This window comes from Levilactobacillus suantsaii (assembly GCF_014069315.1).
Taxonomy (GTDB): Bacteria; Bacillota; Bacilli; order Lactobacillales; family Lactobacillaceae; genus Levilactobacillus; species Levilactobacillus suantsaii.
The window spans coordinates 2,303,751-2,361,421 of the sequence record NZ_CP059603.1 but is presented as its reverse complement, the minus strand read 5'-3'; the positions used below and the strand labels follow the sequence as shown (position 1 = coordinate 2,361,421).

Annotated in this window: 58 protein-coding genes, 1 pseudogene and 2 other annotated features (2 of these 61 cut by a window edge); of the genes and pseudogenes, 50 read left to right on the top strand and 9 right to left on the bottom strand. The window is 50.5% G+C overall.

Features of this window, described 5'->3' with window-relative positions; genetic code table 11:
- On the top strand, positions 1-143 hold the 3' portion of the coding sequence (locus tag H3M12_RS11090; protein WP_129031331.1) for a hypothetical protein. Its footprint begins 61 nt before the window's first position; only the last 143 of its 204 coding nucleotides appear in the window; its start codon lies beyond the left edge, outside the window; its stop codon occupies positions 141-143.
- A gap of 69 nt (positions 144-212) precedes the next feature.
- Here the strand turns inward: H3M12_RS11090 and H3M12_RS11085 are convergent, their stop codons facing one another.
- A complete protein-coding gene (locus H3M12_RS11085; protein WP_129031330.1) occupies positions 213-542 on the bottom strand; it encodes a hypothetical protein in 330 nt (109 codons plus the stop codon).
- A gap of 166 nt (positions 543-708) precedes the next feature.
- On the opposite strand from H3M12_RS11085, the gene H3M12_RS11080 reads away from it, so the two are divergent.
- The 3 genes from H3M12_RS11080 (at position 709) to H3M12_RS11070 (ending at position 5,417) form a co-directional block, all read left to right on the top strand.
- On the top strand, positions 709-2,442 hold the full coding sequence (locus H3M12_RS11080; protein WP_129031329.1) for an ABC transporter ATP-binding protein: 1,734 nt from the start codon (positions 709-711) through the stop codon (positions 2,440-2,442).
- Positions 2,435-4,276, top strand: a complete 1,842-nt coding sequence (locus H3M12_RS11075) for an ABC transporter ATP-binding protein (protein WP_129031328.1) — start codon at positions 2,435-2,437, stop codon at positions 4,274-4,276. Before H3M12_RS11080 ends, H3M12_RS11075 begins: the two co-directional genes overlap by 8 nt.
- A 118-nt stretch (positions 4,277-4,394) precedes the next feature.
- Positions 4,395-5,417 (top strand): serine hydrolase domain-containing protein, encoded by a 1,023-nt coding sequence (locus tag H3M12_RS11070; RefSeq protein WP_129031327.1) that lies wholly within the window; start codon positions 4,395-4,397, stop codon positions 5,415-5,417.
- A gap of 69 nt (positions 5,418-5,486) precedes the next feature.
- Here H3M12_RS11070 and H3M12_RS11065 read toward each other — a convergent pair whose 3' ends face one another.
- Positions 5,487-6,191, bottom strand: a complete 705-nt coding sequence (locus H3M12_RS11065; RefSeq protein WP_129031326.1) for a type 1 glutamine amidotransferase — start codon at positions 6,189-6,191, stop codon at positions 5,487-5,489.
- Complete coding sequence (locus tag H3M12_RS11060; protein WP_129031325.1) at positions 6,188-7,537, bottom strand: Mur ligase family protein; 1,350 nt, start codon at positions 7,535-7,537, stop codon at positions 6,188-6,190. The genes H3M12_RS11065 and H3M12_RS11060 overlap by 4 nt, the downstream gene beginning before the upstream one ends.
- A gap of 236 nt (positions 7,538-7,773) precedes the next feature.
- Here H3M12_RS11060 and H3M12_RS11055 point away from each other — a divergent pair, with 236 nt between their 5' ends.
- From H3M12_RS11055 to H3M12_RS10935, 25 genes are all read left to right on the top strand, one after another.
- The gene (locus H3M12_RS11055; RefSeq protein ID WP_129031324.1) at positions 7,774-8,358 is read left to right on the top strand and encodes a thymidine kinase; all 585 of its coding nucleotides are present in this window, start codon (positions 7,774-7,776) and stop codon (positions 8,356-8,358) included.
- Between the two features lie 20 nt (positions 8,359-8,378).
- Positions 8,379-9,464 carry a peptide chain release factor 1 gene (gene prfA, locus H3M12_RS11050; protein WP_129031323.1) on the top strand — a complete coding sequence of 362 codons (1,086 nt, stop codon included), beginning with the start codon at positions 8,379-8,381 and terminating at the stop codon, positions 9,462-9,464.
- Positions 9,457-10,305: a peptide chain release factor N(5)-glutamine methyltransferase gene (gene prmC, locus H3M12_RS11045; protein ID WP_129031322.1), complete on the top strand. Its 849-nt coding sequence runs from the start codon at positions 9,457-9,459 to the stop codon at positions 10,303-10,305. Before prfA ends, prmC begins: the two co-directional genes overlap by 8 nt.
- A gap of 12 nt (positions 10,306-10,317) precedes the next feature.
- Complete coding sequence (locus tag H3M12_RS11040) at positions 10,318-11,343, top strand: L-threonylcarbamoyladenylate synthase (RefSeq protein WP_182150723.1); 1,026 nt, start codon at positions 10,318-10,320, stop codon at positions 11,341-11,343.
- Positions 11,344-11,530: 187 nt separating this feature from the next.
- Positions 11,531-12,160, top strand: coding sequence for a uracil phosphoribosyltransferase (gene upp / locus H3M12_RS11035; protein ID WP_129031320.1), 630 nt, complete (start codon positions 11,531-11,533; stop codon positions 12,158-12,160).
- Between the two features lie 376 nt (positions 12,161-12,536).
- Positions 12,537-13,256 carry a F0F1 ATP synthase subunit A gene (atpB, locus tag H3M12_RS11030; RefSeq protein WP_129031319.1) on the top strand — a complete coding sequence of 240 codons (720 nt, stop codon included), beginning with the start codon at positions 12,537-12,539 and terminating at the stop codon, positions 13,254-13,256.
- A gap of 36 nt (positions 13,257-13,292) precedes the next feature.
- The gene (gene atpE, locus H3M12_RS11025) at positions 13,293-13,505 is read left to right on the top strand and encodes a F0F1 ATP synthase subunit C (protein ID WP_024746921.1); all 213 of its coding nucleotides are present in this window, start codon (positions 13,293-13,295) and stop codon (positions 13,503-13,505) included.
- Between the two features lie 46 nt (positions 13,506-13,551).
- A complete protein-coding gene (atpF, locus tag H3M12_RS11020; protein WP_129031318.1) occupies positions 13,552-14,067 on the top strand; it encodes a F0F1 ATP synthase subunit B in 516 nt (171 codons plus the stop codon).
- Positions 14,057-14,599, top strand: coding sequence for an ATP synthase F1 subunit delta (gene atpH / locus H3M12_RS11015; protein WP_129031317.1), 543 nt, complete (start codon positions 14,057-14,059; stop codon positions 14,597-14,599). The genes atpF and atpH overlap by 11 nt, the downstream gene beginning before the upstream one ends.
- Positions 14,600-14,629: 30 nt before the next feature.
- The gene (gene atpA / locus H3M12_RS11010) at positions 14,630-16,171 is read left to right on the top strand and encodes a F0F1 ATP synthase subunit alpha (protein WP_129031316.1); all 1,542 of its coding nucleotides are present in this window, start codon (positions 14,630-14,632) and stop codon (positions 16,169-16,171) included.
- A gap of 30 nt (positions 16,172-16,201) precedes the next feature.
- On the top strand, positions 16,202-17,101 hold the full coding sequence (locus H3M12_RS11005) for a F0F1 ATP synthase subunit gamma (protein WP_129031315.1): 900 nt from the start codon (positions 16,202-16,204) through the stop codon (positions 17,099-17,101).
- Between the two features lie 22 nt (positions 17,102-17,123).
- Positions 17,124-18,539 carry a F0F1 ATP synthase subunit beta gene (gene atpD, locus H3M12_RS11000; RefSeq protein ID WP_129031314.1) on the top strand — a complete coding sequence of 472 codons (1,416 nt, stop codon included), beginning with the start codon at positions 17,124-17,126 and terminating at the stop codon, positions 18,537-18,539.
- Between the two features lie 13 nt (positions 18,540-18,552).
- On the top strand, positions 18,553-18,972 hold the full coding sequence (locus H3M12_RS10995) for a F0F1 ATP synthase subunit epsilon (RefSeq protein WP_129031313.1): 420 nt from the start codon (positions 18,553-18,555) through the stop codon (positions 18,970-18,972).
- Positions 18,973-19,169: 197 nt separating this feature from the next.
- Positions 19,170-19,400 carry a DUF1146 family protein gene (locus H3M12_RS10990; RefSeq protein WP_129031312.1) on the top strand — a complete coding sequence of 77 codons (231 nt, stop codon included), beginning with the start codon at positions 19,170-19,172 and terminating at the stop codon, positions 19,398-19,400.
- Between the two features lie 33 nt (positions 19,401-19,433).
- A complete protein-coding gene (gene murA, locus H3M12_RS10985) occupies positions 19,434-20,747 on the top strand; it encodes a UDP-N-acetylglucosamine 1-carboxyvinyltransferase (RefSeq protein WP_129031311.1) in 1,314 nt (437 codons plus the stop codon).
- Between the two features lie 188 nt (positions 20,748-20,935).
- A complete protein-coding gene (gene mreB, locus H3M12_RS10980; protein WP_129031310.1) occupies positions 20,936-21,940 on the top strand; it encodes a rod shape-determining protein in 1,005 nt (334 codons plus the stop codon).
- A gap of 26 nt (positions 21,941-21,966) precedes the next feature.
- A complete protein-coding gene (yidD, locus tag H3M12_RS10975; RefSeq protein WP_129031309.1) occupies positions 21,967-22,263 on the top strand; it encodes a membrane protein insertion efficiency factor YidD in 297 nt (98 codons plus the stop codon).
- Positions 22,264-22,277: 14 nt separating this feature from the next.
- Positions 22,278-22,502: a DUF2969 domain-containing protein gene (locus tag H3M12_RS10970; RefSeq protein ID WP_129031308.1), complete on the top strand. Its 225-nt coding sequence runs from the start codon at positions 22,278-22,280 to the stop codon at positions 22,500-22,502.
- Between the two features lie 97 nt (positions 22,503-22,599).
- Complete coding sequence (locus H3M12_RS10965; protein ID WP_225423476.1) at positions 22,600-23,805, top strand: FtsW/RodA/SpoVE family cell cycle protein; 1,206 nt, start codon at positions 22,600-22,602, stop codon at positions 23,803-23,805.
- A gap of 15 nt (positions 23,806-23,820) precedes the next feature.
- Positions 23,821-24,123 carry a glycine cleavage system protein H gene (locus H3M12_RS10960; protein WP_129031306.1) on the top strand — a complete coding sequence of 101 codons (303 nt, stop codon included), beginning with the start codon at positions 23,821-23,823 and terminating at the stop codon, positions 24,121-24,123.
- A gap of 249 nt (positions 24,124-24,372) precedes the next feature.
- Entirely contained in the window at positions 24,373-25,236 is an 864-nt protein-coding gene (locus H3M12_RS10955; RefSeq protein WP_129031305.1) for an SPFH domain-containing protein, read from the top strand.
- 25 nt (positions 25,237-25,261) lie between these two features.
- On the top strand, positions 25,262-26,242 hold the full coding sequence (locus H3M12_RS10950) for a DUF2785 domain-containing protein (RefSeq protein WP_170954921.1): 981 nt from the start codon (positions 25,262-25,264) through the stop codon (positions 26,240-26,242).
- 79 nt (positions 26,243-26,321) lie between these two features.
- On the top strand, positions 26,322-27,467 hold the full coding sequence (locus tag H3M12_RS10945) for a D-alanine--D-alanine ligase family protein (protein WP_129031303.1): 1,146 nt from the start codon (positions 26,322-26,324) through the stop codon (positions 27,465-27,467).
- A 70-nt stretch (positions 27,468-27,537) separates the two neighbouring features.
- Complete coding sequence (locus tag H3M12_RS10940) at positions 27,538-29,115, top strand: glycerophosphodiester phosphodiesterase (RefSeq protein ID WP_129031302.1); 1,578 nt, start codon at positions 27,538-27,540, stop codon at positions 29,113-29,115.
- A 325-nt stretch (positions 29,116-29,440) separates the two neighbouring features.
- A complete protein-coding gene (locus H3M12_RS10935) occupies positions 29,441-30,298 on the top strand; it encodes a helix-turn-helix transcriptional regulator (protein WP_182150722.1) in 858 nt (285 codons plus the stop codon).
- 540 nt (positions 30,299-30,838) lie between these two features.
- On the opposite strand, the gene H3M12_RS10930 is transcribed toward H3M12_RS10935, so the two are convergent.
- The 4 genes from H3M12_RS10930 to H3M12_RS10915 all read right to left on the bottom strand — a co-directional run bounded on the left by H3M12_RS10930 (position 30,839) and on the right by H3M12_RS10915 (position 33,843).
- The gene (locus H3M12_RS10930) at positions 30,839-31,321 is read right to left on the bottom strand and encodes a universal stress protein (protein WP_129031300.1); all 483 of its coding nucleotides are present in this window, start codon (positions 31,319-31,321) and stop codon (positions 30,839-30,841) included.
- Between the two features lie 97 nt (positions 31,322-31,418).
- Positions 31,419-31,709 (bottom strand): hypothetical protein, encoded by a 291-nt coding sequence (locus H3M12_RS10925; RefSeq protein ID WP_129031299.1) that lies wholly within the window; start codon positions 31,707-31,709, stop codon positions 31,419-31,421.
- 353 nt (positions 31,710-32,062) lie between these two features.
- Entirely contained in the window at positions 32,063-33,346 is a 1,284-nt protein-coding gene (locus H3M12_RS10920) for a replication-associated recombination protein A (RefSeq protein WP_129031298.1), read from the bottom strand.
- Between the two features lie 29 nt (positions 33,347-33,375).
- Positions 33,376-33,843 carry a YueI family protein gene (locus tag H3M12_RS10915; protein WP_129031297.1) on the bottom strand — a complete coding sequence of 156 codons (468 nt, stop codon included), beginning with the start codon at positions 33,841-33,843 and terminating at the stop codon, positions 33,376-33,378.
- 75 nt (positions 33,844-33,918) lie between these two features.
- On the opposite strand from H3M12_RS10915, the gene H3M12_RS10910 reads away from it, so the two are divergent.
- Positions 33,919-34,515 (top strand): DUF1054 family protein, encoded by a 597-nt coding sequence (locus tag H3M12_RS10910; RefSeq protein ID WP_129031296.1) that lies wholly within the window; start codon positions 33,919-33,921, stop codon positions 34,513-34,515.
- A 289-nt stretch (positions 34,516-34,804) separates the two neighbouring features.
- Here H3M12_RS10910 and rpsD read toward each other — a convergent pair whose 3' ends face one another.
- Positions 34,805-35,410: a 30S ribosomal protein S4 gene (gene rpsD / locus H3M12_RS10905; protein ID WP_129031295.1), complete on the bottom strand. Its 606-nt coding sequence runs from the start codon at positions 35,408-35,410 to the stop codon at positions 34,805-34,807.
- A 196-nt stretch (positions 35,411-35,606) separates the two neighbouring features.
- Positions 35,607-36,077: a GAF domain-containing protein gene (locus H3M12_RS10900; protein WP_182150721.1), complete on the bottom strand. Its 471-nt coding sequence runs from the start codon at positions 36,075-36,077 to the stop codon at positions 35,607-35,609.
- Between the two features lie 180 nt (positions 36,078-36,257).
- On the opposite strand from H3M12_RS10900, the gene ezrA reads away from it, so the two are divergent.
- From ezrA to yfmH, 20 genes and pseudogenes are all read left to right on the top strand, one after another.
- Entirely contained in the window at positions 36,258-37,997 is a 1,740-nt protein-coding gene (gene ezrA, locus H3M12_RS10895) for a septation ring formation regulator EzrA (protein ID WP_225423475.1), read from the top strand.
- Between the two features lie 156 nt (positions 37,998-38,153).
- On the top strand, positions 38,154-39,299 hold the full coding sequence (locus H3M12_RS10890) for a cysteine desulfurase family protein (protein ID WP_129031292.1): 1,146 nt from the start codon (positions 38,154-38,156) through the stop codon (positions 39,297-39,299).
- 19 nt (positions 39,300-39,318) lie between these two features.
- Entirely contained in the window at positions 39,319-40,536 is a 1,218-nt protein-coding gene (thiI, locus tag H3M12_RS10885) for a tRNA uracil 4-sulfurtransferase ThiI (RefSeq protein ID WP_129031291.1), read from the top strand.
- 636 nt (positions 40,537-41,172) lie between these two features.
- A complete protein-coding gene (locus H3M12_RS10880; protein ID WP_182150720.1) occupies positions 41,173-41,475 on the top strand; it encodes a hypothetical protein in 303 nt (100 codons plus the stop codon).
- Positions 41,426-42,693, top strand: a pseudogene (locus H3M12_RS13145) (peptide ABC transporter substrate-binding protein). The gene H3M12_RS10880 and the pseudogene H3M12_RS13145 overlap by 50 nt, the downstream one beginning before the upstream one ends.
- Positions 42,694-42,706: 13 nt before the next feature.
- Entirely contained in the window at positions 42,707-43,834 is a 1,128-nt protein-coding gene (locus H3M12_RS10865) for an amidohydrolase (RefSeq protein WP_170954920.1), read from the top strand.
- A gap of 108 nt (positions 43,835-43,942) precedes the next feature.
- Positions 43,943-44,452 carry a thiol peroxidase gene (locus tag H3M12_RS10860; RefSeq protein ID WP_129031288.1) on the top strand — a complete coding sequence of 170 codons (510 nt, stop codon included), beginning with the start codon at positions 43,943-43,945 and terminating at the stop codon, positions 44,450-44,452.
- A gap of 24 nt (positions 44,453-44,476) precedes the next feature.
- Positions 44,477-44,691, top strand: a binding site (T-box leader).
- A 62-nt stretch (positions 44,692-44,753) separates the two neighbouring features.
- A complete protein-coding gene (locus H3M12_RS10855) occupies positions 44,754-47,420 on the top strand; it encodes a valine--tRNA ligase (RefSeq protein ID WP_182150717.1) in 2,667 nt (888 codons plus the stop codon).
- A gap of 203 nt (positions 47,421-47,623) precedes the next feature.
- Positions 47,624-48,967 (top strand): bifunctional folylpolyglutamate synthase/dihydrofolate synthase, encoded by a 1,344-nt coding sequence (locus H3M12_RS10850; protein ID WP_182150716.1) that lies wholly within the window; start codon positions 47,624-47,626, stop codon positions 48,965-48,967.
- A 199-nt stretch (positions 48,968-49,166) separates the two neighbouring features.
- Positions 49,167-50,171, top strand: a complete 1,005-nt coding sequence (locus H3M12_RS10845) for a rod shape-determining protein (protein WP_129031285.1) — start codon at positions 49,167-49,169, stop codon at positions 50,169-50,171.
- A gap of 87 nt (positions 50,172-50,258) precedes the next feature.
- The gene (gene mreC / locus H3M12_RS10840) at positions 50,259-51,110 is read left to right on the top strand and encodes a rod shape-determining protein MreC (protein ID WP_129031284.1); all 852 of its coding nucleotides are present in this window, start codon (positions 50,259-50,261) and stop codon (positions 51,108-51,110) included.
- Between the two features lie 12 nt (positions 51,111-51,122).
- The gene (gene mreD, locus H3M12_RS10835) at positions 51,123-51,644 is read left to right on the top strand and encodes a rod shape-determining protein MreD (RefSeq protein WP_129031283.1); all 522 of its coding nucleotides are present in this window, start codon (positions 51,123-51,125) and stop codon (positions 51,642-51,644) included.
- Positions 51,645-51,663: 19 nt separating this feature from the next.
- Positions 51,664-52,332 carry a septum site-determining protein MinC gene (locus tag H3M12_RS10830; RefSeq protein WP_129031282.1) on the top strand — a complete coding sequence of 223 codons (669 nt, stop codon included), beginning with the start codon at positions 51,664-51,666 and terminating at the stop codon, positions 52,330-52,332.
- Position 52,333: 1 nt separating this feature from the next.
- The gene (gene minD, locus H3M12_RS10825) at positions 52,334-53,140 is read left to right on the top strand and encodes a septum site-determining protein MinD (protein WP_129031281.1); all 807 of its coding nucleotides are present in this window, start codon (positions 52,334-52,336) and stop codon (positions 53,138-53,140) included.
- A 69-nt stretch (positions 53,141-53,209) separates the two neighbouring features.
- Positions 53,210-53,437: a binding site (T-box leader), on the top strand.
- A gap of 162 nt (positions 53,438-53,599) precedes the next feature.
- Positions 53,600-54,241 (top strand): amino acid ABC transporter permease, encoded by a 642-nt coding sequence (locus H3M12_RS10820; RefSeq protein ID WP_129031280.1) that lies wholly within the window; start codon positions 53,600-53,602, stop codon positions 54,239-54,241.
- Between the two features lie 18 nt (positions 54,242-54,259).
- Positions 54,260-54,898: an amino acid ABC transporter ATP-binding protein gene (locus H3M12_RS10815; protein WP_129031279.1), complete on the top strand. Its 639-nt coding sequence runs from the start codon at positions 54,260-54,262 to the stop codon at positions 54,896-54,898.
- 21 nt (positions 54,899-54,919) lie between these two features.
- A complete protein-coding gene (locus tag H3M12_RS10810; protein WP_129031414.1) occupies positions 54,920-55,765 on the top strand; it encodes an amino acid ABC transporter substrate-binding protein in 846 nt (281 codons plus the stop codon).
- Between the two features lie 131 nt (positions 55,766-55,896).
- Positions 55,897-56,085, top strand: a complete 189-nt coding sequence (locus H3M12_RS12940; RefSeq protein WP_233449180.1) for a hypothetical protein — start codon at positions 55,897-55,899, stop codon at positions 56,083-56,085.
- Positions 56,086-56,123: 38 nt separating this feature from the next.
- The gene (gene yfmF / locus H3M12_RS10805; protein ID WP_233449179.1) at positions 56,124-57,176 is read left to right on the top strand and encodes an EF-P 5-aminopentanol modification-associated protein YfmF; all 1,053 of its coding nucleotides are present in this window, start codon (positions 56,124-56,126) and stop codon (positions 57,174-57,176) included.
- A protein-coding gene (gene yfmH, locus H3M12_RS10800) for an EF-P 5-aminopentanol modification-associated protein YfmH (RefSeq protein WP_404819999.1) crosses the window boundary here: on the top strand, positions 57,169-57,671 show its 5' portion. Its footprint extends 790 nt past the window's final position; only the first 503 of its 1,293 coding nucleotides appear in the window; the start codon lies at positions 57,169-57,171; the stop codon falls past the right edge of the window. Before yfmF ends, yfmH begins: the two co-directional genes overlap by 8 nt.

Here is a 57,671-nt window from a genome sequence, read left to right as displayed (position 1 = left end):
TGGCCGGCTGGCTCTTAGGGCTGGTAGGGACCCTAGTCATTGGAGCCATCGTGCTACTGGCCTTTGCGGCGCTATTGAAATTTGTCGTGATTGCCGCTTTGATTGCCGGTGGTATCTGGGCCTCTAAAGCCCTCTTGAGTTAAAATTAACGCACCAAGGGCCCGGAAATAAATTTCCCGGGCCCTTTTATTCACAGCGAGATTGAATTTGGATTACTCAAAGGACAGCTCGACCAAGTAGGCGTGTTGGGCAGCCACATAACCCGTGGTGATCCACACGTTTTGGTAATCGGGCTTGGAACTGGTTGTTCGGTCAAAGAAATCATCAAGGAGTTCCCCGTGCATGGCTAAAAAATCCTCGTTTAATCGGTTAACGACTAAACGTTCCGTGGGAAAGTAGATTTCTGGATTGGCCACGGGAACTGTATCGGGAACGCTGATGGAAACGACGTTACTGTTGCGTTGCGCGATGAAGCCTACCCGGTTAGGATGGCGATGAATATACGTCAATACGTTGTAAATCGAATCAGAATTACTAGCCACAAGTCTCGGCTCCCTTCAGTGGTTACATTGTACCAAATTTCAACTAAATTATCAGCCTAGCCCAAACGGTCAATGATTGCAAACGGTAAAGAGACGAGTATAATTGTCGCATATGTAGTTTTATCTATTAGTTTATTTATCATACGAGAAAGAAGGCCAAAATCAAATGATGCGACTTGCCCGAAAACACCTTAATTGGTGGGCAGTAGCCCTCGCGGTAGGGTTTTTGATCATTCAGGTCGCCTGTGACCTGTCGCTTCCCACATTAACCTCCAATATTATTGATAAAGGGATTGCGAATAACGATATTGCGTACATCTGGCGAACTGGTGGTCAAATGTTGCTCTTAAGCTTCATCGGGGTACTGGGGGCGGCTGGTAATGTGTATTACGCAGCGACTCAGTCTCAAAAGATGGGCCAACGGATTCGGACGGACTTGTTCCGCAAGGTCACGTTGTCCTCAACGGAGGAATTTGAAACCATTGGGAACGCGTCTTTGATTACGCGGACCACTAACGATGTGGTCCAGATTCAAAACGTCATGGTGCAAATGCTGCGGATGATGCTGATGGCGCCCATTATGTTAGTGGGAGCGGGCATCTTAGCCTATCTGAAGAGCCCGCGGTTAACGTTGGTCTTCTTAGTGGCGTTGCCAGTCTTAGCAATTTTTACCATCGCGATTATGTATTTTGCGGTACCACTGTTTAAGAGCCTGCAAAAGAAGATTGACCGGATCAACCTGATCTTTCGGGAAGGCCTAACCGGGGTCCGGGTCATCCGGGCATTCAACCAGGATAAATTTGAACAGGACCGTTTTGAAGGGGCTAACCAAGACTACACCCAAACCGGGATTAAGGTCTTCATGATTGTCTCCTTGATGTTCCCGATTATCACTTTGATCATTAGCGGGACCAATATTGGAATCGTCTGGTATGGTGGCCAATTGATTGCCCACCAGGCCTTGGCCGTGGGGAACTTAGTGGCCTTCATGACGTATGCGACTCAGATTCTGATTAGCTTTATGATGGTTTCCATGGTCTTCGTCTTCGTGCCACGGGCGCAAGCTTCAGCGGCCCGGATCAACGAAGTGATGGATTTGAAGTCGAAGATCAATGACGCCGACCAGCCGATGACGTTTGCGGACCAGACGGCTAGTTTAACGTTCGATCACGTGAACTTTCGGTATACGGGTGCGGAAAAGCTGGCTTTAGCTGACGTCAACTTTGCGGCTAAAGCGGGCCAAACCGTTGCCATCATTGGGGGGACCGGTTCCGGAAAATCGACGTTGGTTAACCTGATTCCGCGCCTCTTTGACCCAGAAAGTGGCCAAATCCGCTTAAACGGGACCGCGTTGCCGGCGGTTAGTCAAAAGGAACTACACGCCGCCGTTTCGATCACGCAACAGCAAGCCGTACTCTTCTCCGGGACGATTCGCAGCAACATGCTAACTGCCAAAGCAGATGCCAGTGACGATCAGATGTGGCATGCCTTACAGGTTGCCCAAGCCGCTGACTTTACACAGGAAGCCGGTGGACTGGATGCAACCGTGGAACAAAACGGGGATAACTTCTCTGGAGGGCAACGACAACGACTAGTGATTGCTCGGACCATTTTGAAGCAGGCCAGCGTCTATGTCTTTGACGACTCGTTCTCGGCACTGGACTTCAAGACCGATTCTGTCTTGCGGCAAGCGTTGAAGAAGGATCAACAGGTTCAAAACGGCGTGACAGTGATTGTCGCGCAACGGGTCTCGACCGTCGCCGATGCTGATTTGATTCTGGTCATCGATGGGGGTCGCATTGTGGGCCAAGGAACGCATGCCGAATTAAAGGCCAACAACCAGACTTACCAAGAAATTCTTGAGTCACAATTACGGAAGGGGGATGCCGTCGATGCGTAATGGACGTGGATCGGCCACCAAGCAACGGCCACAAAGTTTCTGGAAGACGACGGGCCGCCTCTTTCGGTATATGAAACACTGGATTCCCGGTATCATCGTGGTTCTGATTTTTGCGGCGGCTTCCGTGATTTTACAGATTCGGACACCGAAAATCTTAGGCCAAGCCACTACAGAACTCTTTAAAGGGGTCATGAAAGGGACCGCACAATTGAAGGCGGGCATTGGGATGGACAGCCTACCGATTAACTTTGGGAAGATTGGCCACATTCTGCTAGTCGTAGCGGCCCTTTACGTGGGCGCGGCCATTTTCGGGATTATCCAGCAAGTCATCATGAACTGGATTGCCCAAAAGGTGGTCTACCAATTACGGCGTGATTTAAAGGACAAGATGCAACGCCTCTCCCTTAGCTTTTACGACACCCATAGTAACGGGGATTTAATGTCGCGGATGGCCAATGATATGGATAATATCGGTGGGACGCTACAACAAACGTTGTCCCAAATGGTCACCAGTATCTTGACCTTCTTCGGGGTGCTGTACATGATGCTCACGATTAGTGGCTGGTTGACCCTAGTGGCGTTGGTTTCCGTGCCGCTGAGTTTACTGGTCGTAGGAATCGTGGCACCGAAATCACAACGCTTCTTTGCCAGTCAACAGAAGAACCTGGGGTTATTGAACAACACGGTCGAAGAAACTTATGCTGGTCATACGGTGGTCAAGACCTTTAACCAGGAAGACAACGTGCAAAAACAATTCGAAGACCATAACCGGAAGTATTACAAGTCGGCCTGGAAGGCACAGTTTGTTTCCAGTCTGATCTTCCCGTTGATGAACTTCGTGAAGAATTTGGACTACCTGGCCGTTGCCGTTATCGGGGGGATTCAGGTCGCTAACGGAACGGTTAGCTTAGGGAACGTGCAGGCGTTTCTACAATATACCAACCAGTTCTCGCAACCCATCACCCAGATGGCTAACTTGACCAACACCATTCAGGCCACAATTGCTTCTGCCGAACGGGTCTTTGCCGTTTTGGATGAAGACGACATGGTCGAAACGGCCCACAATCAGTTGCCGGCGAAGACCGCGGCAAGTGGGAACGTCATCGAGTTTGATGACGTGAACTTCCGCTACGTGGAGAACCAACCACTGATTGAAGACTTTAATCTCGCGGTCAAACCGGGTGAAATGGTAGCCATTGTCGGACCAACCGGGGCCGGGAAGACTACCATCATCAACTTATTGGAACGGTTCTACGACGTGGACTCGGGACAAATCAAGTACCGGGGTCAAGCCACCAATACGGTGCCGCGGCGCGACTTACGGCAACATTTTGCCATGGTGCTCCAGGATACCTGGTTATTTACTGGAACCATCTTCGACAACATCAAGTACGGTCGGGAAGACGCTACGGCGGACCAAGTTTACGCGGCGGCTAAGGCGGCCCACGCGGATGCCTTTATTCGGCAATTGCCGGATGGCTATGATACCATCTTAAACGAAGCAGCCAGCAACGTTTCGCAGGGGCAACGGCAGCTTTTGACCATTGCGCGGGCCTTTGTCGCTGATCCAGATGTCTTGATTTTGGATGAGGCCACTAGTTCCGTCGATACCAGAACGGAAATGCTGATTCAACATGCCATGACGCGGTTACTGGCCGGTCGGACTAGTTTCGTGGTGGCCCACCGGTTGTCGACGATTCAAAATGCCGAAAACATCGTGGTCATGAACCACGGGCACATCGTTGAAACGGGGAACCACGACAGTCTGTTAGCGGCTAAGGGCTTCTACGCCGACCTGTACAACAGTCAGTTTGCGGGTAACGAATTAGCTTAAGCTATGAACTAAATAGGGTTACTCTGGGAGGCTCGCGCTAGCGGGGCTCCCTTTTTTGACCCGGCGTTGCGTTTTCTAGCCGGTTGCGGTTAAATGGAAACCAGAGGGAAGGGATTAGATGGCCTATCAGGCAACGAAAGCGGCTTTACGGCAACTGGTGGCGCACCGGGTGGTTCCCGGGGTGAGTTACGCCTTTGTCGATGGCGATTGCGTTGAGAGTGGCGTCATGGGCCAAGCGGCTTGGGTACCCCAAGTTGAACCGTTACGAGCGGGAATGACCTATGACGTGGCGTCATTGACCAAGGTCGTGGGGACGCTGAGTGTGACCTTACAACTCTTGGCGCAGGGGCGCTTGCATCTAGAGGACCCCGTGACAATTTGGTTACCGGCTTTTCGAGACTCACGGGTTACGATTCGCCATTTGTTGACCCACACGTCGGGTATCACGGGCTACATCCCGAACCGAAACCAATTGACTGCGGCCGATTTGACTGCGGCCTTGCTGGGCCTTCATGTAGGGCCGACCTTTAACGTCAAGATGGTTTATGCCGACGTGAATTATATCTTTATGGGCTGGATCATCGAGGCTATTTTGGGTGTTCCCGTGCAGGTAGCCGTGCAACGGCGAGTCCTAAATCCACTGGGGATGACGCACAGCACCTTTACCCCGACGGATCCGTTAGCGTGCATCCCGACAGCGGTAACCGCCACTCGCGGTCTCGTACGGGGAAGTGTCCACGACCCCAAAGGGTATGTGTTGCAACGCCGGTGTGGATCGGCGGGCTTGTTTAGCACGGTGGCCGATTTAGTCCGGTTCTGCCAGGCCTACTGGCACCCCGAGCAATTCGCCAGCGTATTACCCCCGACCTGGGTGCACCGGTTGATTGCTGATTGGACGCCAACGGGTCAGGATGGTCGGTCGCTGGGCTGGGCATTGACCGCGACCCAGTGGCCACAAGCCCACCGGGTGTTATGGCACTCCGGCTTTACCGGGACCTATCTGGCCATCGATCCGGCTACCCAGCAAGCCATGGTTTTCTTGACCAACCGGGTGCACCCCAAGGCACCGAACCTACCGTACCTGGATCAGCGTAACGCGGTCTTAGGGACTTATTTGGCTGAAAAACAGGGGCGGCGGTGACAAAACTAGTGACTAATAAAGGCACCAAGTTCAATGCGAACTTGGTGCCTTTATTGTGAAAGTTAAGGGTTAGAAGGTCGCTGGAATCGGCAACGCTTCTTGTTGACTGAAGTCGTCGTCTGGGAACTTGCGTTTCAACGCGGCGACTAGTAAGTGTTTGGCAATGTCGCCGTTACGGGTCAAAATCGGACCGTGGAAGTAAGAGCAGTAGACGTTTTTGTAGATGGCACCTTCCGTACCGTCTTCGCCGTTATTCCCTTTACCTTTGACCACATCGCCGAGCGGGCGTTCGCCCTTGCCGATGAAGGTTCGACCCTGGTGATTTTCAAACCCGTGGTAGGTCTCACCGGTCTCTTGGTTCTTGATGACAATGTTACCGATAAACCGGTTGTGATCCTGCGCTAAGGTGTAGTGGTCTAACGCCCCGATACCTGGGAGCTTTTCACCGTCCGCTCCGATGTAGTAGTGACCTAGTAATTGGAAACCGCCACAAATCGCGAGTAGGGGACCGCCGGATTCGATGAACTTGATTAGTTCGGCCTTTTTGGTTTGGATATCTTGGGCGACGATGGTCTGTTCAAAGTCTTGACCCCCACCGAAGAAGGCTAAGTCGTAGTCGGCGGCGTGAAACGTTTCTTCCAGGCTGATGACTTTGACGTTCAAGTGGACGTCCATTTGTTTGGCATAGTAGTTTAACGCCAGAATATTACCGATGTCACCGTACGTGTTCATCAAGTCGCCGTATAAATGGGCGACGTTCAACTCATAAGTCATACGCCGAGTCCCTCCTTAATGAAGCCCTTTGAAGCTAAAATCTTTCGTAACTGGAGCATCGCTGTGTAGGTGGCGAGCACGTATACCCGGTCCGTTGGCACTTCCTGGATACGGTCGACGACCTTTTCCAAGCTTGGCTCAACGATATGCCGGTCATCGGGGACACCCGCGACTTTCAGCCGGAAGGTGATGTCCTTGTACCGCTCACCCCCGGTGATAAATGTGGGGATGTTTGCGTTGGCGAGCTGTTCGAAGTCGCCGTCCCAGATCCAACTGGTATCGATTCCGTCGGCGTAGTTGGCGTTCAACAAGCCCACGAACGAGAAGGGATGCTTGTCGGTCCCAATCATGTGCAACACTTGGTCTAACCCCACGGGATTCTTGACCAGTACAATGGTGACCTGTTTGCCGTTGACGTTGATGACTTCTTGACGGCCAAAGACCTGCGCGTTTTCGGTGAAAGCGTGGGCGATCTTTTCGGGGGCTACGTCAAGAAAACGACCGACAGCGTAAGCGGCTAAGGCGTTGTAGATGTTGTAGGTCCCACCGACAGAAATTTTGAACGGCTGACCATCCAGGTCAAACTGTGAGGATGTTGGGGTCTGTTCTCCTAGCTTAGTTAGCCGATAAGTCAGGTCTGGCCGGTGGAAGCCACAGTTCGGGCAGAAGTACTTGCCTTGGTTACTGTAAGTCAACGAGTGGTAGTGTAGGATGTGTTGACAGTTGGGGCAAAGCACCCCGTCGGTATTCGGCTTGGCTTTGAAGTCGCGATCCGGCTGATCGTCGAAACCGTAATATTGGATGGGATTGGGTAATTGTTTAGAATTAAAGATGGGTGAGTCCCCGTTGGCGATGATGGTAGCTTCGGGAGCCAAAGCTACTCCGTCAAGAATTTTTTGATAGGTCGTGTAGATTTCACCGTAGCGGTCCATTTGATCGCGGAAAATGTTGGTGAAAACGAAGGCCTTGGGGTGGATGTACTCGGTGACCTTGATCACGTTGGCTTCATCCACTTCCAACACGGCAAGTGGGCGCCCGGTCTTAGGCCGTTTGGCGTTTAAAAAGGTCGTGACGATTCCTTGTTCCATGTTGGAGCCCGTCGGATTGGTCAAAATCGCGGGATATTTCTCGTGTAAGACCGAGACAGTCAGGGCGGTGGTCAAGGTCTTCCCGTTGGTCCCGGTAATGACGATGACATCGTACTTCGCTCCCAAGGACCGGAGAATTTGTGGATCTAATTTTAACGTGATCTTACCCGGAAGAGAGCTTCCCCCGTGTAAGAAGGTGTGAAGAAACCAGTAAGATGATTTCCCCGCAAAAGTGGCAACACCGCTTCGCAATGACATGGACATTTCGCTCCTTAAACAAGACTAGATTGAACCTCAAACGTTAATTTTAGCATTTTTTGGTAGAATAGGGGAGCGCACACCTTGAACTTTGCGAAAATGCAAGAAAAATCAAGCTTAAACTGGAGCTAAATCGCCTTCAAACGGGATGGTCAAAAGTTTCCTTGCGCGCGAGTCGAATTTTACCTAGTAATCAGCTATAATAGATTAGAAACTGTCAAAAAGGTGGGAGTAACGTGGCACAGCTCTTTTTTCGGTACGGTGCAATGAATAGTGGTAAGTCAATTGAAATTTTAAAAGTTGCCCATAACTACGAGGAGCAGCAAAAACGCGTCATCATTATGACCAGTGGCCTGGATACCAGAGATGGGGTCGGGTCGATTGCCAGTCGCATTGGGTTGAAGCGCGCTGCGCAACCAATCTTTGCAACGACGAATATTTACCAAGAAGTGTTGCGGGTGGACCCTAAAGCCAATTGTATCTTGATCGATGAGGCCCAGTTTTTGACCAAACAGCACGTATTGCAGTTGGCCAAGATCGTGGATGAATTACAGATTCCGGTCATGACCTTCGGCTTAAAAAACGATTTTCGCAACGAGTTGTTTGAAGGGTCTAAGTACCTGCTTTTATACGCGGATAAAATTGAAGAAATGAAGACGATTTGTTGGTTTTGTACCAAGAAGGCCATCATGAACTTGCGCTTTCACGAAGGCCAGCCGGTCTACGAAGGTGAACAGGTTCAGATTGGCGGGAACGAAGCCTATTACCCGGTCTGTCGACGGCACTATTTCAACCCGCCGTTGGATCAAATCGGAAAATAATGGAATGAGGTTAAATCTAAATGGATGAAATGTTTGACAAGCTCCAGGCGGTCGCAGACCGTTACGACGAGCTGAATGAATTGATCAGTGATCCGGAAATCATCGCGGATACGCAGAAGTTCATGGCCCTTTCGAAGGAAGAGGGAGAACTGCGGGATACGGTGGCGAAGTACCACCAGTACCAAAGTGTCACTAAGCAAATCAAGGATGACGACGAATTGCTACGGGAGAAACTTGATGATGACATGGAGAGCATGGTCAAGGATGAACTCAAGGATTTGAACGACCAAAAGGAAAAGCTGGAAGACGAGATCAAAGTCTTACTGTTACCAAAGGATCCGAACGATGATAAGAACATTATCATGGAAATTCACGGGGCCGCCGGTGGGGATGAAGCTAGCTTGTTTGCCGCGGACCTCTTTAGCATGTACTCTAAGTACGCCGAACGTCAAGGCTGGAAGACGGAGATTATCGACGAGAACGCCACCGAAGTCGGGGGCTTTAAGGAAATTGTCATGATGATCACCGGTGACAAGGTCTACTCCAAACTGAAGTACGAAAACGGCGCACACCGGGTCCAACGGGTGCCCGTTACCGAATCGGCCGGCCGGGTCCACACCAGTACGGCGACCGTGGGCGTGATGCCGGAAGAACAGGACGTGGACATCGACATTGACCCGAAGGACATTCGGACTGACGTTTACCGCTCTTCTGGAGCTGGGGGCCAACACATCAACAAAACTTCGTCGGCCGTGCGGATGACCCACTTGCCAACGGGTATCGTGGTCGCCATGCAAGACGAACGGTCACAGCAACAGAACCGGGCGAAGGCCATGCAGATTTTAAAGGCGCGGGTCTACGACTACTACAAACAACAGGAAGAAAGTGCCTATAACGCGGAACGGAAGTCGGCCATCGGGACCGGGGACCGTTCCGAACGGATTCGGACTTATAATTACCCGCAAAACCGGGTCACGGATCACCGAATCGGTTTGACACTGAATAAATTGGACCGTGTGATGAACGGGGAACTTGACGACATCATCGATGCCTTGATTCTCTCGGACCAGGCGGCTAAGCTGGAAGACCTTAAAAATAATGGGTAGTTCAATCACTTACTGGGCGGCACTAACGGCGGCAAAGCAGACCTTAACGGCGGCTGATCAGGACCCAAGTGCCGCCCAGTTTCTTTGGCAAGAAACCCAGAACTGGACCTTTACCCAACTGGTCCAGCACTACCGCGAGCTGGTTCCGGCAACGCAATTGGCGACTTACCAGCAACAGGTAGCGCGGGTGGCCCAGGGGGAACCCGCCCAATATGTCTTGGGCCACGCGCCGTTTTACGGCCGAGAATTTCGCGTCACGGCGGCTACGTTGATTCCGCGGCAAGAAACTGAAGAATTGGTCGAATGGATTCTGACGACCACGGTGAAGACCCCACAAACAGTCCTCGATGTGGGGACCGGCAGTGGTGCAATCGCCGTGACGCTTAAGGCAGAACGCCCACAATGGCAGGTGATTGGTACCGACATTTCACCAGCAGCGGTAACGGTGGCGCAACAGAATGCGTTAAGGTTAGCGCCCCAGGTGAAGGTCGTCAGTGGTGACTTGTTCGCGCCGGTGGTGGGGCAACATTTCGACCTCATCGTGTCCAACCCGCCGTATATCGACCATACAGAACTCGCCGCGATGGATGAGTCCGTCAAACGCTACGAACCGCAAACGGCGTTGTTTGCGGCTGACCACGGATTAGCCTTTTACCGGCGTTTTGCCGCGAATCTGCCCACTTACCTGACGCCACACGGCACCTTTTTTGCGGAACTTGGCTACCAGCAAGGCACCGCGGTCCGGGCCATTTTTGAAGCGGCATTACCCAAGGCCCAAGTGACCATTCGCCAGGACCTTAGCGGCCATGACCGGATGGTTCGGGTCCAACTTACAGAATAATGGGAGAATAATATGGAAACAAAAATTTTTAAACCAAATCAAGTCGAGGCGGCCGCAGCGCTTCTGCGTGCGGGCCAACTCGTGTCATTTCCGACCGAAACGGTTTACGGCTTAGGGGCCGACGCAACGAACGAAGCGGCAGTCAAACAAGTTTACGCGGCCAAGGGTCGGCCGAGTGATAATCCGTTGATCGTTACGGTGACCGGACCGGCGATGGTGGAACAGTATGCCCAACCGTTGTCCACCAAAGCTCAGGCGTTGATGAAGGCCTTTTGGCCGGGGTCATTGACGTTGATTTTGAATCTCCAACCAAACGCCCTTTCTCAGGCAGTCACCGGGGGCTTGAAAACCGCGGCTTTCCGGAACCCGGCTAACCAGACCACGTTGAATCTGATTCAAGCGGCTGGCGTGCCGCTAGTGGGGCCTTCGGCGAACACCTCAGGAAAACCTAGCCCCACGTTAGCGGAACACGTCTATCACGATTTAAAGGGTAAGATTGCCGGTATCGTGGACGATGGGCCCGCCCAAGTCGGGGTTGAATCGACCATCCTCGACCTAACGGCAGACGTGCCAACGATTTTGCGGCCGGGGGCTGTAACTGAAGCGGATCTGGAGCCAGTTATCGGTCAAGTACGGTCGAACCACCACAAAGTGGGTAAGACTGAAGTTCCCAAGGCACCGGGGATGAAATATAAGCACTATGCGCCGGACGCCCAAGTCTACATCGTCGATCACGAGACGGATTGGGACGCGGCTTTCAAGTGGGCCCAAGCGCAGGACTATTCAATCGGGGTAATGGCCCTCGACAACGTTTTAGCGGCTCATCAATTGCCGACTAACGTTGAGGCTTATTCATTAGGTCAAGACCTAAGTAGCGCTAGTCACCGCTTGTTTGCGGGATTGCGACACTTTGACCTGGAATCATCCGTGAAGGGCATCCTGACCCAGGGATTTGCCGACGATGGGCTGGGTTCAGCTTACATGAACCGACTCAACAAATCGGCGGGGCAGGTCCACTTTGACCCAACTCAAGCTTAATTCAGGACTAAATGATTTTTAGGGGCCCCCGGCGTGATGCCTGGGGGCCTTTTAGTCACTTTCAAGTGAGATCATAGCCGTTAGTTCGCATAAAAAACAATGAAAAAGCGATTTCATTCACAAAAAGTGCGGTATCGAGCCTTAGATAATGGTACAATTGTAAGAAATAATAAAGGAGCGTTTATTCATGGGGAAGTTTCAAGTTCTCGACCATCCGCTGATTCAGCATAAATTAACGATTATTCGTAACAAAAACTGCGGGACTCGCAGTTTTCGGGAAGTCGTTAACGAAATCTCGACGTTAATGGCTTACGAGGTCTCTCGTGATATGCCACTACAGGACAAGGAAATTGAGACGCCAGTCGCAAAAATGACGGCGAAAGAATTAGCCGGTAAGAAAGTGGCCATCGTGCCGATTCTGCGGGCCGGTATTGGTATGGTAGACGGTATTTTGGAGTTGATCCCGGCCGCTAAGGTGGGACACATTGGGATGTACCGTGACGAACAGACCCTGCAGCCTCATGAATACTTTGTTAAGTTGCCGTCAGATATTGACCAACGGCAAGTCTTTGTGGTCGACCCGATGCTTGCCACCGGTGGATCAGCCATTATGGCGATCGACGCGTTAAAGAAGCGTGGCGCCAGCAACATTAAGTTTGTTTGCTTGGTTTCGGCACCAGAAGGGGTCAAAGCCTTACAAGCTAAGCACCCAGATATCGATATCTATACGGCCGCATTAGACGACCACCTGAACGAGGACGGTTATATTGTGCCTGGTTTAGGGGATGCCGGTGACCGGTTGTTTGGGACCAAATAATATGATATGAAGGGCCTGGAAGGCGATTTCCAGACCCTTTTTGTGACTGCACGGGGTGGCCCGATTTAGACGGGAAGTTGGGGGCCACGAAAAAATCGCAAATATTTTTGCTGATTGCGCACGCAATTAGCATATGGAAGCGGTCGCATCCCCGGGATGGCCCTAGATTACGCTTTTTGTCGAAGGTTACAGTGGTGTGATATTTTCGTGAAATTTGTTTTGTTTTTTACGAGGATTGGTGGTATCATATCCTGTGTATTTGAATGGAGCACTCGCTTCGTTCGCTATTCCGTAAACTTCAAGAGTTTAGCGGGTTTTGCCGGTCGCTACATTGTTGAGGGATACGTTCATATAGTGTGAAAAGAGGTGATATTCGGTGAATGATGGTCCAGTTTCGACCTTCCAATTTCTGGGATTGACATTTAGTACCGCAAATGTCGTCTCTGGGTTAGTGGTTTTTCTATTAGTCTTGGCAGTGGTCTTCTTTACCTCACGGCATTTAGCCATGAAGCCAACTAAGGGACAAAACTTTCTGGAATGGCTGATTGAATTTACCAACGGAATTTTGAAGGGATCAATTCCTTCCAATGAGGTGAGTGGATTTGGACTTTACGGGTTTACCCTGTTTCTGTTCCTTTTCCTGTCTAACCAACTGGGGCTATTTATCCAATTGGCAATGCCTAATGGTGCAACGGTTGTCCGCAGTCCAACGTCTGACCCAATCGTCACGTTGACGTTCTCGCTGATGACGTTAATGATTGCACAATTCTCAGGTGTCCAAAAGCTGGGGTACAAGAAGCATTTTGCGAACTACCTCAAGCCGTTCGTTGTTTGGTTGCCAATTAGTATCTTCGAAGAATTCACAAATTTCCTGACGTTAGGTCTTCGTATCTTTGGGGTAATCTTCTCTGGTGAAATGTTGCTTAAGCTCATCTGGGGCTTGGCAACGTCACACGGCCTAGTGACAATGATTGTCGCGATTCCAATTGAAATGGTCTGGCAAGGGTTCTCTGCATTCTTGGGGGCCATCCAGGCGTTCGTCTTTGTCACGTTGTCGTCAGTTTATATTTCTCAAAAGCTCGAAGTTGAGGAATAAACGTATTTTTTTAAATTTAAGGAGGAAACACGAATTATGGGAGCTATTGCAGCTGGTATTGCTATGGCCGGAGCCGCTATCGGTGGTGGTGTCGGTGATGGTATCGTTATTTCAAAGATGCTTGAAGGTATGTCACGTCAGCCTGAACTGTCAGGTCAATTACGGACGAACATGTTCATCGGTGTTGGGTTAGTTGAAGCTATGCCAATCATCGCCTTCGTTGTGGCCTTAATGGTTATGAACAAGTAGTTGAACTTATTTCTCATTATTTGACAGTAAAAGGAGGTGTCAATAGATGCTCTCACATTTAGTAGTTGGTTCTTCATTATACTTTGGTGACTCACTATTCTACGCGATTTGCTTTATCCTCTTATTATGGGTGGTTAAGGTTTTGGCTTGGAAGCCAGTCACGAAGATGATGCAAGATCGGGCCGACAAAATTTCGAACGATATTGATTCTGCGGAAAAGTCACGGAGCGATGCCGCGAGCTTAGTTGAAAAACGCCAAGCAGCGTTGAATGCGTCCCGGGGTGAAGCCCAAACGATCGTTCAAGATGCCAAGACGAATGGTCAACAACAACGTGACCAAATCGTGGCCCAAGCGCAAACTGATGCCCAAACGTTAAAGACCAATGCCCAAAAGGATATTGATCAAGAACGTGAAGACGCTTTAGCTGGTGCGCGCAACGATGTGGCGGACCTATCTATTGAGATTGCTTCCAAGATCATTCAAAGAGAATTAAACGCTGATGACCAAAAGGCATTGATTGATTCTTACATTGAAGGGTTGGGGAAGCATCATGAGTCTTGATAGGACAACCGTAGCTAAGCGCTACGCACGCGCATTATTTGAATTGTTGTCCGAAAAAGACCAACTGGAGGACGGCTATGCTGAACTTCAGGAGCTTCGACGTGTCTTCCAGGACAACCCACAATTGGGTACTGTACTCTCAGACGCTAGTTTACAAGCGGCAGATCGCGAAAAACTGGTCGACCAATTGGCCGAACAAGCTTCGCCTTACATTCAGAACCTGATTCACATGGTCTACGACTACGGGCGTATGGACGCCATGGTCGCCATCGTTAATCAGTTTCAAAGCTTGTACGACGAAAAACACCACATTGTTTATGCCCACGTAACTACGGCGATTGATCTTTCTGCTGAGCAAAAAGATCAAATCTCGACGGCTTACGCGCAACGAGTTGGTGCTCAGAAAGTTATTTTAAACAGTCAGGTCGACCCAACGATCTTGGGCGGTGTGATTGTCGAATCCGCCGGCATGATCCTTGATGGCAGTCTTAAGACGAAAATCAACAAGTTGCGGCGTCGACTGTTGGCATAATAAATCTGTAGGTAAAGAGGTGAAACTTTCATGAGCATTAAAGCTGAGGAAATCAGTACTCTAATTAAGCAACAATTAGAAAGCTACAAAGATGAACTCTCAGTTGAAGAAACTGGTACGGTAACTTATGTTGGTGATGGGGTTGCCCGGGCCCACGGCTTGGACAACGCCTTACAAGGTGAGCTGCTTTTGTTTGATAACGGGGTTTATGGGATGGTCCAAAACCTCGAAACTAGTGACGTTGGTATCGTTGTTCTTGGTGATTTTACTGGAATCACTGAAGGCGACACCGTTAAGCGGACTGGTCGAATCATGGAAGTTCCCGTTGGAGATCAATTAATTGGCCGGGTATTGAACCCGTTAGGCCAACCAATTGATGGCAAGGGGGACATTAAAACTGATAAGACACGGCCAATCGAACATAAGGCACCGGGTGTTATGGACCGGCAAGGGGTTAACGAACCTCTACAAACCGGGATTAAGGCCATCGATGCTTTGGTTCCAATTGGACGTGGTCAACGTGAATTAATCATTGGTGACCGGAAGACCGGGAAGAGTTCCATTGCGTTGGATACGATCATTAACCAAAAGGGTCAAAACATGATTTGTATCTACGTAGCCATTGGGCAAAAGGAATCTACGGTTCGGGCCCAAGTCAACACGTTGCAAAAGTTTGGTGCGATGGATTACACGATTGTCGTTTCGGCCGGTCCTTCCGACCCAGCGCCATTACTGTACGTTGCGCCATATGCTGGGGCAGCGATGGGTGAAGAGTTCATGTTCAACGGCAAGCACGTGTTGATCGTTTATGATGATTTAACCAAGCAAGCCGATGCTTATCGTGAACTTTCATTGATTCTTCGGCGGCCACCAGGTCGTGAAGCTTACCCTGGTGATATCTTCTATACCCACTCTCGTTTGTTGGAACGGGCTGCGAAGTTGAACGATGACTTAGGTGGGGGGTCGATGACCGCCTTACCAATCATTGAAACCAAGGCTGGTGACGTGGCGGCTTATATCCCAACCAACGTTATTTCCATCACCGATGGTCAAATCTTCTTGAATAGTGATTCGTTCTATTCTGGGGTTCGGCCAGCCATGGATGCCGGGACGTCTGTTTCCCGGGTTGGTGGGGACGCCCAAATCAAAGCCATGAAGAAGGTTGCCGGGACCTTGCGGTTGGACTTGTCCTCCTACAAGGAACTGGAATCCTTCGCTCAATTTGGTTCTGATTTGGATGCGGCCACCCAAGCGAAGTTAGCGCGTGGGGCACGGACCGTGGAAGTCTTGAAGCAAGGCTTGCATGAAGCCGTCCCCGTAGCTAAGGAAGTTATCATTCTGTTTGCGTTGACGCACAGTCACCTCGACAAGTTAGCCGTGGAAGACGTTCTGCGTTACCAAAACGAATTATTCGACTTCATGGACAGTTCGCACAAGGACATCGAAGACACGATTACGAAGACGGGGAACTTGCCAGAAGGCGACGCGCTCGAAGACGCAATCAAAGAATTCGACCAGACTTTCCAACCGTCCAAGCACGATGACGAAGCCGCAACTAACTCTGAAAACTAAGATTGCTTGAAGGAAGGATGGTGAGGAACAATGGCTGAATCGATTCATGACGTTCAGCGTCGGATTAACTCGACCAAGGCGACCCGCCAAATTACGGCGGCCATGCAAATGGTCTCGACGGCGAAGTTAAATAAGATTCAGAAACATACGACCGGTTACCAAGACTACGTGTCGAAGGTCAAAGCGGTTGTGATGCACCTTTCGCAGTCTCATCTGTTGGATAATTCCTCAAGCAACCTGCAGTCAGACCGTCCAGTGAAGAAGACCGCTTATCTGGTCATTACCTCTGATCGTGGTATGGTGGGGAGCTACAACAGCAGTATCCTACGGGATGCTAACCGCTTTATCGACGACCGGACCCCCAACCAAGACGACTACATGATTTTAGCCGTCGGGGGGACCGGTGCGGACTTCTACAAACGGCGGGGGGTCAATGTCGCATATGAATACCGGGGAGTCAGTGACGTGCCTGAATTCAACGAAGTTCGGGAAATCGTCAAGACGGTCACCACGATGTTCAATAACGAAGTGTTCGATGAACTCTTCGTATGCTACAACCACTTTGTTAACCGAATTTCATCCCGGTTCCGGGCTGAAAAGATGTTACCGGTCGATAAGGAAACCTTAACGACCGACGCTGCGAATGACACGCCAACTAAGCCGTTGACGGCGGAGTACGACACGGAACCTTCTGAAGAAGAAGTGTTGCAGGTCGTCTTACCACAATACGCGGAAAGCTTAGTTTATGGTGCCATTCTGGACGCTAAGACTTCTGAACACGCATCCAGTACGAATGCGATGCAATCGGCCACTGATAATGCCGATGATTTGATTGGGACGTTGCAACTGCACTATAATCGTGCACGTCAAGCGGCGATCACCACTGAAATCACCGAAATTACCGGTGGGCAAGAAGCCTTAAAGAACTAATGACGGGAGGAATTAACGAATAATGAGTACTGGTAAAGTTGTTCAAGTTATCGGACCAGTCGTTGACGTTGAATTCCCATTAAACGATGAATTACCTGATATCAACACCGCCTTAAACATCAAAAAAGATGATGGTAGTGCGCTTGTGACCGAGGTTGCCTTGGAATTAGGTGACGGGGTCATGCGGACGATTGCCATGGACGGGACCGATGGTCTTCGCCGGGGCATGGAAGTAGAAAACACCAAAGCTTCTATTTCTGTTCCCGTTGGTGACGACACGTTAGGTCGGGTGTTCAACGTTTTAGGGGATCCAATCGACGGCGGCGCCGAATTTGGTCCGGATGCTGAACGGATGCCAATTCACCGTGACGCACCAAAGTATGACGAATTAAACCCAACGACCGAAATCCTGGAAACGGGAATCAAGGTCATTGACTTACTCGAACCTTACGTTCGTGGTGGGAAGATTGGGTTGTTCGGTGGTGCCGGTGTTGGTAAGACCGTTTTAATTCAAGAATTAATTCATAATATTGCCCAGGGCCATAACGGGATTTCCGTCTTCACCGGTGTTGGTGAACGGACCCGTGAAGGTAACGATATGTACTGGGAAATGAAGGGGTCCGGCGTTTTGAAGCAAACCGCCATGGTTTACGGACAAATGAACGAACCACCTGGTGCCCGGATGCGGGTTGCCTTGACCGGCTTAACCATCGCGGAATACTTCCGGGATGTTAAGGGCCAAGATGTGCTGTTGTTTATCGACAACATCTTCCGGTTTACGCAAGCTGGTTCTGAAGTTTCCGCCCTGTTAGGTCGGATTCCTTCAGCCGTTGGGTACCAACCAACGTTGGCCACTGAAATGGGTCAGTTACAGGAACGGATTACGTCGACGAAGAAGGGGTCTATCACCTCGATTCAAGCCGTCTATGTCCCAGCCGATGACTACACCGACCCAGCGCCAGCGACGACTTTCGCCCATTTGGATGCCACGACTAACTTGGAACGTTCTTTAACGCAACAAGGGATTTACCCCGCCGTGGACCCATTGGCTTCGACGTCAACGGCTCTGGCCCCAGAAATTATCGGCCAAGAGCACTATGACGTGGCGACGAGTGTGCAACACGTCTTACAACGCTATCACGAACTCCAAGACATTATCTCCATCTTAGGGATGGATGAACTGTCTGAAGAAGAACAAACGATTGTTAACCGGGCTCGGCGCATTCAGTTCTTCTTGTCGCAACCGTTCTCCGTGGCTTCTCAGTTTACGGGCTTGGACGGAAAGTACGTGAAGTTGGAAGATACCATTCGGAGTTTCAAGGCTATCTTAGACGGGAAGTACGACGACCTGCCAGAAGATGCCTTCCGGAACTGTGGGAGTATCGAAGACGCCGTCGCTAAGGCTAAGCAAATGAACGAATCGCTCGAAAACAACTAGGGAGGGATTCTAATTGGCTGATAATTCATCAGTTCTATCCGTTAGTATCGTCACTCCCGATGGTCGTGTCTATGATAACGATGGCACCTTCTTGGCCGTAACGACCAAGCTGGGGCAACTCGGGATCATGCCTAACCACGTGCCCGTCATCTCTTCTTTGGAGGTTGACGTGGTCCGGGTCAAGCATGATGATACTGAGGACAAAATCGCCGTCAACGGTGGTTTTCTCGAATTCTCGAACAATACGGCTACCATTGTTGCTGACAGTGCGGAACGTCAAGATGACATTGACGTTGCCCGGGCCGAAAATGCCCGGCAACGCGCCGAGAAATCGATCAAGCAGGCTCAATCTGCGCACGATGCTGATAATTTGGCACGGGCCCAGGTGGCTTTGCGGCGAGCGGTCAACCGGATCAATGTTGCCAAGCACTAGGCGTCATAATTTAAACGTCTCTTATGAAACGGTAATCTCCATGTGGGAGATTACCGTTTTTTTGCGGCAATGGCGTCGCCGCTAAATCACTAGTGGATAAATGTAATATTACAACTGGGCGTTTTAAGGGAATTCCAAGGGACAGCGTGCATAAATTATGCTATAGTTAATGGGAATGTTCGGGAAGGATTGAGCGAATGAAGTTACTAGGTATCCAAGGCATCTTAACCATTACGAGTCACCTATGCTTCATCGCATTGGCCTTTTGGTCGATTTCTGCGTTACACATTGAACGGTTAATGCCGTTTTATCCCCGGCAGGCCCGCGTATTGATTGTAATGCTCGCGGTGGCGGTCGGTTTTGGCTGCAGTTCATTCTTCTTGGACTTCATTGATAATGTTCGTAATCTGGGCTATCTCGTACGGTAGCGTAGACCTATAAAAAATCTCTGGAGGTATCCCATGGAAAAAATCATTGTTCATGGTGGGAACCGCTTATCTGGTGTAGTTCAAATCGAAGGAGCAAAGAATGCCGTGTTGCCCATTTTGGCAGCGTCGATTCTAGCCCGTGATGGGATTACGCATTTAGCAAATGTTCCGGTTCTATCTGACGTTTACACAATGAATAAAGTTCTACGCTTCTTGAATTTAAGCGTGGACTTTGATGAAGCAAAGCGACAAATCACGATTGATGCGACGAAGCAACTGTCGAGTGAAGCGCCCTTTGAGTATGTGTCGAAGATGCGGGCCTCGATTGTCGTGATGGGACCACTCCTGGCCCGCTTGGGTCATGCCCGGGTGGCATTGCCTGGCGGATGCGCAATTGGGACGCGACCGATCGATTTACACCTGAAGGGTCTGCAAGCTTTGGGTGCCCGCATCGAACAACATGATGGGTACATTGAGGCGTTTGCCGATCACCTGACGGGAAGCCACATTTACCTTGACTTTCCGAGTGTGGGAGCGACCCAAAACATCATGATGGCGGCTTGCTTAGCACAGGGAACCACTGAAATCGATAACGTGGCGCGCGAACCCGAAATTGTGGACCTCGCTAACATTTTGAATAAAATGGGCGCTCACGTTCGGGGTGCGGGGACCGAAACGTTACGGATCGATGGAGTCTCTGCCATGCACGGAACCGACCATAACGTGGTTCAAGACCGCATCGAAGCCGGCACTTTCATGGTGGCTGCAGCGTTGACGCAAGGGAACGTCTTGATCAAGGACGGTATCGTTGAACATAACAAGCCCCTGATTTCCAAGTTACAAGAAATGGGTGTGCAAGTCACGGAAGAAGCTGGCGGGGTCCGGGTCATTGGCCCGAAGACTTTACGCCCAACTGACGTGAAGACCATGCCATATCCAGGTTTTCCCACGGACATGCAGCCGCAGATGACCATTCTGCAGCTCGCAGCTGAGGGGACTAGCACCATGACTGAAACGGTTTTTGAAAACCGCTTTATGCACTTGGAGGAACTCCGGCGGATGAACGCGCAATTCCAAATCAGTGGCCGAACAGTTGTCATGCACGGCCCAACTGACTTTAACGGGGCCGAAGTCGCAGCGACTGATCTCCGTGCCGCCGCCGCGTTGGTTTTGGCGGGCTTGGTTGCGGATGGTTATACGCAAGTCACTAATCTCAAATACTTAGATCGCGGCTATTACGACTTCCATAAGAAGCTGACCGCCTTAGGTGCTGAGGTCAAACGCATTACCGTGCCAGATAATGATACGGTCGTGTTGGCAAACAAACGCGTAAACAACGAAATCTAAACACGAGAGCGTTTAGTGGTTTCCCGCTAAATGGCGCCCGCAAGGGGATCTGGGACTAAGGCCTAGGTCCCCTTTTATTATGATGGGGCGGTGGCTCAAGTTAGCCTTGACAAACCGTTTAGAGTTTGGGTGGAGTATGGTATAATAAAATGTTGAAAATTGGCATAAAATCAGGAGGAAACAACAGTATGGCGAAAGACATTGGAATTGATCTGGGGACTGCGAACGTTTTAATTTACGTGGTCGGCAAGGGTATCGTATTGAACGAACCATCCGTGGTCGCGATTGACACGAAGACCGATAAAGTATTGGCGGTGGGGTCTGAAGCCTACCGAATGGTGGGACGGACACCCGGCAATATTCGGGCGATTCGGCCGTTAAAGGACGGGGTCATTTCTGATTTCGACATCACCGAAGCCATGCTATCTTACTTTATTAATAAGTTGAGTGTGAAGGGCTTTTTGTCCAAGCCCAACATCATGATTTGTGCGCCAACCAACATTACGGAAATCGAACGGAAGGCTATCATTCAGGCGGCTGAAAAGTCGGGTGGCGCCAAGGTCTACTTGGAAGCTGAACCGAAAGTCGCAGCGTTAGGTGCCGGCATGGACATCTTCAAGCCAAGTGGCAACATGGTCATCGACATGGGTGGTGGAACCAGTGATATCGCCATCTTGTCGTTGGGTGACGTCGTCTCAAGTCGCTCTATTCGGGTGGCTGGTGACCGGATGAACTCGGAAATCGTCAACTTCCTTAAGCACAAACATAATTTGATCATTGGGGAACGGACGGCCGAAACCATTAAAATCAAGATTGGGACGGCTTACCCCGAGCCAGGTAACGATGACAAGACCATGGCCGTTCGGGGACGGGATTCCGTTTCGGGGATGCCGACCGAGACCACAATCACGGCCACGGAAGTTGAAGAAGCCATTCATGACTCCGTGGACCAAATCGTTGAAGCCGCTAAGTCCGTATTAGAGACGACACCGCCAGAATTGGCCTCTGACATCATCGACCGGGGCATCATGCTGACCGGTGGGGGCGCTTTGTTAGACGGTATCGACAAGCTCTTCTCCCAACGACTGACGGTCCCCGTCATCATCTCAGAAGATCCGTTGGATAACGTGGCCAAGGGTGCCGGTGTCTTACTAGAGCACATGAACACCAAGACGGCTAAACAAAACAACTAGACTCTTTAGTCAGGGGGGATGAACTGATGCGTCGTTTATTAATGTTGCTGGTCCGGGGCTATCAGCGCTGGATCTCGCCACTATTTCCACCGACCTGTCGGTACTATCCCACCTGTTCAACGTATATGTTGCAGGCGTTGACCAAACACGGTGCGGTGAAAGGAGGACTAATGGGCTTGGCCCGGATCTTACGGTGCCATCCCTTGGTTCGTGGTGGCATCGACCCAGTTCCTGATCATTTCACCCTGCGGCGCAACGTCGCGGCAGAGCGCGCTTATCGCCAAAAAATGGGCTTAGATAAGTCGCAACCCACGATTAAGTAAAAGGAGAAATCGGCATGAGCAAACGAGAAAAAGCGGTGCAGGTCACCGTGGATGAGCAAAAGTTACCAAACGGGGAAACGATGTCCGTTTTAAAGATTGGCAAAGAAACCATCGGCACGGTCCAACCCTTAGAGGGCCGCTTTGCCGCTCAGTTAACGGATGGTGACGTTTACCACGTCAAGACCGTTGACGAAGGTGTCGAAGTGTTATTGCGGGACTATCATTTGCACCGCGGATAATAATTTTTGGTAAAATTGGCCGTAGGGGCAGTTCACGTTTTCCCTACGGCCTTTATAATTGAAACAAAATATGAGTTTGATTAAGGAGCAATTTATTGTGGCAAAAAATGCGACGAGACAGCAAGACGAGGTGGATTCCCGAATCGATTGGGGGATTATCTTTTGCGTGTTGATGTTGGCCTTGATTGGGTTGGCGTCGATTTATGTTGCGGCAACGCACGATTCGAGTGCGACCAGTGTGACCTCGGCCGTCGTGTCTCAATTGGTCTGGTATGTGATTGGGACCGTGGCCATTATCATTATCATGCAGTTTGATTCTGAACAGTTGTGGAAAGTTGCCCCGTTACTTTACGGGATTGGGCTTTTTCTGCTTTTCGCCGTGCTGATTTTTTACAGCCGGTCGTACTATGCTAATACCGGGGCGCGAAGTTGGTTTGCGATTGGGTCGTTGACCTTCCAGCCCTCTGAAGTGATGAAACCGGCCTTCATCTTGATGTTGGCGCGGGTCGTAGCGGACCATAATAATAATTTTCCGGTCCACACGTTTAATTCCGATTGGCGGTTGATTGGGAAAGTTATCTTATGGACCATTCCGGTGGCCGTTGCCTTGAAACTTCAAAACGACTTCGGTACGATGTTAGTGTTCTTCGCCATTGCTGGGGGCGTCATCTTAGTTTCTGGTGTGACCTGGAAAATTTTAGTCCCATCATTTAGTTTGATTGCTGTTATCGGGGGGACCGCCCTGACGCTGGTGACGACTGGTTGGGGTCGAAAAATTTTGGAGAAGGTCGGGTTCCAATCTTACCAATTCTCTCGGGTCGACACCTGGTTACATCCTTCAGCCGATACGTCTGACCAGGGATACCAACTCTGGCAGAGTATGAAGGCCGTTGGTTCTGGCGGTATCTTTGGGACCGGGTTCAACACGTCACACGTTTACGTGCCCGTGCGGGAGTCCGATATGATTTTCTCCGTCATTGGTGAAAATTTTGGGTTTATTGGTGGTTGTGTGCTGATTTTCCTGTACTTCCTGTTGATCTACCAAATGATTCGGGTCACGTTCGATACGAAAAACGTCTTCTATGCTTATATCTCGACGGGGGTCATCATGATGATTCTCTTCCACGTGTTCGAAAATATCGGGATGAGTATTGGGCTGTTGCCCCTGACTGGGATTCCATTACCCTTCGTGAGTCAAGGGGGGTCGGCGTTGATTGGAAATCTGATTGGGATTGGATTAATTATGTCAATGCGGTATCATTATAAGAGTTACATGTTTAGTCGTAACGAATCGTTTAAATAAAGGAGCTTTTGCATTATGAGTGAAATGGTAAAGTATTTCTGGACGAAGGCCACCGCTGATGGGACCCGGATTGGTTTGACAACTGAGGGTCAAGACGAATTAGGGACCATCAAGTTCGCTAAGTTACCAGCCGTTGGCGACCAAGTAAAGAAGGGCGACAACTTGTTGAACGTTGAAGCCGACAAAGCTGTTTCCGATATTCCTAGCCCAGTTACGGGTAAGGTCACGGCAGTCAACCCCGCTTTAGCCGATAGCTTTGATGCGTTAAATGGCAGCGATGCAGATGCTGCTTGGTTTGTTGATGTTCAAGAATATTAATTCTTAAGACATCCGGAAGCTTAATTAAACGACTTCTACATAAAACGACGGGACAAGCCCTAATTGGCTTGCCCCGTCGTTTTAGTTGGGCGACTTTGTGGGACCTACTAAGTCAGGTATAATGGAGTTGAAAAGTGCTAGCCTCTTTAACGAGGCAGTTGGCACGGTCACCGGTTAATTGAAGGCCTAATAGTATCGTTTAAAAGCGGTTGGCCGGTAAAATATAGGGTGTTGAAAGGAATGGGTCACATGACGGAGAAAAACGTGTTTCACATTAATGGCTACTTAGGGTTGATTCTGGTCCTGGCCTTGTTGGCTGGTGGGGGCTACTGCCTGTTTCTAACAGCGGGCTCGCGGGCCTTAGGGGTCCTGGGTGTACTCTTGATTGTAATCGCTATCTTAGGAGCCAGCAGTCTCACGATTGTGAGTCCTAACCAGTCGAAGGTGCTGACGTTTTTTGGCCGGTACATCGGGACGATTCGCGAAGCCGGTTTGTACTTGACGGTGCCTTTGACTAACAAGACCACGGTCTCCTTGCGGGTGCGCAACTTCAACAGTACGATCCTCAAGGTCAACGACTTACAAGGGAATCCCGTAGAGATTGCAGCGGTGATTGTTTTTAAGGTAGTCGATACCAGTAAGGCTCTCTTTTCCGTGGAAGATTACGAGCAATTCGTGGAGATCCAAAGCGAGTCGGCTATCCGGCACGTGGCGTCCGAGTATGCCTATGACAACTTCGATGACCAACAGGCCGTCACGTTGCGTAGCAATCCCACGGAAGTTTCCACGCATCTGACCGAGGAGTTACAGGAGCGGTTGACGGTGGCCGGGGTCAAGATTGTTGAGACCCGCTTAACGCACTTGGCTTACGCCACAGAAATTGCGTCCGCCATGCTCCAGCGGCAACAGTCGCAGGCCATTCTATCGGCCCGAAAAATTATCGTTGAAGGGGCGGTTTCTATTACTGAGGGGGCGATCAGTCGCTTGACGGCCGAAACGGATCTGAATTTAACTGACGGCCAAAAGCTCCAATTGATTAATAACATGATGGTTTCGATTATTAATGAGCGGGGATCACAGCCGGTCATTAATACTGGTAAAGTGGACGCGTAAGACAATAGCTGTGGGGGGCTAAATGATGACTAAAAAAATTGAAATGGATGCGCAGATTATTGCTGTCCGAGACCAATTACAAAAGCTACGCGATGAGCTACACGATGGGAACGTGTACCAGACGTTGGGCCAACGGGTCAGCCATATTATTTTGAACACTCGTCGGCGGCAGCGGACGACCGTGACGTTACCGCCCGATGTCGCCCAACTTGAGGAATGGTTGGCGCCGTTAATAGCAAAAGACTATCACGTGACACACGTGTCTCAAGCCGATTTGGATTTGGTCTTACCCTACCTACGGTCCACGGATTATCGGACCCGCTATGGATTGGCCCTACCAACGCTTATTCGGTTTGTGGATAGTGGGGTATTATCAGCGGACCAGTTTCGGTGGTTAGCATTGCAGCTTTTGGGACCTGATTATTTATTTAATCATATTTTGGAACCCGTCAATCGCGGCGCATTCGGGCGAGCAGCCGCGACGCGACTATTGGCGGTGGTGATGGAATACGAAAACAATCATCCCGGGACCGTCCATTTGAATGTAGACCACTTTGTCATCCAAATTGCCACTTATATTTGTTTAGAAACGGATACTCGCGGGTTTGTCACGCACAGTGGCCAGTTGACGACCTTTAGTGAGATGGCTTTTTTGATGGATCGCTTGGGGGCGGGGGATTGGTTACCACGAGCCGATAAGATTTTCTTGATGGTAATTTTGTTTGAACGCCTAAAGCAGCTGAAAACGCCCTTGTACAACGGAGAATTGACCCAGATTAGTTCGTATTTGACGACTTTGGCTAATCGAAATGTCCTTTACGAATCAGCACTCCTTGACGCTTTAAATCAATGGCCAGATTTAGGTGGCTTTCCAAGCCTTGAAGATAGTAACACTAGCCGGTGGAACCTCATGTTTAATGGTCGCCGACTGGCTGGGGACCTGTGTTTTCAGTTAGATCTCCCCAAACGCATCCAAGATAATTTGATGCGCCGGATGGTTTTATAGCATAAAATTATTCTAATATTCAGAGGGAAATGGTATACTGAAGGCTAACCGAAATACACACGTTAGGATGAGTGACATCATGGAAAAAAACAAGTTACACGTCGGTTTATTATTCGGTGGTAATTCCTCCGAGCACGACGTTTCGAAACGCTCTGCTCGTAACATTTACGATGCAATGGACAAGACCCGCTATGCTGTGAGTTTATTCTTACTGACCCGCGACGGTTTCGTCCTGAGTGACGCAGCTTCTCGGCGCGTTTTTGACGGCGAAGATGAGGCGCAAGTTGCCGCGGAGGAACAGGCCCAAGTTGACCCGGCAAACCCATTGGCACCCATTTGGAATCTCTCTGAAGCAAAGGATATTGATGTGTTCTTCCCGATTATTCATGGTAATTTGGGTGAAGACGGGACTATCCAGGGGCTTTTCCGGTTGTTGAAAAAACCCTATGTTGGTAGTGACGTCTTGGCATCGGCCACGTCCTTTGATAAGGACCGCACGAAGCAGGTCTTGACGGCGAACGGCATCCGCAACACCAAGTATGTGGTGGTCACGCCGGCAAACCGGGAAAACTACGATTACGCCACGGTCAAAGCGCAGTTGGGCCAGGATGTCTTCATCAAGCCCGCCAACCAAGGCTCTTCGGTCGGTATTCATAAGGCTAGCAACGAACAGGAGTATCTGGAGGGGCTAGAAGATGCTTTCCGGTACGATTACAAGGTGTTAGTCGAGGAGACCATTGCGGGCTTACAAGAAGTCGAGATTTCCATTTTGGGTAACGAGCATCCCCAAGCGTCCAAGCTCGGGGCGATTCGGGTCCCAGAAAAGGACGTTTTCTACGATTACAATAACAAGTTCGTGGACGCCAGTGGGGTGACCTTCGAGGTTCCCGTGAAGTTGCCTGAAAAGTTGACGACGGAAATCACCACGATGGGTCTACAGACATACGTTGCCTTAGGCCTTAAGGGGATGGCCCGCATCGACTATCTGGTTTCCAAGGACGGTGTGCCGTACGTGGGTGAAGTCAATACCTTGCCTGGTTTCACCAACATTAGTTTGTATCCACAATTGTGGGAGGCTTCTGGCATCAGCTATACTGAATTGATCGACCGTTTGATTGATTTAGCACTAGCAGAATTTAAACGCCAGGACCAATTAGCTTACGACTTTGTCCCGTTGGATAACCACTCGGCCGCTTCGACGTACAAGTTAAAGAAACAACAGTAGATTGAGAGTTTGAGTCGGTGAGACGCTTTGGCGGACTCATCGGCTTTTTTTGTGGAGGGGAGTCTTTAGGGTGATACGATGGCGAGAACTAAAAGCGGTTTGGCGCGTGGGGATGCTGACGCCGCGGTTAACATGGGGCTGGGCCGGCCTTATTTTGGAACTGGGCTTATTGCGATGGTGCGGTCAGTTTCCCGGCTGGGCTGTTGGCCAGGTGGCCTTAGTAGTCCTCTTATTGGCTAATGTGGTTTGGCAATTCCGCCAAGTTGCCCAAAGCTATCGTGCCACGCCGTTCTTTCAGCGCGGTTGGCGCGTGGGACTGGCCTGGTCGGGCCTGTTGGTCAGTCTAGTAGGACTCGCTTTACCCTGGGGCTTGTGGGGTTTAGGCAGCCGCTTCTTAGTTCGTCTCAAATTACCTGCTGCGTGGGTCAACGACATCAGCCTGTACCGTCACCCGTTATTGGGGGCCGTTGCCGTCGTCTACCTGGTCTTAGTGGCGTACAGCCTGATTTGGGGACCGCAGCATTGGCGGTTGACGACTGTTATTGGCACGCCCCGACAGATGCTTCAAGGACTGGGCTGGTTAGCTGGTCTGATGCTAAGTTGGGGGATGATGAGCGGGGCCTTAGTGGTTGGTAACTGGGCCGTTGATCAGTGGCTATCGCCGAGTGGTGCGACGGCGTTTGCGTTGGGGTCTTTAAGCCTCATCTTAGCGGGATATACCATGGCGAGTCTCTTAGGCACGGTCACCCTTATTTGGTGTTGGTGTGGTCAGCCTGCGGTGGCAGTACCGCGGATGCAACGCTCACGGTGGTCACTGGGTGGTCTGGTGTTAGTTTGGGTCGTGATCAGTGGGGCGGTCATCGTGCAGGCTTGGCAGATGCCCCGTTTTTTAGCGACCACGGTCATCAGTCACCGGGGATTGGATGCTGGTGTGGGGGTTCAAAATACGTTAGGCGCGTTGCGTCACACCAAGCGGCTCCACCCCCAATACGTGGAAATGGATCTGCACGAGACCCGGGACCATCGCTGGGTCGTCCTCCATGATGAAAATTTAAAGACCCTCGCGCATCGTAACGTGACGCCGCACCAGTTGACCCAAGCTCAACTTAGCGGGCTGACATTGCGAGAAAATGGCCAACGTGGGCGTCTAGTGAGTTGGCCAAAATATTTGAAGACGGCTGAACGGCTTCACCAGCCGCTATTGGTCGAGCTCAAGACCACCCCAACGGATTCGCGGGGGATGGTGCGGCGGTTCGCTCACTTGTACGGGGCACGCTTACGACGAGACCATTCGGCCGTGCATTCGCTAGATTACCGAGTGGTGGCGCAATTACGCCGGGTTGCGCCCCGGTTGCGGGTGGGGTTCATCACGCCCTTTAATTGGGTGGATCCAGCCTCGGTCCCAGCAGATTTTTATTCGTTTCAGCAACGTTCGCTCAGTGATCAGTTCATCTTGGCAGCCCATCGGCAGGGCGCCGCAACGTATTTGTGGACGCCGGACGCCACGACAGCGATGAGTCGGGCGTGGGCCTTAGGGGTCGATGGCCAGATTACGGACCAAGCCGGGCGCTTACAACGGGTAGTGGCCCAACGCCCTAATCGGGTGTTCTGGGCGATTGTGGCCAACTTTACCTTAAGCTATATTTGAATTATCAAGTAATTGACTAAATGGATAAAATACGAACATTAATAAAATATTCGGTAAACGATAGTTGTGTGAATCGGGCGGTTAACAAAAAAATGATAAAATGGTATATACAGATTAAAGTTCATTAATAAAGCGGTAAATTGCTTGTGTTTCCTCATAAATCACTTATTATAAGAATTAATGATAAAGAGATTGGGGATCGTTGATGGGAATATCGGTGACGGGGTATGAAAAAGGTTACCGAATATATTAATCGATTTTTAAAGAAAGGTTCGTCTTTATCATCAATGCTGAGGATTAGAACTGACTTAAGAGGAGATATGAGATGCGCTTACTAGGGGACAAGCTCAAACAATACCGCAAGCAAAAGAATTTATCGCAGCAGGAATTGGCTGAAGGCATCTGCACGCAGGCCACGGTTAGTCTGATGGAGAAAAAGAATAAGGTACCAAGTATCAAAATCATTTTGGAAATTTGTCGTCGACTGAATATTTCGTTTGAAGATGTCTTGACCGGAATGGGGAACGGATTAGACGAGCAATTCAGCCGTTTATCGCGGGCCTTGCGCTTCGGCGACTTTCATGGCGCCGACCGGATTCTGGTCCAAATCGATTTGGCGAGCATCCAGAATTCCTTTGACCGGGAACGCTACCACTATTTCCGGGGTTTCGTGGAGATCTTCTCGCGGCAACGGACGGACGAAGCGATTTTCCACTTCAACTTATTGTTACACCGGTCTTACCGGATGCCATGGGACCTGTACGCTATCGTCAGCAACTTAGGGATGGCCTTAGCCTACGTTGACCGTAAGGAGTACGACCAGGTTCACTATTACTTACGCGAAGCCATGGCTTACTTAGATGGTTACGAGTGGCATGAGGAAGGGGAGTTCAAACGCTTGATTTGGGCCCGTTACCGGATTGCACAATTATACACACAATTGGAACAACCCCAACTGGTCAACGAAAACGTGGATGCCGCTTTGCGGTTGGTAAAGCAAGAAGATTCCTTATACTTAATCGATGTTTTGTACGAATTGAAGGGGCAAGCGGAACAAGCCTTGTTGGCAACGGCTGCGGCTAAGCAGAGTCTGGAGATTGCTAAGACGCTGGCTGTGGTGACCCACAACGAAGCCCTACAGCAGCGTTTAGGTCGGACCACGGGGCCCATTTTAACCGATTAGAGCGGTAGTTGAATCAACCTCAATAAGTAAGGGGTGAAACTATCGATTTATGGGGCTTATGGTGGCTACTCTTCGTGTTCTCGATGTGGTTTGGAACAGAACACTTAGATAATTTCTATCGAACCCATCTAAATATAGTCAATAATATTTGGTTGAATATGGTCGTAGTGGGGGTGTACTCGATCATCATCTATTTTACACTGGGGCGTCGGTTAGTTTTGATCGTTATGCTCTGTGTTGCCAACCTCCTAGTAGACGTTGGGCTTCTTAGGCGGAACTAGGACAGTCCGCTTAAACGGTGTGATAGTAATTTACAAATTTTGAAACAAGACGTTAAAGTGCACCGCCTTTAAATGGAAAAACCATTTGAAGGTGGTGCACTTTTTAAGTTATTCAGGGCATGGTCATGACCATGGCAAATCCAAGATGATACAAAAAAAGACCGTGAAAAATCAGCCACTAACGAGTGACGGAAGACCGTTAGTAACAAAAAAAGAGCCCGGGAAGACTCCCGGACTCGGATAATGGCTTGGTTAAGAATTACTCTTGGTTGGCAATGGTGGTTTTGGCCGGCTTGTTGTTCAAGTCGGTCCGGACCACAATCACATCGCAAATAGCGGTTCGAGTCACGTATTCGGTTACGGATCCAATTAAGAGCCGTTCCACCGCGTTTAACCCGGTGGCCCCAATCATGATCAAATCGGTATCGTTGTCGCGCGGCACGTCGCGGGCAATGATGGTCTTAGGCGCTCCGTATTCGATGGCGTAGTCCACTTTTTCGAGGCCTTCCGCCTTGGCATCTGAGATGTACTTATCGAGCGTCTTCTTTGCCGTCTCGGTCACTTGTTCCACCATACTGGTATCGAAGCTCGAGATGTTTTGGAAAGCGCGGGTATCGACAACGTGAACGAGATGTAAATCAGCATCGTTACGCTTAGCCACGGCCACGGCTTTTTTGAAGGCTAATTCCGCCTCGTAGGAGCCATCAACTGGGACTAAAATGTGCTTGTATTGTTGTAACATATATGTTCACCTCTCATTACTTGATACTTTCATGATACGTTATTTGCGTTGAAATAAAAAGTAAAATGGCAAAAAAAGCGGCAAAATTTGTAACCGGTTACTCACCTTTAGGGAACCAATGGACCAAAATCAATTGTAAGCTGATGATGGCAATGACCCCCACCAGCAAGATGATCGAGATGAAAACGAAGTTGTTCATGATGGTAGCTACGGCAGCGATGAGACCGATAATCATGAGGATGATGCCCCCCCAACTGAGGACGTGACTTAAGGCTGGGGTACTTTCGGGATGAAAGACTAAAAAGGCTCGGCGCCGGTGACTGTAAAAGTACCAGCCGATACCAAAAGATAATAGGGTGTAGCAAATCATAAGTATGGTGATTAACACAACACATTTCCTCCTTGACACCGCATGGGTGCGACTGAGCACTAGTTTACTAGGACGCCGACGAAACCGCAAGCGGGAGTTAAGCCCAAAAGAAAAGGACCACTCAAAGGAATGGTCCTCAAAGCACGGGGCTTTGATGTTCTAAGTGGTGCCGTTAATTGTCCAGTCATGTTGACCCGCGATGACAATGCAGGGGGGAAAGCGAGATAACGATTCTGACTACCAAGTGAAAAGGCCTGTCATAGGCGTTATCATTGGCGATCCCTTATAAGAATTACTTGTTCGGCAACTTGTAGTAAGACAACGCGTACACCTTAGAATCACTTGTATCTTAGCATATAAATATTTAAATATCAACGCTCAGGCTTGTTCGCTTGCCGCAGGCGCCGGTACTGTTCACCCAGCTTTTGTTCGAAGCGCCCGTTGGCCTTAGGGTGGTAGTATTGTGCGTGCCGTAAGGTGTCCGGGAGGTATTGTTGCGCGACCCAATCATTGGGGAAATCGTGGGGAAACTGATAGTTAGTCCCGTGACCCAACTGCTTGGCGCCGGCATAGTGGGCATCCTTCAAGTGATCGGGGACGACGCCACTGTGACCGTTGCTGACATCGTCTAAGGCGGCGTCGATGGCGCTGATCCCTGAGTTGGATTTTGGCGACAGGCAGAGGTCGATGACTGCATCGGCTAAGGGAATCCGGCCTTCAGGAAGACCCAACTGTTGGGCAGCGTGGACGGCTTGAACGGTCCGTGCCGCTGCTGGAAGGTTGGCCATCCCCACGTCTTCGTAAGCAATGACCATGAGTCGTCGACAAATCGACGGCAGGTCACCGGCGGCCACCAGTTGGGCCAGGTAATGCAACGCCGCGTCGGTATCGCTACCCCGAATCGACTTTTGAAACGCGGAGATGACGTCATAATGGGCGTCGCCATGCTTGTCACCGACCAAGGCCTTACGTTGGAAACATTCTTCGGCGATAGCTAAAGTCACGTGGATTCGGTCGTCATCGGCAGTTGGTGGCGTGGACTGGGCGGCTAGCTCCAGGCCATTCAAGGCGCTCCGTAAATCACCGTTGGTCGCATCCGCCATGAAGTCCAGGGCGTCAGCTGCTACATCTAAGGGGAGTTTGCCCAGACCCCGGTCGTTATCGTGTAATGCCCGTGTTAAGGCGGTCACGATATCAGCGTGGGTCAGGGGATGCACCTCAAAGATCTGGGTTCGGCTCCGAATGGCCGGGTTGATGTTTAAGTAGGGGTTCTCGGTGGTTGCCCCGATTAGGATGATGCGCCCGCTTTCAAGGTGGGGCAACAGGAAGTCCTGTTTAGTTTTATCGAGCCGGTGGATTTCGTCGAGCAGTAAGATCACGGTGCCACTCATCTTGGCTTCTTCGGCGACGACTTGGAGATCCTTTTTAGAATCGGTCGCGGCGTTCAGCTTGTGAAAAGCGTACTTGGTCGAGCCGGCAATCGCACTGGCAATGCTCGTTTTTCCGGTACCGGGTGGGCCGTATAAGATCATGGACGACAGGAGCTTAGCGCTGACCATCCGGGCAATGATCTTGCCGGGGCCAACTAAATCCTGTTGGCCCACGACGTCTTCGAGGCGTTGGGGCCGCATCCGGTAGGCTAAAGGTTGTGCCAAAATTTAAAAACTCCTTTATGAACTGGACGTTAATGGTCAAGCAAGCGGCCCAACCAGCTAGTTTTCTTAGATGTGTCGTCCGCATCGTTTGCTTGTGTGGTCGTGTCGTCAGGGTACTTCTTGGTCAAATCGATTGGCGACTGATTAATAGCCGTATCACTAGCTACGATAAGGCCATAGTCACTGTCATTGATGCCATAAATGGTATCTTGACGAATCGTGAACTGGACGTTGTGCTGACTCGCCACTTTGAGGTAGGGGCCCAAGTCGCTTTGGTCGATGTGACCGTTTAAAATAACCTGGTAATCCGGGTGTGCGGTAATCTCGGTAATGAAAGCTGATAAGTTTTGATGATCCACGACTTCCGCAATGGTCATCGCAAGTGAGACCCGTTCCCGGAAAGTTCCGAGATAACGCCGCTGTTCGTCAGGTTTAACCTTAGGCGTGCCATACATGGCTGCATCCATATGTTGTTCCATCGAACTCTTATCCGACATGTTAATCCCTCTTTTCAACGTAGTGGCATTAGTATAACATGTAATCACGAGCAAGCAGTACTAGGAGGTGCTGGGATGTACCTGAACAGTGACTTTGACATTTTCAACGACACCACGTTGGCGGGACGATTGGAGAAAATCAAGACCCAAATCGACCCGAAATTCATGGCGACCGTGACTGCCGTGCAACCGCAGTTGGCAACGATTGGCGGACCGGTGTACGCTCATGTTGCCCAACACCGCCGTCGTAGTAAGAACCCACCACCGGATACCTGGGTCGCGTGGAGCACGTCCAAACGGGGATACAAAATGTTACCGCACTTAGAACTGGGTCTGTGGGACGACCGGTTGTTCATCTGGCTGGTCGTTCTCCAAGAAGTTCGCCAGCGGCAGGCCACGGTAGCTCGGGTTTCGACTGAGTTGTTGACCGCGTTGCCCGCTAATTTTGAGTGGGCCATAGATCATACGGATAAGACGGATCACCAGCCGTTGACCTTGACCGGTGCGCAACAACTGATGACGGCACAACGCCACCCCCACGCCGAGTGGCTGGTGGGGCGGACGTTTCCTCGGGGGTCGGCTTTCTTTACCGGTCACGCAGCGCGCCAACTCCAAACGATTCAGGCCACGTTGGCGGCGTTAATCCCGTTGTACCGGGCACTTTTGGGGTAAACTTGGCTAGCTGACGCAGTTGACGAAGTCCTAAATAGAAATTTTGCGTTTGGGCCTCATTAGTGCCGCTAAGCTGCTAAACTAAGTCATAGGAACCCCGCCAATGTACCGGGGAACCTAATACGCCGAATCAAGATTATCAGGAGCTCCCATGTGGTGGGATACATGGGAGTTTTTTTGTGGGGATAATTTCACGCAAAAAAACATCCCCGCCAATCAGCGGAGATGTCTTTTTAGCGTACCCAACAGGGTCGCCAGCCGTTAAAGTGAGGACTAAACCTCGCGTTAATTAACGGTTGTAGTATTCAACGATTAAGGAGTCATCGAGTTCAGCATCGAGTTCTTCACGTTGTGGGAACCGAGTTAATGAACCTTCCAACTTGTCAGCGTTGAAGTCAACGTATTGTGGGCGACCCACAACGGCTTCAACGGCACCCTTGATAACGGCTAAGTCCTTGGACTTTTCGCGAACGCTGACCACTTGGCCAACTTCAACTTCGTATGAAGGAATGTCCACACGCTTGCCATCAACAGTGATGTGACCATGGTTAACCAATTGACGAGCTTGACGACGAGTCGTTGCCAAACCTAAACGGTAAACCACGTTGTCTAAACGACGTTCGAGTAAGATCATGAAGTTAGTCCCGTGGGTTCCTTCCTTGATCTTACCAGCGCGCTTGAACAGGTTGTAGAATTGACGTTCCGTCAAGCCGTAGGTGAACCGTAACTTTTGCTTTTCGCGTAATTGCGTTCCGTATTCGGAAAGCTTTTGACGACGGCCTTGACCGTGGTCACCAGGGGCGTAAGGACGCCGTGCTAATTCTTTACCAGTGCCGGAAAGGGAAACCCCTAAACGACGAGAAATCCGCCAACTTGGGCCAGTATAACGTGACATAAATTGAGTCCTCCAATAAATTTATTTGGAGTAAAATAAGGCCATTTATAGGCTTAGTATTCGTGCAGATCATTTTGCAAGTTTCACCCTATGCAGCCGCAGGTTACTCCTTGAGCTTTCAAACGCAATGATCTGTTGACGAGCTTACCGCCCATTGCTGCATTATTTTACACGACGATCAGTATAACCGGAAACCTTAGGCTTTGTCAACATGCGTGAGTAAAACCCGGGCGAATTCTTCTAAGACGTGTTGGTCGTCGACTGAGAAACGGTCGATCGATGGGGAATCGATGTCCATAACACCGAGCTTGGTGCCGTCGGCTAAAGTCAATGGCACTACGATTTCGGCGTTGCTGGCCGAGTCACAAGCGATGTGGCCAGCAAATTGGTGGACGTCAGCGATTCGTTGTGTCGTTTGGGTGCTCAGAGCGGTCCCGCAAACGCCACGATTGTTTTCGATGTGCACGCAGGCGACGTTACCCTGGAAAGGGCCGAGGATTAAATCATCAGTTTGGGGTTGGTAGAGGTAAAAGCCAGCCCAGTTGATGTCTGCAACGGTTTGCTTTAAAAGGGCTGAAGCGTTGGCCAAGTTGGCCGTGAGGTTCGTTTCACCGTGGAGCAAAGCGTCGAGTTGTGCGGTGATTAAAGTGTTGATTGGTTCCGTCATGCAAAAACCTCCAGTAGTTAAAGTTCAAAATAGATAGGTAGAAAATCCTAATAGGATAGCAAAATCTAGTGAAGCGTTGGGGACTTATGCTATAATTGGGATTAGATTAAATTGTAAATTAGACCGAGCGTTTTTACAACTCGTTGAGCGTTTAAATGTGGATGAAGGATGGGGTCAATCATGGTAACTGTTGTGCTCGTAGGAATCGTTATACTCGCGATTATCGTCTATGTAGGCATTCTCGCTTATCAGCAACGGATTCGTCGGCAAGTCACGGCCTTGGCGGATAAAAAAGCATCACTCGTCGCTATTCCGCTTGCCGACGAGGTTAAACTTGTGAGTCAACTCAGTTTGACGGGGCAATCGTTGACCCAGTTTGAGGAACTCCAAAACGACTATGCGGACATTACCCAGGACCGCTTCAAGCGGATTGACGCCCAGTTAGCGCAGCTCAAGAATGATTCACGTGGGCTGAACTTGATTCAGTTACGCCGCGATTTGGCCAAGGATACGTTGCTGGTCAGTCAAACGGACGAGTTGGTGCAAACCGTTCAGACCAAATTAGCTGCCTTACAGGAAGTCGATAAACAACATCGACAGGCCGTGCGGGATTTGGAACAGAAATACCAGGATCTCCGCAAGACGCTTTTGGCCAAGAATTTTGCCTTTGGCCCGAGTATCGACGGCTTGGAAGAGCGGTTGGGTCAATTGGAAGATAACTTCGATACCTTCACCCAGTTGACCCAAACTGGGGACCACGAACGGGCCTCGGATGTATTGGGCCAATTAAAGGCCGATACGGCATCACTGGAAGATTTGATCAAAGCCATCCCACCACTATATAAAGATTTAACAGCCGTTTATCCTGATCAAATCAGTGAGTTGAAGAGCGGTTACGAACAACTGTCAAACGAGGCTTATCACTTTGGGGATGCGGATATTCCCGGATTAATCCAAAAGGTAGCTGACCAGGTCAACGGTAATTTAGCTGCCTTAGCGGATCTGCGGCCAGACGACGCAAAGGTGATCAACCAGCGCATCGCCGACCAGATCGACCATTTGTATGATTTGATGCAAACAGAAATCGACGCGAAAAAGCCGGTCGATGAGAACTTGGATAACGTGGCGCGATTCATTGCCCACGCCCAGAACCAAAATCAAAGCCTAATGGCCGAGTTGGACCGCTTGAAACAAAACTACACGTTGGACCACCAAGAGTTGGAAACGGCCCGGGAACTTAGCGAACAGTTGCGCAACATCGATGGTATCTACCAGCGGGATGTGCAGAACTTGACTGGTCAAGCGGCAACCTATTCCATTGTGTTGGCTCATCAACAACAGCAAGAAAAAGATTTAAAGCAAATTGAAGAACAGCAGGCGAAAGTTTTAAAGAGTGTGGCTGGATTAGCTGACGAAGAACGACAGGCGCGGGAAACATTACGACAATTTGATTTTAAACTACATAGTTTACGGCGGCAGGTCGAAAATCTAAACTTGCCGGGCGTCCCGCAGAATTACCTGGATTACTTCTTCGTGGTCCGTAATGAGGTCGAACAGTTGGCGACCGACATGGACCAGCCACAAATCGACATGGAACAGATCACCAAACAGCTGCTGATTATCCAGACCGACCTCGATAGTTTAAGTGAACGGACAGACGATTTACTCGACAGTGCCGAATTGTCAGAGGAACTGATGCAGTACGCAAACCGTTACCAGGCTAGTCATGAAGATTTGGCTAAAGCCAGTCAAGAGGCTAAAAAATTATTTGACGAGGACCATGAGTATGCAAAAGCGTTGGAAACGATCGCTACGGAGCTGGATAAGGTGGAACCAGGATCGTATAAACGCCTGGAAGATGCCTATTATCAGCGTAAAGGTCGTGAAAAACCGAAACATGATGATGAGTCGCAAAAGTAAGGTTCTAGCGTCACTTTTTCCGGCGTAAGCCGGCAAAAAGGGCGCTTTTTGCTTGCAGAAATGCGGGTAAGGCTTGTGGGATTTTCAGAATGTGTTTATAATGAGTGAGAATTTCTATCGGAGTCGAACCAATAGAAAAAGATAAGAGGGTTCAGCATGATTTATTTTGATAATAGTGCGACGACCAAAGCCGCACCGGAAGCTGTCGATACCTACGCCAAGGTTAGTGCCAACTACTGGGGCAATCCCTCTAGCTTGCATAACTTTGGGGAACAGGCCTTCAACCTCCTCGAACAATCGCGTCAACAAATTGCCGACCTGGTCGGAGCTAAGCTGAGTGAAATCTTATTCACCAGTGGTGGTACCGAGGGTGACAACTGGGCCATCAAAGGGACCGCGATGGCCAAACGCGAATTTGGCAATCATTTGATTACGACGGCAGTCGAGCACCCTGCAGTGCATAATTCAATGGAACAGCTCAAGCAGCTGGGCTTTGAAGTCACGTACCTGCCGGTCGATGAGAATGGACGCGTCTCCGCGGATGATTTGCGGGCTGCCATCCGGCCGACTACGATTCTGGTGTCGACCATGGCGGTCAACAACGAAATTGGGGCGGTTCAACCGTTGGCTGAAATTGCAGACGTCATGCGTGATTTTCCCAAGATTCACTGGCACATCGATGCTGTTCAAGGCATTGGCAAGGGCCTGGGCAAGTTGATTTTCAACGACCGGGTCGATTTCGTGACCTTCTCCGGGCATAAGTTCCACGCGCCTAGAGGAATTGGGTTCATGTACAAGCGCCAAGGGCGGAAGATTGCACCGTTAATGGCCGGTGGTGGTCAGGAATGGAACTTGCGGTCCGGAACAGAAAATCTGCCGGCCATTGCCGCGATGGCGAAGGCCTTGCGGATGTTGCTGACGGACGAGGCCCAAAAGGTCGAGCGGCAACGCGCCATTCGCTTGGCAATTCTGCACCATATCGAACAGTTTGCCCACGTGACGATTTTCTCGAAGGACTTACCGGTCTTTGCGCCCCATATTCTGTGCTTTGCGATTGCTGGAGTCCGGGGGGAAACCATCGTCCACGCGTTTGAGGAACACCAGATTTACATTTCGACGACGAGTGCTTGCTCGTCGAAGAAGCACGTCGAATCGAGTACGTTGCAAGCCATGGCCGTGGATGACGACATTGCGACCAGCGCTGTACGGATCTCGTTAGACGGACACAACACCATGGAAGAGGCCAAACAATTCAACCAGGTCTTCGACCAACTTTATCAACAATTTGCGAAATTACGCTAATCACGAAAGGGGTCGCGCAATGGAATATAGCGAAATCATGGTCCGCTACGGTGAATTGTCGACGAAGGGCAAGAACAAAAAAGACTTCATCAAGCAATTGGGTCACAACGTGCGTAAAGCACTCAGTGAGTTCGATGGCTTGGAAGTTCGTGCCCAACACGATCGATTACACGTGACCTTGAACGGGGCTGATTCGACGGCGGTCATGGACCGGCTGAAGGGGGAGTTCGGCATCGAAAACTTCTCGCCGTCCGTGAAGGTCGACAAAGATATCGACGCCATCAAGGCTACCGTTTTAGCGTTAGCGCAGGCGGACTTTAAACCGGGGATGACCTTTAAAATCAACACCCGGCGCCAAGATAAGTCGTTTGAATATGACACCTATCAACTAAACGATATTTTAGGGAGTCACGTTCTTGAAAATGTACCCGGCATCCAAGTCAAGATGAAACATCCTGATTTGGAGATTCGCGTGGAAGCACGGATGAACGGGGTCTACATCTCGGGACAGACCATTCCAGGAGCCGGTGGGTTACCAGTCGGCACCGGTGGCAAGGCCGTCATGATGTTATCCGGCGGCATCGATTCACCGGTTGCGTCCTACTATGGGATGCGCCGGGGCGTCAAGCTGGACATGGTCCACTTCTACAGTCCGCCGTACACGTCTGAACAGGCGTTGGCTAAGGCCAAGGAATTGACCGCTAAGTTGGCCAAGTACTCCGGGGGCATCCAATTCATTCAGGTGCCGTTCGCTAAGATTCAAGAAACCGTCAAAGAATCCGTGCCGGAAGGGTATCTGATGACCATTCAGCGGCGGATGATGTTGCGGTTGGCCGTGGCAGTCGCACACATGCGGCACGCCAAGGGGATCTTTAACGGGGAGTCGCTGGGCCAAGTGGCTTCACAGACTCTGGAAAGTATGGAAGCCATCAACGACGTCACGACGATGCCGATTTTACGACCGTTGTTGTCGATGGATAAAACGGAGATCATCAAGGTGGCTAAGAATATCGACACCTATGACCTGTCGATCCTGCCATACGAGGACTGCTGTACGATTTTCACGCCACCGGCACCGAAGACGCGGCCGGACTTGGAGAAGTCCCGGAAGTACGAAAAGCATCTCGACGTGGAAGGTTTGATGAAAGAAGCGCTCGACGGTATCACCATTACAGAGATTCGCCCGGGAGACAACTTCTTGAACCAAAATGAAGACGTCTTTGCGGAATTACTGTAAGTTATCTAAATTAAGCATGAGGCTACGACTTTGGTCGTGGCTTTTTTTTGTGGTCGCTAGACGAGTTATGAGAAAACAGTGAAAAATGGGTTTGTCGGTCATGGGGCCTGATAACTGCTATTAGTGACTACCTAGACAGCTAAACTTTTCTCTTGACAAATCCGGTAAAACCCCTAAAATGAATTTAAATTAAAAATGCTATGAGTAGTCAAAGTAAATTCTAATTTAAGAGATCGTCCGCAAGGCTGAAAGGGCGAACCTGAATTGAAACACAGCTACTAGCAGTCCACCTGAACGGGTCACGCTAATTAGGAGGGGCCGGCGCTCGCCGTTAATCGAGCCAAGTTTACTTAAACTTACTGAGGTAACGGTTGTGAAGCCGTTATAAATCAGAGGTGGAACCACGATATCGGTCGTCCTCGCAAAGAATTTTCTTTGCGGGGATTTTTTTATACAGAAAGGAAGCTGATCGAAATGTTTCAATTGATGATGCGTCATTCAACGAATACGGTAACGGAGCTGCAGCGACATCATCGGCATATGAGCCAGCGGCAATTTGTTTAGGTGTGGCGCCTGATTGGGCGTTGCTCAATCGCGTGATGCTCGGGATAGCTCAGGTGTTGAGGAGGACTTCATATGCAAAAATTATTGAAACGTTTCACCAGTTTTACAGTTATTATCGGCAGTGGTTTAGCGTTAGCGGGTTGTGGTCAAGCGGCCGATGCCAGTCCGCAACAGACGGCGACCATCATGGAACCGGTCGACATCTCGTCGTTAGATTCGACCATGATTACGGACATTGGGGCCCAAGAAACGGTCAACAACGCTCAAGAGGGCCTGTACCGGATGAAGGACAGCACCACGGTCGAACCCGGCTTGGCAACGGGCGGTGACGCCGAAGACCAAAGCGGCCAATGCCTACCAATTTTTACCGATTAAAAATGCCAAGGCAATTGAAGCGGGGAAAATGGCAGCGACGAAACTCGGGGTGACGGCCGTAAACGCCACGACGCTGAAAGTTCAATTGACGCAACCAACGCCGTATTTCAAATACTTAGTTGCGTCGGTGCCTTTCTTACCGCTAAACGAAAAGGTCGTGACCAAGTACGGTCAAGCTTACGGGACTTCCGCCAAGAAGACGGTCTATGACGGACCGTTTACCGTACAAAATTGGACGGCGGCTTCGTCGAGTTGGACGCTCAAGAAAAATCCTAATTACTGGGATCACAAGAACGTCAAGCTGACGACCGTGAAGTTTCAGGTGGCTAAGTCACCGCAGACCGCGTTGGCGTTATATCAATCTAAGAAGTTAGACAACATCACATTATCCGGACAACAGGCCGCTCAAGAAAAATCTCAACCAGGCTACTTGAGTTACCCAAGTGGTGAGACCGACTACTTAGCGTATAACTTTGCCCACAAGGCGATGCGTAACCGTAACATTCGCCGGGCAATCTCGTTAGCCATCGACCGGAAGACCTTGACGGCTAACGTGTTGAAAATGGCGCCAAGGTGCCTTACGGGATGGCACCGGAAGATATCGCGAAGAATCCACAAACGGGCAAGGACTTCGCTTTAGATTCCACCGTTAAGTCCGCCGTTGCCTATGATCCGCAATTGGCTAAGAAGTATTGGGCCAAGGGGATGCGTCAATTAGGACTGAAAAAATTGAATTTGACGCTGGTCTGCTACGACGTGGACACCTTCAAAAATACCGCCGAGTATGTCCAGGCCAATACGGAAAAATACTTAAAGGGCCTCAGTCTCAAGGTCAACGTGCAGCCCAAGGTCCAAGCCATCACGACCATGCAGAAAAAACAAGGCTATGACCTCGGCTTTAGTAATTGGATTACCTCTTATCCGGAATTGACCGAGTTCTTCCAGCTACTCAACACTGATAATTACAATAACGCGGGAAACTATTCCAATGCCAAATTTGACCAGGCTTACACCCGAGCGAACGGGGTGGACGCCGATAACGCCCAAAAACGGTACGCCGATTTCAAACAAGCTAACCAGATTGCGATGCGTGACCAGGCTGTGGCGGTCCTGAATCAAGGACAAGTCACCCGCTTGAATAGCCCGCAACTCAAAGGCGTCACCTACGCGGCGGCGCAAGGCATCACGTTGAAGACGGCTTATAAGACCAGTAAGTAATGGGGGAATGATTATGGACACACAAACGATTACGGTAGATGCACAACAGTTACAAACCGATTTTGATGAACTTGCCAGCCGAGCCGAAACGGCCTTCAATGAAGTTCAAACGACGGCTTATTTGGCGCAGCGTTTAGACGAATTGGGTGTGGCGTATCAGAAGTTTGCGCACATGACGGGCTTGGTGGCCACGTTAAATCCCGGCCACCGGTTCGTGATGGGGATGCGGGCTGACATCGACGCTTTAAAACAGGTCTATCAAGGCCGACCACAAGTCCTTCATTCTTGTGGGCACAACGCGCACATGGCCATTGTTTTAGCGGTTGCGGCCTACTTTAAGACCCACGAAGCAGAACTACCAGGAACGTTGAAACTTATTTTCCAGCCGGCTGAAGAGACTGTGACTGGCGCCGAAAAGGTGATTCAAAGTGGTTTAGTACCGCCGCTAGACGTGTTATATGGGTTGCACGTCTGCCCCCAAAGTGAACTCGCGTTAGGTCAGGCCGAAGCCTTGCTCCCAGATATTGCCACGCGGACCTACTGGGTGACCATCACGGGGCGAACGGCCCACGCTGGACGACCCTGGTTAGGAGCCAACGTGATTGATGCTTTCAGTACCTTGAATGAACGGTTCAAGCAATTGAAGTTGGCCACGACCACGCCCTACTCGATCACTACGACCATGTTTCAGGCCGGCGAGTCGTCGAACATTGTGCCCGACAGGGGAACCTTCGCCGTTGACTTGCGGGCCCGGACCAACGAGTCGATGGATCAGTTGCAGGACCAGGCGTTTACGGCCATGCGGGCGGTAGCCGTTGACGGGATCGACATCCAAGTAGACGAAAACGACTTATCGCCCGCAGCAATCCCCAGCAAGCCGGCCGTAGCGGCGATGAGCCAAGCCGTTACCACCGTGTTGGGAACGGCTGGATTGGTGGCACCAGTGCCCACGCAGGGCGGTGATGATTTTCACTTTTACGCTTACGATGGCTTGGCTAAAGAGAGTACGATGTTGGGGTTAGGCTGTGACCTGACACCCGGCCTGCACGTGCCGGGGATGACCTTCGACCACCAGGCGTTAGTCACCGGTGCACAGATTATGATCGAAGCCATCAAGTTGAGTGGGAAGATGCCAGGCTAGTTCCCCCGAACTTATCCGGCAAATTACTTGTTTTTTAGGGGGCGACTGCGCCATAATTAACCTAATAGCTAGTTTTTTGACCTGGCTAAATATTAAGGAGTGATCTGTGTGGATGTCACAAGACTCGGTAAGAAGATGGCCTTAGCGGGCGAGCTCCCTGAAGTGGGAACCCAATTACCTAAATTCAAGCTGTTTGATCAACAGAATAATAAGGTGAAGACGGCAAATCTGATTGGGCAAGTGAGCTTGATCAGCGTCGTTCCGGATCTGGATACCCCGGTCTGCACGTTGCAGACGCGTAAATTTACGCAACAGGCGGACCACTATCCGGCAGCCAAGTTTTACACGGTATCGAATAATTCCGTGGCCGAACAAACGGGTTGGTGTGCAGCTGAAGGGGTCACCAACGTAGACTTATTGTCAGACGAGGGGTTGTCCTTCGGGTATGAGACTGGGTTGTATATCCCAAACGCCGGCAATCTAGCCCGTTCTATCTGGATTATTGATGCCACGGGGAAAATCACTTATCGACAGGTTGTGACGGAACAGTCCGAAGAACCCAACTACTTAGCGGCTCTGGCGGCTTTGGAAAAGTTAGTGCCACGTGTTGACGCTTAGCTTAAAATTGGGTAAACTACAGAGTAAATAGCTGTGAGCAAGCGAGTAAGTCGTTACGGTCGAGACAGAGAGTCACGAGAGCTGGAAAGTGGCCGACCGTGGCGGGTGAAAGTAACTTGTGAGCTGATCGACTGAAATTAAACGTAAGTCGGTACCGGAGCACACTCCGTTAACAACGAAGATAAGTGGGGTAGCAATTACCCAATTTAGGTGGTACCGCGAATGACTTCGTCCTAATTTTGAATTAGGACGAAGTTTTTTTGTACCATTGTGACCGGTAAAGAGAAAGGAAATGAGAGGTATGGCAGATAAAACAGTAGACATGCCCACGAAGTATGATCCGACCGCCGTGGAAGCGGGCCGGTACCAGACTTGGTTGGACGAAGACGTCTTCAAACCCAGTGGGGACCCACAAGCAAAACCGTATTCAATCGTGTTACCCCCACCGAACGTCACCGGGAAACTACATTTAGGACACGCTTGGGACACCACGTTACAAGACATGTTGATCCGGCAAAAACGGATGCAAGGGTACGATACGCTCTGGTTACCGGGGATGGACCATGCCGGTATCGCGACGCAAGCCAAGGTGGAAGCTAAGCTCCGCGAGCAGGGCATTTCCCGGTACAACTTAGGTCGCGAAGCCTTCATTAAAAAGGTCTGGGAATGGAAAGACGAATACGCGGACACGATTCACCAGCAATGGGCCAAGATGGGCTTATCATTAGACTATTCACGTGAACGGTTTACTTTGGACGACGGGCTATCGGATGCTGTTAAGCGGGTCTTCGTCTCACTGTACAAGCAGGGCTTGATCTATCGGGGCGAATACATCATCAACTGGGATCCGCAAGCCCGGACGGCGTTGTCCGACATCGAAGTGATTCACAAGGACGACAAGGGTGCCTTTTACCACGTTAAGTACCCGTTCGTGGATCCTAACCAAACCTTTAACGGTAACCACTACATTGAGATTGCGACCACGCGGCCTGAAACCATGATGGGAGACACCGCCGTGGCCGTCAACCCGAGTGATGAGCGCTACAAGGAACTGGTGGGGACCAAGGTTGTTTTGCCGTTAGCTGACCGCGAGATTCCGATCATTGCGGACCAATACGTCGACCCCGACTTCGGGACCGGGATGGTGAAGATTACGCCGGCCCACGACCCGAATGACTTCCAGGTTGGGAATCGCCATAATTTGGAACGGATCAACACCATGAACGAAGACGCCACCATGAACGAGAAGGCCGGTAAGTACAACGGCATGGACCGCTTTGAAGCGCGTAAGGCCATGGTCGCGGATTTGGATGAACAAGGTTTACTGTTGCAGGTCAAACCAATCGTTCATTCCGTCGGTCATTCCGAACGGACCGGGGTCCAAGTCGAAGCCCGCTTATCCACCCAATGGTTCGTGAAGATGCAACCACTGGCGCAAAAAGCGTTGAAGAACCAACAGAGTGATGGGGCCGTGGACTTCGTGCCGAAACGGTTCGAACACACCTTCACACAGTGGATGGAAAATGCCCATGATTGGGTCATCTCTCGGCAACTTTGGTGGGGGCACCAGATTCCAGCTTGGTACCACAAGCAGACCGGTGAAATCTACGTGGGCGAAACGGCCCCGAAAGATCCGGAAAATTGGGATCGCGATCCCGACGTCTTGGACACCTGGTTCTCCAGTGCCTTGTGGCCGTTCTCAACGTTGGGGTGGCCGGATGAAGACAGTGCTGATTTCAAGCGCTACTTCCCAACCAATACGTTAGTGACCGGTTACGACATCATCTTCTTCTGGGTTTCCCGGATGATTTTCCAAAGTCTTGAATTTACTGGCGAACGGCCGTTTAAACACGTGCTGTTACACGGGTTGATTCGTGACGAAGAGGGTCGCAAGATGAGCAAATCCCTGGGGAATGGGATTGACCCGATGGACGTTATCGACAAGTACGGGGCCGATGCTTTGCGCTGGTTCCTCTCAACGGGGTTGACGGCGGGGCAAGACGTCCGGTTCAGCTACAAGAAGATGGACGCGGCTTGGAACTTTATCAATAAGATTTGGAACGCCAGTCGGTTCGTCATCATGAACTTGGGTGACCAGACCAAGCCTGTCGTTCCCGCGGCAGAGAAGTGGGATTTGACCGACAAGTGGATCTTGAGCCGCTTAAATGCCACGGTCAAGCACGTTACGACCATGTTCGACAAGTTCGACTTCGGTGAAGCCGGACGAGCCTTGTACAACTTCATCTGGAACGACTTTTGTGACTGGTACATCGAAATGAGTAAGCAAGTCTTGACGGGTGACGACGAGGCGGCCAAGGCAGATAAGCAGGACTTATTAGCCTACGTCTTGGACCAAACGTTACGGCTCTTGCAACCGATTATGCCGTTCGTCACGGAAGCCATCTGGCAAGCGATGCCCCATGACGGCCAATCGTTAGTCACGGCGGCTTATCCAGTCGACCATCCAGAATTCGACAACGCCACAGCTGAAAGCGACATGACCAGTCTGATTGACTTGATCAAAGCGGTCCGGAACATTCGAGCTGAGGCCAATGCACCAATGTCCACGCCAATCGACTTACAGATCAAGACCGACGATACTAAACTCCAGACCGTCTTTGAGACCAACCGCGAGTATATCGACCGGTTCGTACACCCGAAGAACTTGGAAATCGGCGCAGATCTAGTCGCACCGAAGTTAGCCATGACGGCGGTCATCACTTCAGCCGAAATCTCGGTACCGTTAGCTGAACTGGTAGACTTAAACGATGAAGCCGCGCGATTGACTAAGGAAGCGGTTAAGTATACTGCCGAAGTAGAGCGGGCGACGAAGAAGTTAGGCAACGACCGCTTCGTGGCCAACGCTCCTGAAGACGTGGTTAACGCCGAACGGGAAAAGCAGACGGACAACCAAAAGAAGTTGGCCGCAACGCAGGACCGCTTAGCGGAAATCAAAGCCCAACTTTAAGCCATTAAGGGGCCTTTAAGGTTCCCAATTGGTCGGGCGATAGTAGCTGGTCAGCGCTGTCGCGCGGTTGAGCGCCATTTAAATGAATGATGAGTTAAAGCGTGTGCCGACAAAACTGCCGGCACACGCTTTTTGGACCTAACGGTTTGGGTCAAAATTTGGTACAGTAAGAGACAGAGAATTTAGCGGGAGAGTGGTATTTTTTGATCACAACGTATACCGAAGCATTGAATTTTATTCATGGCCGCGACCAATTTAAAAAGGCACCGACCTTGGACCGGATGCGGCATTTTATGGCGTTGCTGGGCAATCCGCAAGATAAGTTAACCATGATTCACGTAGCGGGGACCAACGGGAAAGGGTCGACAGTGGCGTTTTTGCGGGACCTTTTAATGGCGGATGGGCAAACGGTCGGGACTTTTACGTCGCCTTTTATCACCCGGTTCAACGAGCGCATCAGTACGGACGGCCAGCCTATCGGCGACGATGAGTTGATCCAGTTGGTCAACCGGGTCCAACCGGTAGTCGCCCAACTGGATGCCGAACTCGACACTAAGGGCCCGACCGAATTTGAAATCGACACGGCACTGATGTTTTGTTACTTTGCCGCTCATCCGGTCGACGTGGTGGTGGTCGAAGTGGGCTTAGGCGGCCTCTACGATTCCACCAACATCATCACCCCGGCAATCTCGGTGATTACGACCATTGGGCTGGACCACATGCGGATTCTAGGGGACACGATTCCCGAAATCGCCCACCAAAAGGCCGGTATCATCAAGGCGCAGGTACCAGTAGTTTGTGGCCGGCTGTCACCGGACGCTTTGGCCGTGATGGACCAGACGGCACAAACTAAGCAGACACAGGTCGTAGCGTTGGGCCGTGACTTCGACGTCACTAATCAGCCAGAAGACCAGTGGGGCGAACGGTTCACGTATCAGTATCAAGCCTTCCAGTATCAGCGCCTGCAGATTGATCTACTGGGGCAGTACCAGATCGATAATGCCGCTACAGCGTTGACCGCCTTTATCCAGTTTCAGCAGTTGCAACACGGTCAGGTCGTTGCGGCGACGATTCGGCGGGGGTTAGCCCATACGGCTTGGCCGGGGCGGTTCGAACGGTTAACGACTCAACCATTGATTGCAATTGACGGCGCGCATAACGAACCGGCGATGGTTGAGTTGGCCCAGCTCTTACACCGCCACTTTGCGACCAACGAGGTGTACATCATCCTCGCCGTTTTAGCCGATAAACAGTACACTAAGATGGTGCACACGCTACTGACACTTCCCAACGTCCATTTGATTGTGACCCAGTTCAACGGACCGGCCAACCGGGTAGTGGCAACACCGAGTGAACTAGAAGACGTGGTGACAACACATGACCGTATCAGTATGGCTAAGGACTGGCCAACCGCATTGCAGCAAGCGTTACGGCAGATGTCGGCTGAAGACCTGTTGTTGTTAACGGGATCGTTATATTTTATCTCGGAGGTTCGGCATTATTTCAAAGACGATGACCCTGCTGATGCCAATTCTAAGGGCCGTTAAGCCCCGTATACCGGGAATTGGGCGTGGAAGTCTTAAAATCTAATTAAAATCATCGGTAAGTGTTCCTTTCTCCCTAAAAGTTCGGTATTCTTATCGGTGACGACGTGTTTTCACGCAGATAGGTATGTTATAATACGTCTATCAATGACTAAGACAAAAAACATAAATAATTTTGTTGACAATGAAGGGATGAAACACAGTGTTCGGATTAGGAACGAAAAATATTGGAATCGATTTGGGTACCGCCAATACGATTGTCTACGTTGACGGTAAGGGAATCGTTCTACGCGAACCTTCCGTTGTCGCCAAGAACACAAAGACGGGGGAAATTGTGTCCGTTGGTGAAGATGCACGGGCAATGATTGGTCGGACGCCGGCTAGCATTGTGGCCATTCGGCCCATGAAAGATGGGGTCATTGCGGATTACGATACCACGGTCGCCATGATGAAATACTTCATCGAAAAAACAGTAGGGCGCTCCAGTGGGAAGCCATACGTGATGGTCTGCGTTCCAAGTGGTGTGACTGAAGTTGAAAAGCGGGCCGTCATCGATGCGACCCGGGTTGCGGGTGCACGTGACGCATACGTGATTGAAGAACCATTCGCTGCCGCGATTGGTGCGGGTCTCCCCGTGATGGACCCGACCGGGAGCATGGTGGTCGATATGGGTGGTGGAACCACCGACGTGGCCACGATTTCATTGGGCGGCATCGTGTCCAGCCGCTCGATTCGGGTTGCTGGTGACAAATTGGATGACGCGATTGCGACGTACGTCCGGACGAACTTCAATCTCTTGATTGGGGAACGGACGGCTGAAAAGTTAAAGATGGATATTGGGTCAGCTTCCGTTGAGGATGCAGCCAAAATCGAGGGGGCCACGATTCGGGGCCGGGACCTCGTGACGGGCTTGCCTAAGGGTGTCGAAGTTTCGGCGACCGATGTGGCGAAGGCCATCCAAGAACCCGTTCAAAGCGTGATTACGGCTATCCGCGAGACCTTGGAAGAAACGTCGCCCGAAATTGCGGCTGACGTGATCGACCACGGAATCGTCTTGACGGGTGGCGGTGCACTGCTGAAAAACTTATCAGAAGTGATTGCGGAAGCAACTAAGGTTCCCGTCTCCATCGCCAATGATCCGTTGGATTGCGTGGCTTCCGGTACCGGTGAGTCCTTAAAGAGTATCGATGTCATGAAGAAAAAATAGGGACTAGCGGGAAGGCGGCTTCCCGCTTCTTTATTGTTACCAGCTAACACCTCGCCGTTAGCCGGATAAACAAGATGGAGGTCAAACATGCAAAAATTTTCTTTCAATCGCCGGCTGGTCATTGTGATCGTCTGCGTGATTGTTGCTTTTGCCTTGATGACGGTATCTGTAGCGGTTCGTAACAAGAAAGCCACCCCGCCACTCGTGCAACAGTTTGGTAATGATATTGTTGGTTTAGCTGACCGGGTAGTCGCCTTACCAGCGAACGGTCTACGTGGTTCTGTGAGTGCTGTGTCGGAGCTTTTGAACACCTATCAGGAAAACCAACAGCTCAAAAAACAGGTGAGTGAGCTGGCCCAGACGAAGGTCCGCGACCAAACTCTGGCTAAAGAAAACAAACAGTTGAAGAAGCAGATTAAGCTGAATGATTCGTTGACTGATTACTCCGCCATTTCGGCGGCGGTCATCACGCGGACGCCTTCATCTTGGCAGAACCAAGTCATCATCAACAAGGGATCTTCGGCGGGTGTTGTTAAAAACATGCCCGTTATGTCTGGTTCTGGCTTAGTGGGGCGAATCTCCGAAGTGAATAAGACCAATTCCAAGGTGGAACTGATCACGGACAATAATGATTCGGCTAACCGGTTCGCGGTATCCATTACCACCAAGTCGGGCAAGACCGTCAACGGAGTCTTGAGTGGTTATAACGCGGATACCGGCGAAATCACCATGAACAACTTGACTACCAAAGCCAAGATTAGTAAGGGTGATAAAGTTGTGACCAGTGGTTTAGGCGGCGTTACGCCAAAGGGCTTATACGTAGGTAAGGTTGCCAAAGCTAGTGGTGACGATTACGGGTTATCGACGAAGTTACACATTACGCCAGCCACGGATTTGAGTGAATTGAACATCGTGACGGTTGCCGTAACGAAACAGTAGGGGGGATCGAACGTGTATCGATTATCTAAATTACGGTTCGGGTTTCCCATTGGGTTAATCCTCATGTTGTTTCTGGACGGGTCGATTAGCCAAATCTTTGGCGCACAACTCTTTCAGCCTACGGCGACCATGGTCAGTCACCTGGTCGTCTTGTGGTTGATTTGTGCAGTTTTGTTTGAGGACCGTTACGAGATTCCGATTGCTCGTTGGGGGGCAATCGCCGGTGCGGTATTTGACCTCTACTACACAGGAATTTTTGGGGTTTACGTCTTTATCTTTCCCCTGGTGGTCTATTTGACTCGCCAGGTCATGGGTTACATTAGTCCCAACTTTTTAAGCGGCTTGTTGATTTACTTTATTGACATTACGGTCATTGAAGCGCTGAGCTATCTGGCAAGTCGGATGGTACATTTGACCAGTATGGCCGGCAGTGCTTTCTTAGTAAACACGTTAGGCCCGACGTTGGCTCTAAATCTCGCCCTGTTTGTTGTTTTATATTTCCCCATTCGTTGGGTGTATAATTGGTTAAAATAGGTTGAAGGGAACGAACGCTATGCAAGCTGCCGTATTACGTGGAACACAAAACGGTTATGACTTGGTCATTAAACAGTCTGCAGGTCTGGACCAAGTGATGATTGATTTGAAAACATTGTTGGAGAATTTAAGGGTGGACCCCAAAGCCGATGCGGGCAAAATCTCGTTAGACGTCCTCACGGAGGACCGGATTCTAACGGCCGAAGAAAAGCAACGGATCGAGCATTTGGTGAGCCAATACCCGCGTTTTGAGATTCACAAAATGACGGCCAACGTCATGACTATCGCGGATGCCCTACAACTCAAGGAACGCGACAACGTTCACTTATTGAGTAAGGTCATTCGTAACGGTCAAGACGTGGAAATGCAAGGCGACGTTCTTTTTTTGGGGACCATCCATGAGGGTGGGAAACTCTGCACTACGGGGAATATTTTCTCGATGGGCAACGTGAACGGTATTTTACAAGCGGGTTATCCCGAGGATGAAACCAAGTTGATCATGGGGAACCTGCAGACGGCACAACAAGTGCGCATCGCGGAGCAATTCGACATCGTGGAAGCAAACGAATTAGCGGCTTCCAACCAGACGATTGCGTACGTCAATGACTTACACGTGCTGTCTTACGGGCAATTAGATCAACTGAAAAAGATTAACCCGAAGCTCTATAACCAGATCGGAGGAATTTAGAATGGGTAAAGCAATTGTGATCACCTCTGGTAAGGGCGGCGTTGGTAAGACTACGACCAGTGCCAATATTGGAACCGCCCTGGCCTTGATGGGCAAGCGGGTCTGCTTGATGGATTTAGATATTGGATTACGGAATTTAGACGTCGTGTTGGGGCTAGATAACCGGATTATCTACGACATCGTGGATGTGGCCGAGGGTCGCGCCAAGTTACCGCAGGCGTTGGTCAAAGACAAACGGTTCGACGACAAGCTATACCTGTTGCCAGCCGCCCAAAACACGGACAAAACGGCGTTAAAACCAGAACAGGTCAAAGCCATCGTCGATGAGCTGAAACCGGAATACGACTATGTCTTAATCGACTGCCCAGCGGGAATCGAACAAGGTTTCATGAACGCCGTGGCGGGGGCCGATGCGGCCATCGTCGTGACGACGCCGGAAATCTCTGCCGTGCGTGATGCGGACCGAGTTGTGGGCCTGTTGGAGCAGCACCCATTGACGGAAGCCCCGCGATTATTGATCAACCGGATTCGCCGTAATATGATGCAGGACGGTACCATGATGGATATCGATGAGATTACGCACCATCTGGGGATTGAACTATTAGGTATCATTTTTGACGATGATGCGGTCATTACCACCTCGAATCAAGGGGAACCCATCGTGATGAACACGGATAACCCCGCTTCGCAAGGTTACCGCAACGTCGCCCGGCGAATGGAAGGCGAGACTGTACCGTTGATGAAAATCGAGGATCAGGGTCAACCTGGCTTCTGGCACCGCGTCAGCAGTTGGTTCCACCGTGGCTAAATTCCCGGATACCTTTTTTCAATATGGGGTTGACGGTTGCGCCAAAAAATCGTAGTATGTTGTCAATGAAGTAAAACATTGAGCAGAAGAGTAGCTGGCTGTGCGGACATTAGAAAGCCCGGATGATGGAAAAGGGTGTCGACAGTTACGCGAAGCACATCTGTGAGTTGGTCGTCTGAATTTGAGTAGGATGATTCGGGTTAGCCCGTTATCGCTGGAGTTGCTTGCAACTCACTGAGGTTAAACCAGTGATGGTTTAACGAACAGGGGTGGAACCACGATGTGATCGTCCTCTTAGGCCTACGGGTCTGAGGGGACGTTTTTTAATGGTAAAGTTGCGGGGAACTCCCTGAGTCGGCGTGGCGTGAGCCCGTCGAAAATTGAGGTGGCACCGCGGTCAAACGTCCTCTTGGATTAAGTTCCAAGTGGACGTTTTTTAGTTGAGAAGGAGGAGTCAAAATGCACTACGTTAGCGAAATTTTACCGTCATTGATTTCCGGAACGGGAATGACGTTATCGATATTCTTTTGGACCATTATTATTTCCATTCCCCTCGGGATTCTGATTGGGTTAGGGATGCTGACCAAGTTTAAACCGTTGACCTGGATCATCAACCTGTACGTCTGGTTGATGCGGGGAACCCCGTTACTGTTGCAATTGATTTTCGTTTTTTACGGGTTACCGATTATCGGCATCGTTTTTCCCCGCTACGAAGCGGCGCTTTTCGCCTTTATCCTCAACTACACGGCGTACTTCGCGGAAATCTTTCGGGGCGGTTTGCAAGCCATCCCCGTGGGCCAGTATGAAAGTGCGCGGGTCTTGCGGTTGACTAACTGGCAAACGCTACGCAAAATCGTGATTCCGCAAGTGGTCAAGATTGTGTTACCTTCCATTGGGAACGAAGTCATCAACCTGGTTAAGGATTCGTCTTTAGTTTACGTTATCGGGTTGGGTGACCTTTTGCGGGCTGGTAACGTGGCCATGGCCCGGGACGTGACGCTTTTGCCGATGGTACTCGTGGCCATTATCTACTTACTGTTGACGGCTGTTTGCACGTTGGTCTTACGGCGGTTGGAGAAACACTATAGTTACTGGCGTTAACGAAAGGAAGGGAACAAGATGTTAGAGCTGAAACAAATTACCAAGAAGTTTGATGGCAAGGTCATCTTGGACGGCGTTGATTTGACTGTAGCTGACGGTCAGATCTTAACCATCGTCGGGCCTTCCGGGGCCGGGAAAACCACCTTGTTACGGTGTATTAGTGGATTGACCCCTGTTGATGGCGGAAAATTCTTCCTTGATGGTCAAGCGTTCGATCCCGCCACTAACCGTGATAACGATGCCGTGATTGGCGTCGTTTTCCAGGACTTTCAACTGTTTCCGAACTTGACGGTCCTACAAAATGTAACGTTAGCGCCCACCATGATGTTGAAAAAGGATATCAAGTCCGTGAATCAGGAAGCTCAGACCTTACTAGAGCGACTGAACCTGGGGGGCAAAGCGGACCTCTATCCTTACGAACTCTCCGGGGGCCAAAAGCAACGGGTGGCTATTGTGCGGGCACTCGCGATGCACCCCAAGTTATTGTGCTACGATGAACCAACGTCGGCGTTAGACCCCGACTTACGGCACGAAGTCGAACAAATTATTTTGAACTTGAAACAGCAGGGGATGACACAAATCGTGGTCACCCATGACATGCCCTTTGCTGAAACGATTGCAGATCAGATGTTACGGGTTGAACCCAAACAGGCTTAAGAGGAGGGATGCGTCATGAACATGCGACGATTAGTGCGCTGGGTTTTGGGCGTCAGTCTTCTGATTGGTCTCGGCGTGAGCTTAGCTGGTTGTAGTAACGTGACTCAACGCGCCAATACGCAAGATACTTGGCCCAAGCTGCAAAAGCGGGGGCGGGTCGTCGTCGGCTTGGACGACACGTTCGTGCCCATGGGCTTTCGCCAGAAGAGCGGTAAACTAGTCGGGTACGATATCGATTTGGCCAGAGCGGTCTTTAAGTTATACCACATGAAAGTTGACTTCCAGTCCATCGACTGGTCGATGAACGCCACCGAACTGCACAACGGAACCATTGATTTGATTTGGAACGGGTTCTCTATCACGCCACAACGGGCTAAAAAGGTGGCCTTTTCGGACGTTTACTTGAATAACGACCAGGTCTTGGTCACCCTGAAAAAGGACCACATCAACTCATTTAAGGACATGACCAATAAGGTCTTAGGTGCCCAAAGCGGGTCGTCGGGATATAACGACATTGAAAGTCACCCGAAGTTATTGAAGGACCGGATCAAGGACCACAACGTTATTCAATACGATTCCTTCACCAATGCCTTTATCGACTTGAACGCGGGGCGGATTCAGGGACTGTTGATTGATAGTACCTACGCCAACTACTACGTCAAGCACCAAGCGCACCCGGAAGACTATAAGGTCATTACCGGGAGCTTCCCCAAGGAACAGTTTGCCGTTGGATTGCGTAAGGGGGACACCACCATGCGTAAGAAGATCAATGCGGGCCTTAAACGCTTAGCGGCTAACGGCACACTGGCCAAAATCAACGAGAAATGGTTTGGTCAAAACGTGGATACGCCGTTGTTGAAAAAATAACCATTGGATGAAATCAAACCGGGTTCTGGCGCAGGTCAGCCCGGTTTTTTGATTGCCGACTAGCTTGTATTTAGCCGGCACTTCCCTTATCATTAAACACCGTTAGGAATTAGCTAAGGAGGCAGTTGCGTGTGCAGTTACGCAGTCAAAACGGGGTAACTTTGGACCTGTTACCCACGAAACAATTCAAAACCATTGGCATCAAGGTAGATTTTGTGACGCCGCTGAAAGCCACAGCGATTACGGCACGTGCCTTGATGGCCCAGGTCTTAGAGACCAGCACCGCGGCGTATCCCACCCAAACGGCTTTGGCCCGATAGCTTTCGGCGATGTACGGCGCCAACTTGGCATCTCAGTCTTGAAGGCGGGCACCCAACACATCGTTCGGTTGACCTGCTCGGTGGTCGATGAGCAGTATCTCGCCGACTACCCGGACACCACACCGCTCTTTGAACGGGGGATGGCCTTTTTAAAGGCAGTTTTGTTTGAGCCGTTATTGCCCCACGGACAGTTCGACCCGACCACGTTCACTCAGCAACGCCAAAACTTGTTGACGGCCATCAAGTCGCTAGACGACGATAAACAGTATCTGGCTAACCGTCGTTTGCAGGAATTGTTGTTTGCTGGGCAACCAACCCAGGCAATGAGTGCGTTAGGCGACATCACGACTTTAGGCCAACTGACGGCTGCGGATATCTTAGCCACGTACCACGACATGTTGGCCCACGACGCTGTTCACGTGGCCATTATTGGTGACGTGACGGCCGACCGGGCCCAAGCGGCCCTGGCGACCTGGCCATTAGCCGAACGGTCCACCCAGGCGGAGCTGCCGTACTATCACTGGCAACCCCGTACGACGGTCCAGGCTGGTGATGATTGGGCACCCGTCACGCAAGCTAAGTTGAACTTGGCTTACCGGGTGCCGGTTTACCGCAACAGCGCGGACTTCATGGCGACCGTGGTCTTTAACGCCCTCTTCGGTGGCACGCCGCTCTCGTTATTGTTCACAACGGTGCGAGAAAAGGCGAGTCTAGCTTACTACGCCAGCAGCAGTTACAATCCCTATACGGGAACCATCAGTGTGCAAACGGGAATCCAAGCCGAAAACCAGCAACGGGTGCTAGCCATCATTGCGGACCAAGTTGCGGTCTTACAGCGTGGTGAGATTCCGGGCAATCAGCTGGCGGAAGTCAAGGCCAGTCTGTTGAATGCGCGGTTGACCATCCTGGATAGCCCGCAACGATTGTTGAATGGCCGCCTTAACGCCCAGTTGACGCAGGTTACGACGTCACTAGACCAATGGCGTCAAGCTTTAGCGGCAGTCACGGTAGCCGACGTGCAACGGGTCGCCCAACAGGTCACGCTGCAAGCGACCTACTGCTTACATGGAGGTGCACATAATGCTGACTAAACAAACCTATGCCCGGTTAGGAGAGGCCGTTTACCGGACCACTTTAGCCAACGGCTTGAAGGTGGTCTTGGTACCTAAGCAGGGGTTCCACAAGACTTTTGCGATTATGACGACCGATTACGGCTCCGTTGATAACCATTTCGTACCACGTGGCCAGACTGAACCGGTCCGCTTTCCGGATGGGATTGCCCACTTTTTGGAACATAAGCTCTTTGAAAAACAAGATCACGATGCGTTTGACCTGTTCGGAAAGTACGGTGCCAGTGCCAACGCCTTTACCAGCTTCACCCAGACCAGTTACCTCTTTGCGACCACGAGTCAGCTGCGAGCTAATTTGGAGATCCTGTTAGATTTCGTGCAGGATCCATACTTCACGCCGGCCACAGTCAACAAGGAAAAGGGCATCATCGGCCAGGAAATTCAAATGTACGATGTTGACCCAGGCTGGCAGAGTTATTTCGGGATGATTGGTAATCTTTATCCTAAAGAGCCGTT

Bases quoted from the DNA above. Each gene is read 5' to 3' on its own strand.
- H3M12_RS10955 (WP_129031305.1), top strand. From the start codon at position 24,373: ATGACGGAGAAAAACGTGTTTCACATTAATGGCTACTTAGGGTTGATT.
- prmC (WP_129031322.1), top strand. From the start codon at position 9,457: ATGGGTAGTTCAATCACTTACTGGGCGGCACTAACGGCGGCAAAGCAG.
- H3M12_RS10935 (WP_182150722.1), top strand. From the start codon at position 29,441: ATGCGCTTACTAGGGGACAAGCTCAAACAATACCGCAAGCAAAAGAAT.
- atpA (WP_129031316.1), top strand. From the start codon at position 14,630: ATGAGCATTAAAGCTGAGGAAATCAGTACTCTAATTAAGCAACAATTA.
- mreB (WP_129031310.1), top strand. From the start codon at position 20,936: ATGGCGAAAGACATTGGAATTGATCTGGGGACTGCGAACGTTTTAATT.
- H3M12_RS11065 (WP_129031326.1), bottom strand. From the start codon at position 6,191: ATGACTTATGAGTTGAACGTCGCCCATTTATACGGCGACTTGATGAAC.
- yidD (WP_129031309.1), top strand. From the start codon at position 21,967: ATGCGTCGTTTATTAATGTTGCTGGTCCGGGGCTATCAGCGCTGGATC.
- H3M12_RS10880 (WP_182150720.1), top strand. From the start codon at position 41,173: ATGCAAAAATTATTGAAACGTTTCACCAGTTTTACAGTTATTATCGGC.
- H3M12_RS10915 (WP_129031297.1), bottom strand. From the start codon at position 33,843: ATGTCGGATAAGAGTTCGATGGAACAACATATGGATGCAGCCATGTAT.
- H3M12_RS10970 (WP_129031308.1), top strand. From the start codon at position 22,278: ATGAGCAAACGAGAAAAAGCGGTGCAGGTCACCGTGGATGAGCAAAAG.
- H3M12_RS10855 (WP_182150717.1), top strand. From the start codon at position 44,754: ATGGCAGATAAAACAGTAGACATGCCCACGAAGTATGATCCGACCGCC.
- atpF (WP_129031318.1), top strand. From the start codon at position 13,552: ATGCTCTCACATTTAGTAGTTGGTTCTTCATTATACTTTGGTGACTCA.
- minD (WP_129031281.1), top strand. From the start codon at position 52,334: ATGGGTAAAGCAATTGTGATCACCTCTGGTAAGGGCGGCGTTGGTAAG.
- H3M12_RS10945 (WP_129031303.1), top strand. From the start codon at position 26,322: ATGGAAAAAAACAAGTTACACGTCGGTTTATTATTCGGTGGTAATTCC.
- murA (WP_129031311.1), top strand. From the start codon at position 19,434: ATGGAAAAAATCATTGTTCATGGTGGGAACCGCTTATCTGGTGTAGTT.
- H3M12_RS11060 (WP_129031325.1), bottom strand. From the start codon at position 7,537: ATGTCATTGCGAAGCGGTGTTGCCACTTTTGCGGGGAAATCATCTTAC.
- H3M12_RS10960 (WP_129031306.1), top strand. From the start codon at position 23,821: ATGAGTGAAATGGTAAAGTATTTCTGGACGAAGGCCACCGCTGATGGG.
- prfA (WP_129031323.1), top strand. From the start codon at position 8,379: ATGGATGAAATGTTTGACAAGCTCCAGGCGGTCGCAGACCGTTACGAC.
- atpH (WP_129031317.1), top strand. From the start codon at position 14,057: ATGAGTCTTGATAGGACAACCGTAGCTAAGCGCTACGCACGCGCATTA.
- H3M12_RS10810 (WP_129031414.1), top strand. From the start codon at position 54,920: ATGCGACGATTAGTGCGCTGGGTTTTGGGCGTCAGTCTTCTGATTGGT.
- H3M12_RS10820 (WP_129031280.1), top strand. From the start codon at position 53,600: ATGCACTACGTTAGCGAAATTTTACCGTCATTGATTTCCGGAACGGGA.
- H3M12_RS11040 (WP_182150723.1), top strand. From the start codon at position 10,318: ATGGAAACAAAAATTTTTAAACCAAATCAAGTCGAGGCGGCCGCAGCG.
- H3M12_RS10865 (WP_170954920.1), top strand. From the start codon at position 42,707: ATGGACACACAAACGATTACGGTAGATGCACAACAGTTACAAACCGAT.
- H3M12_RS11070 (WP_129031327.1), top strand. From the start codon at position 4,395: ATGGCCTATCAGGCAACGAAAGCGGCTTTACGGCAACTGGTGGCGCAC.
- H3M12_RS10830 (WP_129031282.1), top strand. From the start codon at position 51,664: ATGCAAGCTGCCGTATTACGTGGAACACAAAACGGTTATGACTTGGTC.
- rpsD (WP_129031295.1), bottom strand. From the start codon at position 35,410: ATGTCACGTTATACTGGCCCAAGTTGGCGGATTTCTCGTCGTTTAGGG.
- H3M12_RS11080 (WP_129031329.1), top strand. From the start codon at position 709: ATGATGCGACTTGCCCGAAAACACCTTAATTGGTGGGCAGTAGCCCTC.
- H3M12_RS10910 (WP_129031296.1), top strand. From the start codon at position 33,919: ATGTACCTGAACAGTGACTTTGACATTTTCAACGACACCACGTTGGCG.
- H3M12_RS10900 (WP_182150721.1), bottom strand. From the start codon at position 36,077: ATGACGGAACCAATCAACACTTTAATCACCGCACAACTCGACGCTTTG.
- H3M12_RS10990 (WP_129031312.1), top strand. From the start codon at position 19,170: ATGAAGTTACTAGGTATCCAAGGCATCTTAACCATTACGAGTCACCTA.
- thiI (WP_129031291.1), top strand. From the start codon at position 39,319: ATGGAATATAGCGAAATCATGGTCCGCTACGGTGAATTGTCGACGAAG.
- upp (WP_129031320.1), top strand. From the start codon at position 11,531: ATGGGGAAGTTTCAAGTTCTCGACCATCCGCTGATTCAGCATAAATTA.
- H3M12_RS10930 (WP_129031300.1), bottom strand. From the start codon at position 31,321: ATGTTACAACAATACAAGCACATTTTAGTCCCAGTTGATGGCTCCTAC.
- mreC (WP_129031284.1), top strand. From the start codon at position 50,259: ATGCAAAAATTTTCTTTCAATCGCCGGCTGGTCATTGTGATCGTCTGC.
- atpD (WP_129031314.1), top strand. From the start codon at position 17,124: ATGAGTACTGGTAAAGTTGTTCAAGTTATCGGACCAGTCGTTGACGTT.
- atpE (WP_024746921.1), top strand. From the start codon at position 13,293: ATGGGAGCTATTGCAGCTGGTATTGCTATGGCCGGAGCCGCTATCGGT.
- H3M12_RS10890 (WP_129031292.1), top strand. From the start codon at position 38,154: ATGATTTATTTTGATAATAGTGCGACGACCAAAGCCGCACCGGAAGCT.
- H3M12_RS11075 (WP_129031328.1), top strand. From the start codon at position 2,435: ATGCGTAATGGACGTGGATCGGCCACCAAGCAACGGCCACAAAGTTTC.
- H3M12_RS11005 (WP_129031315.1), top strand. From the start codon at position 16,202: ATGGCTGAATCGATTCATGACGTTCAGCGTCGGATTAACTCGACCAAG.
- H3M12_RS10950 (WP_170954921.1), top strand. From the start codon at position 25,262: ATGACTAAAAAAATTGAAATGGATGCGCAGATTATTGCTGTCCGAGAC.
- H3M12_RS10815 (WP_129031279.1), top strand. From the start codon at position 54,260: ATGTTAGAGCTGAAACAAATTACCAAGAAGTTTGATGGCAAGGTCATC.
- ezrA (WP_225423475.1), top strand. From the start codon at position 36,258: ATGGTAACTGTTGTGCTCGTAGGAATCGTTATACTCGCGATTATCGTC.